This is a genomic window from Novosphingobium sediminicola (assembly GCF_014196525.1).
GTDB lineage: Bacteria > Pseudomonadota > Alphaproteobacteria > Sphingomonadales > Sphingomonadaceae > Novosphingobium > Novosphingobium sediminicola.
In genome coordinates this window covers 1-57,671 of sequence record NZ_JACIDX010000012.1, presented here as the reverse complement: position 1 = coordinate 57,671, position 57,671 = coordinate 1, and the positions used below count along the sequence as shown (strand labels likewise).

The following is a 57,671-nucleotide window of genomic DNA, read 5'->3' as shown; positions in this document are numbered from 1 at the left end:
GGAAAAGGGCCTCGCGCTCGACATGCCGCCCTTCAGCTTTGCCGATCCTTGCGACGATTTTCTGGCCGCCAGCCCGTTTCGCAAAATCCCCGCGATCAAGGACGGCGATTACCGGCTTTGCGATTCCACCGCTATCTGCGCCTATTTCGACGCGCTGGCCCCCGATGCGCCGATCTATCCGGCCGAGGCGCGTGCGCGCGGCCGCGCCGTGTGGTTCGAGGAACTGGCCGATACGATCATGGTGCCCGCGCTTGGCCCGGCGATCTTCAACCGCTTCGTCCTGCCCCGGCTGCGCGGCGTGGCGGGGGATGAAGAGGCGGCGCTGGCCGCGATCGCAAAATTCAACGAGGTGCTGACCTATCTGGAGGGCGTGACGCCCGCCGAGGGCTGGCTGGCGGGGGAATTTTCGCTGGGCGATGTGGCCGTGGCCAGCCTGCTGCGCACGGCCGAATATATTGATGCAGGGCTGGACCCGGCGCGCTTTCCGGCGATTGCGGCGTGGTATGACCGCGTGACCGCCCGCCCGGCATGGCAAAGCGTGGCCGCGATGGAGATCGGGCAGGCCAAGGCCGCAGGACTGGCCTAAACGGTCTCCGGCCTAAATAGTGTCAGGAAGCGCAAAGCAGCGGGCGAACATCATGGCCGCATAGGCATCGCCCGCCAGCGCCACATCGGGCAAGGTCGCCAGCGGCGCCTTGCCATAGATAAAGCGTTTAAGCGGCGCGGTGTTCGGGGCGGTCAGGGTGAAATCGCCCCCTGCCCCGCCCCGCGCGATGGTCAACGCGCCCTTGCGGATCTGAAGCGAAAAGCTCTCCCGCGCGATGATGATGGCGCAGGTCATGTCCACCTCCGCCGCCTTCTCCGCCACGATCAGCGCGCGCAGCGAAAGCATCAGCGCCACCGGCGAAATCGCCAGCGCCATATCCCGATCCGGCGACATCAGCGCCCAGCGGCACATGGCCAGCAGCACCGGCTCGGCCGCCTGCCCCCAAGGCGTCAGGCCATAGAGCCGCTCCTCCTCGCGTCGGACGAGGCCCGCCGCCTCCAGCCCGTTCAATCGCTCGGTCAAAACGCGAGCGCTGATCCCCGGCAGGGCAAAGCGCAGATCGGTGAACCGCCGCGCCCCCAGCATCAGTTCGCGCAGCACCAGCCCGGCCCAACGTTCGCCCAGCAATTCCATGCCAAACGCCGCCCCGCAGGCATCGCCATACCAGCGCCCATGGAGTTCAGTTACTTTTTCCAACTTCATGGTTGTAATTTGTAACCACAGTGCCACGCTCTGTCGATACGAATCGCATGAAGTTTGGGAGAGCGACATGGGTAAGCTGCTGGGAAGCTGGATTTGGTACGAGCTGATGACCAAGGACGCGGCCGGGGCCAAGACCTTCTATGAATCCACCGTCGGCTGGACCATCACGCCGGGGGCCGAGCCGCCGCTGTTCTATGGCCATATCGCCCGCACCGATGGGCGTCAGGTCGGCGGGGTGTTGCCGCTTTCCGAGGATATGCTGGCGCAGGGCGCGCATCCGATGTGGGTCGGCTATATCGGCACCGATGATCTGGACGCCACCCTGGCGCAGGTGATCACGCGCGGCGGGCGGGCGCTGATGCCGCGCATGGACATTGCCGAGGGCAGCTTTGCCATGGTCATGGACCCGTGGGGCGCCAGCTTCTATTTGATGCAGCCCAATCCGGGACCTGATGCCGCCCCTTCGGTCGCCTATTCCCCCACCGAGGCGCAGAGCGTGGGCTGGAACGAATTGTACACCGGCGATTTCGACGCAGCGCTGGCCTTCTATACCGAGGTCTTCGGGTGGGAGCCTGCCGGATCGATGGATATGGGCAGCTATGGCACCTATCAGTTCCTTAGCCATAATGGCGTGACCATCGGCGCAATAATGCCCAAGCCGCCCCATGTGCCGATGGGCGGGTGGAACCATTATATCCGCGCGGGTGATTTCGAGGCCGCGCATCAGGCGGCGCTCGCGGGCGGGGCCAATGTGCTGCACGGGCCGGTCGAAGTTCCCGGTGGAGACTGGATTATCAACGCGCTGGACCCGCAAGGCGCGGCTTTTGCCATTGTGGGCCAGAAACTGGTTTGAACGGGGCGCCATTCGCGATATTGTTCCATCAATGTTCTCGTGAGGATGCGTCATGGCCAGCTATACGTTTTTCACCAATCCAATGTCGCGCGGGCAAATCGCGCGATGGGCATTGCATGAGGTCGGGGCCGATTACGAACAGGTGATCGTAGAATATGGCGCGCCCAAAACGGCGGCTCTGCTGGCGGCTAATGGCTTGGGCAAATTGCCGACCTTGGTACATCATACCTCGGATGGCGATTATCCGATTGCCGAGACATCGGCCATCTGCGCCTATCTGGCCGAGACAGAGAGCGGCGGGGCGCTGGCCCCCACCGCGCGGGAACGGGCGGCCTATTACCGCTGGATGTTCTTTGCCGCAGGGCCGCTGGAACAGGCGATCACCGCGCGTTCCATGGGGTTTGAACCGAACGAGCGCCAGCGGGTCAGCGTCGGCTTTGGCTGCTATGATCTGGTGGTGGACACGCTGGCGGCGCATTTGCGCGGGGGCGATTATGTGTGCGGCGATCGCTTCACCATGGCCGATGTCTATGTGGGCAGCCATGTTTTGTGGGGCACGATGTTCAAGACCTTGCCCGAATTGCCTGAATTTGTCGCCTATGGTGAACGCCTGACGCAACGGACCAGCTATGTCGAGGCCAAGGCCATCGATCATGCGCTGATCGCGGCGGCGCAGGCGGCTGCTCAGGAGGCGAAGGTATGAGCCAGTGGGGGAAAGCCAAAGGCACGCTCTGTCTGTGGTATGACAAGAACGAGCATGGCGGGGCCGAGGCAGCGGCGCAGTTTTATGCCGGCCTGTTGCCCGATACGGCGGTGGGCCATGTCATGCGCTCGCCCGGCGATTATCCGGGCGGCAAGGCGGGCGATGCGCTGGTGGTGGAATTCACGCTGCTGGGTTTCCCCTGCATTGGCCTCAATGGCGGCGGGCATACGCAGCATACCGACGCCTTTTCGATTCAGGTGACCACCGAAACGCAGGAGGAAACCGACCGCTATTGGGATGCGCTGATTTCCGATGGCGGGCGGGTGATGGCCTGCGGATGGTGCGTGGATCGCTGGGGTGTGCGCTGGCAGATCACGCCGCGCGCGCTGATCGAGGGTATGGGCGATCCTGATCCGGCGGCGCGCGGGCGGGTGTTCGCCGCAATGCAGACGATGGTCAAGGTCGACATTGCCGCCATAGAAGCGGCGCGAAAGGGCGTGTGATGCTCGAACTCTATGGCCACCCCTTCTCGTCCTATACGTGGAAGGCGCTGATCGCGCTTTACGCCAACGAAACGCCTTTCACCTTTCGCATGCTGGACGGGCAGAACCCCGAATTTTACGCCAAGGTTCAGGCGGCCAGCCCGATGGGCAAATTCCCCCTGCTGGTCGATGGCGAAACGCAGGTGTTCGAGGCCAGCGCGATCATCGAATATCTGGCGCTGCATCATCCCGGCCCGGCCCCGCTGATCCCCGCCGATCCCGATGCGGCGATCCGCACCCGCATGATCGACCGGGTTTTCGACAATTACGTGATGAACGCGATGCAGGAGAGCGTCGATGAGGCGATCCGCCGTGGCTCTGCCTCGGACGAGGTGCAAAAGCGGGTCGATGAACGACTGTTGCGCACCTATCGCTGGATCGAGAACTGGCTGGGTGATTATTCGGCGGGCGATGCGATCACGCTGATCGAATGCGCCGCCGCGCCCTCGCTGTTCTATGCCGATTGGGTCACGCGTATTCCTGAGGATTGCCCAAACCTTCGGGCATGGCGGGCGCATCTGCTGGCCCTGCCCCCGGTTTCGCGCTGCATTGAGGATGCGCGGCCGTTTCGCGCCTATTTCCCGCTGGGTGCGCCGGATCGTGATTGAGGAAACGCTGTCCATGCATGAATTGTCAATCTCCCGCTATATCGCCGCCCCCACCGCCAAGGTCTGGGACATCATGGTCAACCGCCAGAACGAATGGTGGTGCCCCGCGCCATGGCGGGCCGAGGTTGTGCATCAGGATCGCCGTCCGGGCGGGGCCTGCGAAATGACCATGTTCGGCCCCAATGGCGAGGTCATGCCCATGCGCGGCATCTATCTGGCATGGGATGAAGGGCGGCGTTTTGTCACCACCGATGCGGTGAATGGCGATCTGGAGCCTTCCGGCCCCTTTATGATCGGCATCTGGCAGGTGGAGCCGGAAGGCGAAGGCACCCGCTATACCGCCAGCGCTCGCCACTGGAGCGCCGAGGCGATGGCGCAGCACGAAACCATGGGCTTTACCCAAGGGTGGAGCGCCTGCGCCCACCAACTGGCGGCGCTGGCCGAGGCTTAAGCAAACCCCGGCAATTTGCGCAGCATTTGATAGGCTTCGACCACCTGTTGCAGCTTGTTTTCGTGGGCGCGGTCGCCGCCATTGCGGTCGGGGTGATAGCGGTGGAGCAGATCGGAATAGCGCATGCGCAATTCACGCCGATCCGCATCCACCCCCAGCCCCAGCGTGTCGAGCGCGCGCTTTTCTTCGGGGCTGGCGATGCGGCCATCGGGCCATGCCATCGGGCGCATCGCTTCCTTGGCGCGGCGCGCGCGCTGGCTGATCGCGTCGAGAGGATCGGCGAAATCGGCCCAGCGCGGCGCCGAATCGACGCCCGCTGTTGGGCGAAAGGCCCGCGTTTCCTGTTCCCAGCCATGGATCGGCGATTGCGCGGCCCAGATTTCCTCCGGGCTCATGCCTTCGAAATAATCGTAACCGGCGTTGAAGGCGCGGATATGTTCGAGGCAAAACCAACGGTAATGGCCCGGCCCGTCAAAGCCCGAAGCCTTGGCGCCCGGCGCACGAAATTCGCCCGCTTCCTCGCATCCGGGCCATTCGCATGGGCGCTGTGCGTTCTTAACCCTGCCGTGAAATCTGTCGTGAACCATCTTTTCCCCTTGGCGGCAAATGGGCTAGGAGAAAAGTCCCAGCTTTGAGGAAACCTTTATGCCCGGCCCGATTGCCACGGAAATCACCCAACGCCTGAGCGCCGCTTTTGCTCCCGCACGGCTTGATGTCATCAATGATTCGAGCAGCCATGCAGGCCACATGGGCGACGATGGCACGGGCGAATCGCATTTCACGGTGGTGATCGAAAGCGCCGCCTTTACGGGCGTGAACCGCGTGATGCGGCAGCGGATGGTCAATCAGGCGCTGGGCGATATTCCCGGTCAGCGGGTTCACGCGCTGGCGATCCGCGCCTTTGCCCCCGGCGAGGCGGCGTGACGACACAGCGCCGAATTCGCCGCGCCTCGCGTATTCTTTTGCTCAATGAGGCGGAGGAATTGCTGCTCTTCCGCTTCACCCCTGATGATCGCGCGCCCTTTTGGTGCGCGCCGGGGGGCGAGGCCGAGGATGGCGAGACCTATGAGGAGGCCGCCACGCGCGAATTGCACGAGGAAACCGGCATTCACGCCGATTGCGGGCCGGAAGTCACCCGCATCATCAGCGATTTCGTGACCCTTGCGGGCGAACCGGTGACAGGCGATGATCGCTATTTCCTGCTGCGCGTGGCCAATCCCGCCATCGACACGGCGGGCCATACGCCGACCGAACAGGCCGTGATGCGCGAATATCGTTGGTTTGCGCGCAAAGAGATCGCCGGATGGCGCGAAACGATCTATCCTGAGGATATGAGTGAAATGCTGGGGCGCGTGCTGGGCGCCTGAAACGGGAAAGGTGCCTACCATGGATTCCCTGTTCGAGATCGCCGCCTATCACCCCATGCTCACGCTGCTGCTCATTATCGCGGCGGTGCTGGCGCTCAAAGCCTTTGGCATCAATCAGGAATTTCAGCGCGCGGTGGTGTTCCGCCTCGGGCGTCTGGCCGAAACCAAGGGGCCGGGCTGGTTCTGGCTGGTTCCGGTGATCGACCGCGTGGTCAAGGTGGACCTGCGCGTCATCACCTTTGCTCTTTCCACGCAGGAAACCGTCACGCGCGATGGCGTGGCGGTGCGGGTCAATGCGGTCTTGTGGTTTCGCGCGGTCGATCCGGCGCGCGCGATCACCACGGTGCTGAATTGGCAAAGCGCAGTGATTCAGGCGGCCGAGACCGGGATGCGCGACGCCATCGGGCAAAGCGATCTGGACCAGATGCTCAAGGACCGCGCCGCGATCAATTCGCGTCTGCTGACTTTGCTGGAGCAGACCTGCGCGCAATGGGGCGTGGCGGTGGATGCGGTCGAGATCAAGGATCTGGACATTCCCGAACAGATGCAGCGCGCCATCGCCCGCGAGGCCGAGGCCATCCGCGAAAAGCGCGCCCGCATCATCAAGGCCGAGGGCGAGGCCGAAGCCTCCCTCCGGCTGAGCGAGGCGGCGAAGGTGATCGCGCAGGTGCCCGGCGCGCTGGAATTGCGGCGGTTGCAAACCTTGAGCGAGATCGGCGTCGAGCATAATTCGACGATCATCGCCATGTTTCCGACCGAAATCCTTGAGGCGGCAAAAGCCATCAGCCGCAAGGATTAAACCACTCCACCCACGCGCCATGGGCATGGGCCGCGCCCAGCAGCGCCGGTTCTTCTCCACCGGGCCAATAACGCACGCGCAATTCATGGCGGAACGTGGCCCGATTCGTTTCCAGCATCACCCATGCCAGCGGGCGATCCGGCGTGGCCAGCGCGCCTGCGGCCTCCATCGCTGCGGTGATCCGCGCGCGGCGCTCATCGCCCAGATATTGCCAGACGATGGAGTGATAGAGCACCCGGCAGACGCCCACCTCTTGCGGCGCGGCAAGGCGCTGATCGACCCAATCGGCAGCATCGGCCTGCGTCAGGGTCGGCGCCAGCTCCCTCGCCAGCGCGATCACGCCATCAAGCCGCGCCATCCTTTCATGATTCTCCGCCCAGACATAGGCGCGCAACCGCAGCGCCGCCGCCGTGTCGGACAGGTCAATGGGTGCACGGTCGCAGCCTTCGATATGGGTGATCTCCACCCTGCCCAAGGGCGGCGGCGGCCCGCGCCATTCGGGGCGAATCAAAACCGGACTGCTTTCCGGCCCCACGCGAACGCCGCCCAGATCATAGGCATAGCGATCCATCATCGTATTGGCGCCCGCGCTGCACCCTATCTCATTCATTTCAAAGCGCGATCCCACGCGGCCCGACAACCATAGCAGCCCCGCCATGATCCCCGCCGAGCGCCCCGCCTCATTGGTCTGGGGCGGCCCGTCGAACCATGGCAAGAGCGCGGCATCGTGGCGCGCCACGACCTGCGCCACAATCGCGCCCGCATCCTCCACCTCGCCGCGATAGACCGGACCCAGCGCCGGTTCTGCGCCCGACAGCCAGAGATGATGCAGCCCACCCGCCAGGCGCAGCGGCATCGCATCCTCCAGTGAAAGCCCGGGCCAATTGCGCATCCGCGCCCCCACCAGAGATGGCCCCGTCAACAACCCGGCCATGCCACGCAACACCCTTGCCGTAATCGGCGCACTGTTCTGATCGCAATGGCGCGCCTGCCATTCCAGAGTGTCATGAATATGGGCGATTTCCATGATCGGATTCTGTGCTGTCATGGCGGTTGCTCTGGGCTCCAATGCAAACTAATGCGGCGCGCATGTCATTCTCGTCCAAACCGCTCACCTTTGCGATCCCCAAGGGGCGCATCCTCGATGAAGCTCTGCCGTTGATGGCGCGCGCTGGTGTCGTGCCCGAAGCGGAGTTTCATGACAAGAAGTCGCGCGCGCTGTCCTTTGCCGTCGAAGGCTCGGACATGCGGCTGATCCGCGTGCGTGCGTTCGATGTGGCCACATTCGTGGCGCATGGCGCGGCGCAGGCCGGGATCGTCGGCTCGGATGTGGTGGAGGAATTCGCCTATCCCGACCTTTATGCGCCGGTTGATCTCAACATCGGCCATTGCCGCCTGTCGGTGGCGGAACCTGTCGATGCGGGCGACACGGCCACGGCCAGCCACCTGCGCGTGGCCAGCAAATATCCGCATCTGACCCACAAGCACTATGAGGCCAAGGGCATTCAGGCCGAAGTGGTCAAGCTGAACGGCGCGATGGAGCTGGCGCCGATGCTCGGCCTGTCGGGGCGGATCGTCGATCTGGTGTCGACCGGGCGCACGCTGAAGGAAAACGGGCTGCGCGAGACGGAAGTCATCATGCAGATCTCGGCGCGGCTGATCGTCAACCGGGCGGCGCTGAAAACCGATCCGCGCGTGGGCGAATTGGTCGAACAGTTCCGTAAAATGGTGGCGGAGAAGGGCGAGGCATGATCCGGCTCAATTCGCAGGACCCCGGCTTTGCCGAGGCGTTCGAGAAAATCGTGGGCGACCGGCGCGAAAGCGATGCGGGCGTCAGCAAAGTGGTGCTCTCGGTTCTGGCCGATGTTCGCGCGCGCGGCGATGCGGCGCTGGTGGATTACACCGCGCGCTTTGACGGCCATGCGCTGGAAACCGAGGCCGATTGGCGGATCGGCGCCGAGGAATGCCGCGCGGCGTTTGAGGCGCTGGAGCCGAGCCTGCGCGAGGCGCTGGAATTGGCCGCGCAGCGCATTGCCGCCTATCACGAGGCGCAAAAGCCGGAAAATCGCGATTATACCGATGCGGCTGGCGTTCGCCTTGGTGCGATCTGGCGGCCGGTGGATGCGGCGGGGCTTTATGTTCCCGGCGGGCGCGCGGCCTATCCGTCCAGCCTGCTGATGAACGCCATTCCGGCCAAGGTGGCGGGGGTTGAGCGTCTGGTGGTGGTCACGCCCACCCCGCGCGGCGCGGTCAATTCGCTGGTTCTGGCCGCCGCGCATCTGGCGGGTGTGGACGAAATCTGGCGTGTGGGCGGGGCTCAGGCCGTGGGCGCGCTGGCCTATGGCACCGAACGGATCAAGCCGGTCGATGTGATTGTCGGCCCCGGCAATGCCTATGTGGCCGAGGCCAAGCGGCAGTTGTATGGCGTGGTGGGCATCGACATGGTGGCCGGGCCTTCGGAAATTCTGGTGGTGGCCGACGGGCGCAACAATCCGGCATGGATCGCGGCTGATCTGCTGTCTCAAGCCGAGCATGACCCGGTGGCGCAGTCGATCCTGATCACTGACGATGCCGATTTCGCCGATGCCGTGATCGCAGCGGTCGAGGTGGAATTGCAGGCTCTGGCCACGCAGACCACCGCGCGGCAATCGTGGAATGATTACGGCGTGGTGATCGTGGTCGACGATCTGCTGGGCGAGGCCCCGGCCCTGTCCAACCGTCTGGCCGCCGAACATATCGAAATCGCCATTGACGATCCCGACGCCCTGTTCGCCCACATCCGCCATGCGGGCAGCGCCTTTCTGGGCCGCCACACGCCCGAGGCCATCGGCGATTATGTTGCCGGGCCGAACCACGTTTTGCCCACCGGCCGCCGCGCGCGTTTCGCCAGCGGGCTTTCCGTGCTAGACTTTATGAAGCGCACCAGCTTCCTGCAACTTGACGAAGCGGCTCTGGCTGCTATCGGCCCGGCCGCTGTGGCCCTTGCCGATGCCGAAGGGTTGCCCGCCCATGGTCGCTCTGTGGCCATCAGGCTGGGTCAATAAGGCCTACCCAAAAAAGTTTGGCCCAATAAGGAATATTTCGATGAGCAAAGCTCCCAAGTCCCAGTCCCGCTCGGTCGCCCGCCTTGGCGCGGTGCAGGCCCTGTATCAGCATGCGATGGAAGGCACGCTGCTGCCCACGCTGCTCGATGAATTCCACCGCCACCGTCTGGGCGCGGAAATCGAGGATATCCAGTTTGCCGATGCCGACCGCATCCATTTCGACGATGTGGTCAAGGGCGTGCTGGCGCGGGCCGAGGAAATCGACGCGCGCATTTCCGAAAAGCTGGCCGAAGGCTGGCGGCTGGAGCGTCTGGACAAGACGATGGTGCAGATCCTGCGCGCAGGCACCTATGAACTGCTGGCCCGCGATGATGTGGCCGCGCCGACGGTCATCAACGAATATGTCGATGTCGCCCATGCCTTCTTTGACGAGCGCGAAGCCAAATTCGTGAACGGCGTGCTCGACGCTATCGCGCGGGCGGCGCGTTAACCCGGTTGGGGCGGGAACTGGCCTTTATCGAGGCGCTGCGCGCGCTGGCCAGCGATCCCGCCGCACGGGGGCTGACCGATGATTGCGCGGTGCTGCCCTTTGGCAGCGAGACGCTGGTGCTGACCCATGACACGATGGTGGCGGGGGTGCATTTCCTGCCCGATCAGGATCCGGCCGATGTGGCGTGGAAACTGGTGGCCACCAATATGTCGGACCTTGCCGCCAAGGGCGCGGTGCCGATGGGCGTGCTGCTGTCCTATCAACTGGCCGGCACAGAGGAACGCTTTCTCGCCGGGCTGGCCGAGGCGCTGGATGAATATGGCGCGCGACTGCTGGGCGGCGATACGGTCAGCAGCAGTGGGCCGCAGGTGCTCGGCCTGACCGCGATCGGGCGTGCGTCCTATCTGCCTGTGCCGGGGCGCGATGGCGCACAGGTGGGCGATCTGGTTTACATCACCGGGCCAATCGGCGGGGCCATGGTCGGGCTTGAGGCCCTGCGCGAGAAAGGTCCTGCCAAAAGTAGCCTCGCCTACCGTCGTCCGCTGGCCCGCATAGCTGAAGGGCAGGCACTGGCGCCCTTTGTTACCGCGATGATGGACGTATCGGACGGATTGCTGCTTGACGCCTCGCGCATTGCAAAAGCCAGCAAGGTGACGATCAACCTTGAGAGCGCGGCTATCCCCCTCGCCTGCCCGCCGGAACGGCGCGATGAAGCTTTGCGCTGGGGCGACGATTATCAACTGCTGCTGACCGCCCCGCCCGAACTGGCGCTGCCTTTGCCGATGCACCGGATCGGCGTGGTTGGCAAAAGGCAGGAGGCGCCGGTGCTGATCAACGGCGCTGTCCCCCTTGGCTCACTGGGCTATCAGCACTGATCAGACCCAACGCCCGCGGATCACGGTCTGCAGGCCCCATGCCCCGCCGATGATCAGGCCAAAGCCGATATTCGACAGACCAAAGGGCGCCTGCCAATGCCACAGGTTCATCGTCTGGGCGATGAGCGGTGCGATGAAGCCGATGCCGAACAGGAACGGCATCCAGTAAAAGAGCTGTTTGAACACGTTTTCCATCGGCTCAGTTCCCCTTAACAGCCGGAAGCGGCGACACGTCCACCCCGCGCGCCTCCAGAATATGGCGCATCGCGTAATAGGCGTGCTTGGTGCGGTGGTTGGGAATGCCCGGATACATGTGGTGGATGATGTGATACTGCATCCCCATCGACATCACGTGGCCCAGCTTGCTCTTGAACAGATTGGTGTTCTCATAGCGGCCGGTCTTGCCCTCGCGCGGGTGATGCGGCGCCCAGCTCAGATAAAAGCGGATATAGGACAGGCCGACATGGCGCGGCAGCCACCAGAGCAAAGCCGCCTCAATAGCGTAGCCATTCCACGACATCGTGAACAGCACCGCCATGAAGAACAATTGCAGCAGCATCGTTTCCTTCAGCGCGCGCTTGGCCTCGGGCGTGCCCATTTCCAAGAGGATGCGCTTGTAATGGTGGATCGAGCCATCAACGCCGGGCTGGCGGTTATACCAGGTCTTATAGATGGCCATCCACCAGTTGGGCGCCTCGTCGGTGTAATCGGGATCTTTCAGCGGATCATTGCAATGATAGTGATGCTCCAGATGCATGATGCGCGCCATGGAGAACGGGAACACGATGGGGATCGTCGAAACCGCGCCCACCGCTTCATTGAGCCAGCGCAGCTTCTCGCCCTTGCGCGCGATGTTTGAATGCATCGCCTCATGGCTGGTCACATAGCCGCCCGTGGCGATCACGCAGGAGATCAGGCAGGCCAGCGGCAGGTTAAGATAACCCATGATCGCCAGTGGAAAAAACGACACCCACAGCGCAAAGCAGCCAAAGGCCGCCACCGCGTAGGGCCACATCCGCCCGCCGTGAAACTGGCGCGCGATCTCGATCTCTTCCTTGCGCAGATCGCGGCGCGTGTGCCGGTCAAGCCCATCGCTGCGGCCCAGCGGAAGCGCGGGCGTCCCGCCCGTGTCCAGCGCGGGCTCATAAAGTGCAGGTTCGACTGGCGCCTTGATCGCACCGTGATCGAGCTTTGGATCTTCCAGCATTTTTCATGCCCCAGTTCATGCAAAACGGACCCGATTCCGGATTTGGTGAATCGGTCGATAACCATTTGTAAACCATGATGGGCTTTGGAAAAATCCCTAACAGAATCTTAATGGACAATCTGTCCCATTCCGGGGCCGGTCGGATCAAATCACCCTTGCGCTGACTTTTGCGCCCCCTATACCTATGCAAGCGATGGGCACTGTTTGATCAAACAAGAACAGGCCCGGACAGGAAATGCCGGATTTTCCCGGCAGGACCGAAAAGCAGAGGGGATAGCTATGAACCTGGTGCTGATCGCCATGGGCCTTGGGGCCTTGGCCGTTGTTTACGGTTACATCACAAGCAGACAAGTTTTGGGCGCGAGCGCAGGTTCGGCCCGGATGCAGGAAATTGCCGCCGCCATTCAGGAAGGCGCGCAGGCCTATCTCAAGCGGCAATATACCACGATTGCGATTGTCGGCATTGTGGCGGCGATCATCATTGCGCTGGCTCTGGGCAAGATTGCAGCGATCGGCTTTGTGCTGGGCGCGGTTTTGTCGGGCGCGGCCGGGTTTATCGGCATGAATGTCTCGGTGCGCTCGAATGTGCGCACTGCGGCGGCGGCCCAGCAAGGCTTGCAGGCAGGCCTGACGCTGGCCTTTCGCGCGGGCGCGATCACGGGGATGCTGGTGGCGGGGCTGGCGCTGCTGGCGATTGCCGGGTTCTTCTGGCATCTGACCTCGACGGGCAGCTTTGGCCACGGCCTTGCCCCCAATGACCGAACGGTCGTGACCGGGCTGACGGCGCTGGCGCTGGGCGCTTCGCTGGTGTCGATTTTCGCCCGGCTTGGCGGCGGCATATTCACCAAGGCGGCCGACGTTGGCGCGGACCTTGTCGGCAAGGTCGAGGCGGGCATTCCCGAGGACGACCCGCGCAACCCCGCTGTCATCGCCGACAATGTGGGCGACAATGTGGGCGATTGCGCCGGCATGGCCGCCGACCTGTTCGAAACCTATGTGGTAACCGTGGGCGCAACCATGGTGCTGACCGCGCTGCTGATGAAGGGCGCTGCCAATCTGATGGCGCTGATGAGCCTGCCGCTGCTGATCGGCGGGGTCTGCATCGTCACTTCGATCATCGGCACCTATTTTGTGCGGCTGGGCTCTGGCAACAACATCATGGGCGCGATGTACAAAGGCTTCCTTGTCACTGCGATCCTGTCGATCCCGGCCATCGGCTGGGCTATCCACACCGCTATCGGCGATTTCTCAACGCCGATTGACGCATCGGGCCTGACGGGCGGCGCGCTGTTCCATTGCTCGCTGCTGGGGCTGGTGATTACAGGCCTGATTATCTGGATCACCGAATATTACACCGGCACCTCCTATCGCCCGGTCAAGTCCATCGCCAAGGCATCCGTGACCGGCCATGGCACCAATGTCATCCAGGGCCTTGCCATCAGCCTTGAGGCAACCGCCCTGCCCACGCTGGTGATCGTGGCGGGGATTATCATCGCGTTCAAGCTGGCCGGCCTGATCGGCATTGCTTATGCGGCAACCGCGATGCTGGCGCTGGCGGGCATGGTGGTGGCGCTCGACGCCTATGGGCCGGTGACGGACAATGCGGGCGGGATTGCCGAAATGGCCGATATGGAGGCCTCGGTGCGCGAAAGGACAGATGCGCTGGACGCGGTGGGCAATACGACCAAGGCGGTGACCAAGGGCTATGCCATCGGTTCGGCGGGGCTGGCCGCGCTGGTGCTGTTTGCGGCCTATACCACCGATTTGCGCGAATTTTTCCCGCATTTGAGCGTCAATTTCAGCCTTGAAAACCCCTATGTCATCGTCGGCCTGCTGTTGGGCGCCTTGCTGCCCTATCTGTTTGGCGCGATGGGCATGACGGCGGTGGGCCGCGCGGCGGGCGATGTGGTGGTCGATGTGCGCGAACAGTTCCGCGAGAATCCCGGCATCATGGCGGGTACGTCCAAGCCCGATTATGCCCGCACGGTCGATCTGGTTACGCGCGCAGCGATCAAGGAAATGATCGTGCCCAGCCTGCTGCCGGTGCTGACGCCGGTGCTGGTCTATTATGTCATCACGCTGGTGGCGGGGCAGGATAATGGTTTTGCCGCGCTGGGTGCGCTGTTGCTGGGGGTAATCGTGGGGGGCCTGTTCGTAGCGCTCTCGATGACCAGCGGCGGCGGCGCGTGGGACAATGCCAAGAAGTACATCGAGGATGGCCATCACGGCGGCAAGGGCAGCGACGCCCATAAGGCCGCCGTGACGGGCGACACGGTGGGCGATCCGTATAAGGACACCGCGGGCCCGGCGGTCAATCCGATGATCAAGATCACCAATATTGTCGCGCTGCTGCTGTTGGCGGCGCTGGCGGGGCATGTTGGCTGATTACTTCCGGCCCTGCGCCCGGTCATCACGCCGGGCGCAGGGCCGGAAAATTTCCCGCTTATTCATACTTCCTTTCCGGCTTTCCCCTTAATCCTTGGCGCATATTTTCTGCGCTCTAGAGGTGACTGTGGCGAGCCAGCCCAATTTTATACGCGCCGAGCCTGTTGTCGCGCCCTCGCGCCTGCCGCCCGGCCCCAACCCCACCCCGCAAATGCCGCCAAAGCCGGCGCCAGCGGGCGAAATCCGCAGCGTCGACTGGCGCGATATGCAGGATATGGGGTCGATGTTGGCATGGGACGCTTTGGCCATGTGGGCCAGCGAGCCTAACCCGTTTTTCGAAAGCTGGTATCTGCTGCCTGCGCTGCGCGGTCTCGATCCCGATGGGCGGGTGCGGATATTGCGCTTTGAAATGGGCGGCGATCTGGCCGGAATCATGCCCATTGTCCGCCAGAGCCGCTATTACACCCGCCCTATCCCGCATTGGGCCAGTTGGGCGCATCCCAACGGCTTTCTTGGCGCGCCGCTGGTGGTGCGGGGGATGGAAAGGTCGTTCTGGCGGGCGCTGCTGGCATGGGCCGATGCGCAGGGCGGGCTGGGCCTGTTCCTGCATCTGGGCGAATTGCCGCTGTCAGGTGCGGTGGCCGATGGCTTGCGCGATGTGCTGAACGAGCAGGGGCGCAATGCGGCGCTGGTCGGGCGCAAACAGCATGTGATGCTGCAGAGCGATCTGTCGCCCGAAGCCTATTTCGAAGCGGCGGTTTCGGGCAAGAAGCGCAAGGAATACAGGCGGCAGGCCAACCGCTTGGGCGAATTGGGCGAGTTAGCCTTCGTCCGTCATGAGGACGAGGATGACCTGTCGGCATGGTGCGAGGATTTCCTGAAGCTGGAGGCCGCAGGGTGGAAGGGCGAGGCCGGATCGGCGCTGGCCTGTCTGCCCGCGACCACGGCGCTGTGGCGCGAAGGACTGCATGGCGCAGCGGCGCGCGGGAGGCTCGAACGGCTCTCCATGACGCTGGACGGGCGGCCCATCGCCATGCTGGCAACCTTTATGACCAAGCCGGGCGCCTTCATGTTCAAGACCGCCTATGACGAAACCTTAAGCGCCTATTCCCCCGGCGTGCTGTTGCAGCGCGAAAATCTGGCGATGCTGGATATGCCGGGGCTGGGCTGGGTCGACAGCTGTGCAGACGAAACCCATCCGATGATTACCCACCTGTGGCACGAGCGCCGCCCTGTGGGTCGTGTGTCGATCGAGATCGGCGGGGCGGTTCGGCGGGGACTGTTTGGGGCGATGGCTCGGCGGGAGTTGGGCGGGGCTGGGTTTGGGATTTAAGAGAGGGGTTTAGATGCGAGGGTCTAGACCCTCGCGCTCCCGTTACTGTCTGCGTAGTGCCAAGAGTTCAGCCGCAAGGTATCGGACGCAGCCTCGGAATTTTGAAAGCCTGCGGCGCAACATACCAGCGCCGCAGGCTTTAATGTAATCAAACAAGACACCCCGCCGCCAACAAACCCCCATTAACGGGATTGCAAAGGGACAAGTCCCTTTGCCGGCCAGAGGCACCTTCATAATACCCCCAAAAATCACCCCCCCGGATGATAGAAATCATACACCGCCCGAGCCACCGCCTCTGACACGCCAGGCGTCCGCATGAGGTCATCCAGCGACGCCGCCCGCACCCGACTGGCCGTACCGAAATGCAGCAGCAAAGCCCGCTTGCGCGCAGGCCCGATGCCGGGGATTTCGTCCAGCGGCGATGCAGTGATCGCCCGGCTGCGCTTTTCGCGGTGGGCGCCGATGACGAAGCGGTGGACCTCATCGCGCAGACGCTGGAGGTGGAACAGGACAGGCGAATTGACGGGCAGCATTTTCTCGCGCCCGTCGGGGAAATGGAAGACTTCACGCCCATCGCGGCCATGATGCGGCCCCTTGGCGATGGCGATCAGCGGCACGTCCTCGACGCCCAGTTCCTCCAGCGCCGCTTTCACCGCGCTCATTTGCCCCTTGCCGCCGTCGATCAGCACGCAGTCGGGCCACTGACCCTTATCGCGGTCTGGGTCCTCCTCCATCGCGCGGCCAAAGCGGCGGGTCATCACCTCGCGCATCATGGCGAAGTCGTCGTTGGTCTGCGCCTCGCGGATGTTCCACTTGCGATATTGGTTTTTCAGGAAACCTTCCGGCCCCGCGCAGATCATCGCGCCAAGGGCGTGCTGGCCCTGAATATGGCTGTTGTCGTAAACCTCGATCCGGGCCGGCTCGTCCAGTTCGAGGAAATCGGCCATCTCGCGCCAGACTTTCGCCTTGCTGCCGCTTTCGGCCATGCGCCGGTCCAGCGCCTCAACAGCATTGCGCTCGGCCTGTTCGACAAGGCGCTTGCGATCGCCGCGCTGGGGGATGGAGATTTCGACCTTGCCGCCCGCGCCCTCCTTCAATGCCTCGGCCAAGAGATCAGCCTCAGGCAAAGCCCGGTCGAGCAGGATGACGCGCGGCGGCGGCACTTCCTCATAGAATTGCGCCATAAAGCTTTGCAGCACCTCGCCCATCTCCATGCCCTCGGTGCGGGCGGGAAAGAAGGCGCGGTGGCCCCAATTCTGGCCACCACGGATAAAGAAGGCTTGGATCGCGATCTGTCCCGCCTTTTCGGCGCAGGCGAAGATGTCGGCATTGGGCAGGCCCTCGGCGTGGATGGCCTGCGAACCCTGAATGAACGTCGCCGCGCGCAGACGGTCGCGCAGCATGGCGGCACGCTCAAAGTCCAGATCCTCGGCCGCTGCGCTCATCTGCGCCTCGATCTCGCGCTGAACCGCGTTCGATTTGCCGCCAAGGAAATCCTTGGCCTGTCGCACCAGTTCGCCGTAATCCTCCTTGCTGATCCGGTCCACACAGGGCGCGCTGCACCGCTTGATCTGATAGAGCAGGCAGGGCCGGTCGCGGCGGGCAAAGAAGGAATCGGTGCAGCTTCGCAGCAGGAACAGCTTCTGCAAGGCATTGATCGTAGTGTTGACCGATCCGGCGCTGGCAAAGGGGCCATAGTAATTGCCCACCGCCCGCCGCGCCCCGCGATGTTTCATAATCCGCGCGAAATCATGATCGGAACGCAGCAGAATAAAAGGAAAACTTTTATCATCGCGCAGCAGCACATTATAAGGCGGGCGAAACCGCTTGATGAGCTGCGCCTCCAGCAACAGCGCCTCAGCCTCGCTGTTGGTGGTCACAATCGTCATGCCGCGCGTTTGCGACACCATGCGTTGCAGGCGCAGAGGCAGCCGGTCCACCTGCGTATAATTGGCCACGCGATTGCGCAAAGCCCGCGCCTTGCCCACGTACAGCACATCGCCGCGCGCATCCTGCATCCGGTACACGCCGGGCCGCACCGGTAATGTGGCCAGCACCTCGCGGATCGCCGCCACGCCCGCGTCCAGATCGGGCCGCTCGCCCCCGCCACGGATCAGGCTGACCGCCTTGTCCTCGTTAAACCGGTCCGCCGCGCGGTCGGGCGGATTGTTCGCATCGTCAACCATCCCGCCCAGATAGGCCCCATCACGCAAAAAGGGGAGAGGCGCAGCCCGCCTCTCCCCCAACTTTTGCCCGACCATCGAACCCGATCAGAACATCTTGCGGAATTCGATCTCGATGGTGCGCCCCTGCGCGTCCATATACAGCGGCTGATAGGACAGCGGCGTGTTGCCATTGCTGTCGGTCACGCGCTGGCGCTGGTTGAAGATGTTCTTGGCCCCGATGCTGAAACGCGCATCCTTGAAGAAGGGCGATTCCTTCACCAGCCGCTTCTGCTGCCCCAGATCGAAGAACAGCCGCGTGTTCAGCTTGAAGAGCGAACCAAAGCGCAGGTCGGTCGAACCGGGCGCCCCGCTGCCGTTGACATGGGTGGGCGCGGTCCACGTGCCGTTCATGCGCAGGCCGATGCCCTTGAAGAAGAAGCCGCCCTCGCCTTCGAGCGAGTGCCGCGCCGTACCGCCGCCCGAGAGCGCATCACCGCCCAGCAGATCGAGCGAAGGCCCGCTGGCCGCCACCTGAACCCGGTTTACGAAATAGACGGTGTGATAGAGCGAAAGGTTCCAGCGGCCTTCATAACGACCGCCACGCCCGCCGCCCGGACCACCCGGACCGCCCCCGCCCGGACCGCCCCCGCCCGGAGGAGGACCGCCCATGCCGCCACCCGGCGGCGGACCACCCGGACCACCGCCACCGCCCGGACGCCCGCCACCCGGAGGCGGCCCGCCCATCATGCCCATCGGCCCGCGTCCCTGCGACTTGATTTCCTTGCCCATATTGCCGCCGATGTTGAAACCCCAGCGGACATGCTCATCGCGCGTTTCGGCCAGAGTGATCGCGCGCCGGTCGATCGCGGTAATCAGCCCCGTGGTGGCATCGCGCGTCACGCGCCCCGGATAGGCCGTCTCAATCGCCGTGGTCAGCGTGGTCGGAAAGGCATTGGTGACATTGCTGGAGCGGTTGTTGAAATATTCCACCACCAGATTGGACGCGCCCTTCAGGATCGGCGGAGTCCAGTTCATGCCCAGCTTGATGTCGTTGCGATGCTCCTTCACCAGCGCCGAATTGCCCCCGGTGATGACCGTGGCCAACACGGTCTGGCTCTTCACAAAGTCATAGACCGAGACGTTATAGGTGGCCACCAGCGGCGAACCGAGGTTGGAGAGCGAAGGCGCGGCCTCGTCATACATATAGCTGGCCTGAAAACCCAGCTTGTCGGTGACGTTCCACGTCAGGCCCGCGCTCCAGTCCACCAATTCGCCAAAATCGGACAGGTGATCGGCCGAAGCCGCCAAATTGAGCGTGATGTCGCCCAGCGCCTCGCCCACATGCTCGCGGCGGCTGGTCAGCGGAATGCCCAGATTGAGGCCCAGCGAGGCATCGCCCCGCTTCAGGTTCGAGGTGGGGCTAAGCGTGCTGGTGCTGCTGGCGTTAAGCGCGGTGTAATTAAAGCCGCCCTTGACCGTGACGGCCATCTTGCCCGCCGGCAAGGCAACCGGGCGCCCGCTCAGGGTGACCAGTGTCGTCACCGTATCGGTTTTGCTCTTGGCGGTGGTAAAGCCGCCGCTGGGCGCGATGCCGCTGGCAAGAGCGGCGGCCAGAACGGCATTGTCGGACACGCGATTGGCGGTGGTGGTGGTCGCGTCGACATGGCTGATGTCGGCCGTGGCCGACAGGTTCCAGTCGAGCAGGCGCTTATTCAGCCCCGCCCCGGCCGAATAGGTGTCGGTCAGCGTGCGCCGCGTCAGCGCCCCGTCAAAGGTGCGCAACACATCGGTGGCGGGCGAATAGGTGTTAAGCCCCGCCAGCCCCGTCACATCCGCGCGCGAGGCCAGCGCGTTGAACGTCATATTGCCGCCTATGCCATCCTTGCCGATGGGCGCGGTATAGGTGCCGTTGAGCGAATAATCCTTGGTATTGGACACGACCGTGCGGTTCGCCGCCGGGCTGGGGTCGGTCGCAACGGTTGGAATGCTGCTGGTGGCCTGCATGATCTTGGCCTGCGCCTCGGTGACCGGATTGGTGCGGTCAGCCTTGAGCGTCAGGTTCATCCGCTTGCCCTTGTCGATCTTCAGCACCGAGGCCATGCCTTTCAGCGTATTAGCGCCAATGCTGTCGGACAGGGCCAGTTCGGCCTCGACCGTGCGGGCCTGATAGTGATCCTTGAGGATGATGTTCACCACCCGCTGATCGGCGCTATAGCCGAAGCGCAGCGCGACTTCTTCGGGCAGGACCTCGACCCGGCGGATCGATTCCGGCGGGTAATTCATCATTTCGCGGAAATTGGTAATGCGTTGGCCGTTGACCAGAATGACCGGGCCGGATGCGCCGCGCCCGCGCCCGCTGCCGGTTTGCGGTGAAATGGCGGTGATCAGATCGTCCACCGTGGTCGCGCCATAGGCGGCGATGTCTTCTTCGTCGAACACCGCCACGGGGGGCTGGGGCGCCTCGACCTGTCCCTTGATACGGTCGGCCACAACCACGATCTCGCGCCCGCGCGTTACCGGCGTTTTGGTCGCCGTGGCGGTGGCGTCGTCGGAGGCACCTTCTGCGGGCGCGTCGACCGTCGGCGCATCAACGGCGGCCAAGGGCGCGGCTTCTGCCGCCAGAGGCGCAGCTTGCGTCTGGGCCAGCGCGGCGCCACCGGAGGCCATCACCCAAACCAGCGATACCGGGACATACCCAAACCTGGCGGCCCCGAACTTGGCGGTGAACTTGCGGGCAAACTTGCGCAAAACGGATACTCCCTGAGACAGAACCTTATGATTGGTATGGCTGTCAGGGCTATGCGGATGCCGTTTAGCCCGCCCCTTCGCAAGCGCGGCAAGGTAACATATTGTCGCATCCGCGCTACATTTTCGCGGCTTACTGGCACAACTGGGCATAGGTTGCGCGAGTTTGGCTTTCCTTTTGCCGTATCTGCGTCTATGGGGCGCGCCAATCTCCCCTTTTTATAGAGAACCGAATTTTACGGATGGCGAAAGAAGAACTGCTCGAAATGCGCGGCCAAGTGGTCGAACTGCTGCCCAACGCGATGTTCCGCGTGCGGCTGGAGAACGATCATGAGATCCTCGGCCACACCGCAGGCAAGATGCGCAAGAACCGCATCCGCGTGCTGGTGGGCGACGAGGTGCTGGTCGAGCTGACCCCCTATGACCTGACCAAGGGTCGCATCACCTATCGCTTCATGCCCGGTCGCGGTGGCCCCGGCTCGTATTGAGGCCGGGCCTTTGCGGCTTGTTCTGGCATCATCCTCGCCCCGGCGGCGGGATCTTTTGGCGCGTCTGGGCCTTGTGCCCGACCGCATCGCCAGCCCCGACATTGACGAAACGCCGCTGAAGGGCGAATTGCCGCGTGCCTATGCCCGCCGCCTTGCGGTGGAAAAGGCGCGCGCAGTTGCCCATGCACCGGATCATGCGCCCGATGAGGTCGTGATCGCGGGCGATACGTCGGTGGCGCTGGGGCGGCGGGTTTTGCCCCCGGCTGATACGGTGGAATTGCAGCGCGAAATGTTGCGCGCAATTTCCGGACGGCGGCAAATGTGCATCTCTTCGGTCTGCGTGATCGACACGGCGGGGCGCGAACGCGTCAAGCAGGTCGAGACGCTGGTGATCTTCAAAAGCCTGACCGATCAGGAAATCGAGGCCTATATCGCCAGCGGCGAAGGTCTGGGCAAGGCGGGCGGCTATGCCATCCAAGGCCGCGCCGAAGCGCTGATCCGGCGCCTGTCGGGCAGCCATTCGGGCGTGATCGGCCTGCCTTTGTATGAAACGCGGGCGCTGCTGCGGGCCGCATCCTATCCTCTGGATTAAGCGGCCATGTGGCTGATCGAGCAAGGCATCGGCGAGGATCGCGCGGTGCTGCTCGACGGCGGCGAAGTGGTGGCGGCCAAGATAGACTGGCCCGGACGCGCCGCGCCGGGTCAGGTTGAGGACGCGACCCTGATCCGCCGCGCAGGCGGTTCGCGCCGGGGCATATTGCGCCTGAACAGCGGCGAAGAAGCCTTGGTCGACCGCCTGCCGCGCGAGGCGAGCGAGGGCGCGCCCATCCGCATCGAAATCCTGCGCAGCGCCATGGCCGAAACGGGGCGCTATAAATTGGCACAGTCGCGCCCTTGCGATGCGCCGCTGCGCCCTGCCCCGCGCCTTGCCGATGTCCTGCCCGATGCGCGCGTGGTGCATCGCTTCCCCTCCGGCGTGTGGGAGGATGTGTGGGGCGAGGCATGGAGCGGCGCGGTCGCTTTTGCCGGCGGCGCGCTGGTGCTCTCGCCCACGCCCGCGATGACGGTGATCGACGTCGATGGCCCCCTGCCCCCTGCCGCGCTGGCGCTGGCGGCGGCCGAGGCGGTGGCGGCGACGATCCGGCGGCTCGATCTGGGTGGCTCCATCGGCATTGATTTCCCCACGCTGGAGGCCAAGGCCGAGCGGCAGGCGGTCGATACCGTGCTGGCGCAGGCGTTGGAAGGCTGGACGCATGAGCGCACGGCGATGAACGGCTTTGGCTTTGTGCAGATCGTAGCGCGGATGGAGCGGCCATCACTGCTGGCGCGGCTGCCCCATGCGCGGGCGGGCTCGGCGGCGCGGCTGTTGCTGCGCCGGGCCGAGCGGGTTGAGGAGGCCGGAACGCTGCTGCTGCGCGCCCATCCCTCGGTGATCGCCGCCATCACGCCTGCATGGCGCGAGGAACTGGCCCAACGCAGCGGGCGGCGGCTGGAGTTTCAGGAGGATGCGGGTCTTGCTCTGGACGGCGGATTCGCGCAGGCGGTGACATTATGACCCAACAAAATCGCAAATGCCCGGTCTGCGGCAAGCCCCGCAGCGAATCACATAAACCATTTTGCTCAACCCGTTGCCGCGATCGCGACCTAATGCAGTGGCTGTCGGACGGCTATGCCCTGCCCGGAAACCCCGCAAATGGGGAGGATGACAAATAAGTTTCATCGAATGTGTTTTTTTGGCTTGCCAAGACCGATCCGGTTAGCCATAGGCCCGTCCACCGGCAGCGAGGCGATGACAACATCCTCTCCTAAACGGTGAAAAATGGTAATGCCTGGGTAGCTCAGTTGGTAGAGCACGTGACTGAAAATCACGGTGTCGGCGGTTCGATCCCGTCCCCAGGCACCATTGCCCCCTTCCAGACACATCTGAGACCGTCCTAGGGCATCTAGAAACGGCAGAATTCCGCCATTCCTATTGGCCCGCTCGACCTCGACCATATCCAAGCTGCGCTGGCTGCTCGATTTTGCCAAACCCGATATCGGCGGCCGCCCTATCACGAAACTGACGGCGCCCGAATTGCTTGATGTGCTTCGAAAAATTGGATTGCGTGGACGCCATGAGACCGCCAATCGCCTGCGCAGCACGTTCGGCACAATCTTCCGCTATGCGATTGTCACGGGCCGCGCAGTATGATGTCTCGGCCAATCTGAAAGGGTCGCTCGTCACACCAAAGACGAAGCATTACGCGGCATGGCCTGCTGCCCGTTTGATGGACACCGAGATAAGCTTCTTTAGGCTCCCCCCGCCTGGCGTTCGAAGTCGATAGGGCTGAGATAGCCCAGGGTCGAGTGCCTGCGGATGGGATTGTAGAAACGCTCGATATAATCGAACACGTCGGCTCTGGCCTGATCGCGTGACCGATAGACCTTCTTGCGGACCCGTTCGGTCGCCGCCACGAAGAAGACGCCATCATCGCCAATATCAGGGCGGGCATCATGACCCGCCATTTTGAAACGGTGCGCAAGCGCAAGGATGGCAGTCTGATCGACGTTTCCCTGACCATTTCGCCGGTCCACGATGCGACGGGCCGGTTGATCGGCGCGTCAAAAGTGGCGCGCGACATCACTCTATCGCGCCGGATGGCCGAACAGCGGCAGTTGATCCTCCATGAAATGAACCATCGCATCAAAAACCTCTTTATGCTGGCCAATGGACTGGTGGCGCTGTGCAGGCGCGAGGCCGAGACGATCGATGGTTTTGCCGCCGATCTGCAATCGCGCCTTGTCGCTCTGGCGCAGGCCCACGAGACCAGCGCCCGTCTGCCTCAGGAAGGTCATCGCACCGGCGCCATCTCGCTGCGCGATCTGCTCGAGACCATCCTCAAGCCTTTTGAGAGCCGGTCAAACCAACACATAGAAATCCGCGGCACCAATGCCATGATTCGGTCCACGCAGCCTGCCCTCCATTGCGCTGCTGCTGCATGAACTGGCCACCAATTCGGCCAAATACGGGGCGCTGCGATCTGTGGAGGGCCTGTTGCAGATCGAAATGGCGGTTATCGGGCCCAGGATCCGGCTGATCTGGGCCGAAACAGGGCCGCCCGCCCCGCTCTCGGCGCCCCTGACCAAAGGTTTCGGCCCCCTCTTGAAACCATGGCGACGCACGTGCTCAATGCGGCCATCCATCGCAACTGGCAGCCCGACCGTCTGGTGATCGACATGTCTTTTGACCGGGAAACCCTCTCCTCCTGATGGCACTATTTGCCCGGCCGAACGTTGGGCTTTTATGTCGATCTTTTCACCAGACAGCGCATTTTCCGCCGCCGACGGGGTTCGGGACGAAGCACTCGTGGAGCTGCTTGCCAGCCTCAAGGCGCAGCATTATCGCTTCATCACCCCGACCCCGGCGACCCACGGCCGCGTGCTGGCCAACAGGTCCGAGCAACAGGCGCTGAACCTGCGCGATGTGCTGGGCTGGAGCCTGCCTTTCGAGCCGGAGGTGCTGCCTTCGCCTGTTCTGGCCCTTCTCCAGACCGCGCAGGCTCTCGACAGCCTGCCCGATGGCCGCTTCCGGTCGCGCTATCGCGTTTCCAGCCTTGGCAAGGATCTGCTGCTGCATTCGGCCTATCCCACATCCTTGGCCGATGCGGTGTTCTTTGGTCCGGACAGCTATCGCTTTGTCGATTTCGTGCTGGGCGAGATGACGCGCCATCCGCCCCGGCCGGGCGAAAGTCTGGTCGATATCGGCACCGGCGCGGGCGCAGGGGCCATCGCGACGGCGCGGGCCTTCCCCGAACTGCGGATCACGATGACCGACATCAATCCGCAGGCGCTGATGCTGGCGCAGGTCAATGCCCATGCGGCAGGTCTGTTCTGCGACATGGCGCTTGGGGCCTATCTCGATCCGATCGCGGGCATGGTGGACCGCATCATCGCCAATCCGCCCTATATGGCCGACGACGAAAAACGCGCCTATCGCGACGGGGGCCAATGGCACGGCGCCCAGATCAGCATGGAAATCGCCCGTCGCGCGCTGCCCCGATTGCGGCCGGGCGGGCAATTGTATCTCTACAGCGGCAGCGCGATTGTCTTGGGCGAGGACCGGATGCGTGCGACGCTGGAAAGGCTGGCGCGAGAGCATGGCTGCACCATGCATTACCGCGAAATCGACCCCGATGTGTTTGGCGAGGAATTGGACCGCCCCCTTTACCGTCATGTCGAACGCATCGCCGCCATCGGCGCGGTGCTGGCCCTGCCCAAAAGTCCTAACATGGGTTGAGGGCAAGACCCTCTCCGCGCGCGGAACATCGCCATAACGGCGCCGTTTCATCATCATGAAAACCATGACCATCTTGCCCCCGCCCAAAGCCCAGCCATGCTATACGGCGCCGTTTCAGCAGGATCTTGCCCGTTGGAACCGCCGCCGGCTCAGCCCCCAGTTCCCCATCGGCGACTGGGACGATCATTTCGAGCGGGAGCGCCATTTCCGGCTCATGGAAACGAGCTTTCTCGAAGAATTGCGCGGCGCGGTTGCCGAACGGGCATCCCATGCGCCCCGCACCGCCGATGGCTTTGTCGCATGGTTCGAGGATCTTTGCCTGACCGGGCCGGGGCAAGGCGACCCGCTTTTCCCATGGCTGGCCCAGCACGCAACCTTTGAGCAGATGCGATGGTTCTTTGAACAGGAAGCGGCCGGGGAAGCCGGTTTCGACGATCTGGTCGCCTTTACCCAGGTCAAGCTGCCAGTGGCCGCCAAACTCGAACTGGCGCGCAATTACTGGGACGAGATGGGGCGCGGCAATGCCAAGGGAATGCATGGGCCGATGCTGGATGAACTGGTGCGCACCTTGCGCGTCGATCCCTCCATCGAAAACACGGTCTGGGAAAGTCTGGCGCTGGCCAATGCGATGACCGGCATGGCCACCAACCGCCATTTCGCGTGGCATTCGGTGGGCGTGCTGGGGGTGATCGAACTGACCGCGCCGGGGCGCTCGGCGCTGGTGGCGCAGGGGCTGCGGCGTCTGGGCCTGAGCGGCAAGGAGCGGCATTATTTCGACCTCCATGCCGTGCTGGACGTCAAGCACAGCGAGGACTGGAACCGCGAGGCGCTGCGCCCCCTGGTCGAGGAAGATCCGCGCCGCGCCACCGCCATGGCCGAAGGCGCGCTGATGCGGCTGCTGTGCGGCGCGCGCTGTTTTGAACGCTATCGCGATCACCTGTGGCGCCAAAACGTCTGATGCGGACGCCTGACGGGCCGCCTAACAGGGCGGCAGGGCGGGCTGGCGCGTTTCCAGATCGAAGCAGTCCCCCCCGCTCAGCACATGCAGGCGCACCTCATGCATGGACAGCGTCTTTTCCGGGCTGGCCTCGGCAATATTGGAATGGGTGACGCCCGCCCCGTCAATCGCATAGATCGCCCCCGATCCGATCACCCGAAACCGGTTGCCGGTCAGCACCATCGCGGTATCCTCGTCAATGCCCAGCCCCAGCACGCGCGGGTTTTGCGCCACCGCACCCAGCAGACGCCCGATCCGTCCGCGCTCGGCAAAATGCTGGTCGATGATGATATCGCGCACCAGCCCCAGCCCCGGCGCCATATGCAGATCGCCGATCCTGTGCGATTCCCGGTTCGTCCCGCGCACCAGCATCGTCTCGCTCATCACCGAAGCGCCCGCCGACGTGCCCGCCACCACGCCGCCGCGCCGGTGCAGGTCGCGCACCAGATGCTCGACGGGCGTGTCGCCGATCTGTGAGGATATGCGCAACTGATCGCCGCCGGTGAAAAACACGCCGCCCGCTCCGGCAAAGATGTCCGCAACATGGGCGTCCAGCGTCTCGGCGCGTTCATGCAGATAGAGTTCGACCAGATCATGCAGGCCAAGATCGGCGAAGGCCCGGGAATAGGTTTCGAAATAGCCCTCCGGCTCGCGGCTTGCCACCGTGGCCAGAACCAGTCGGCGCGCCCCGACCCGCTCGGCCACCTCGCGCAGGATAAGCTTGTCGCCCTCCTTGTCCTCATGCCCGCCGATGATGATCAGGGGGCCGGGTTCATCGGCCATGGCCTTGCACCTCCCATTCCCCGGCGTCGATCAGGCCGATGGGGCCTGCCATGCCTGCGGTCTGCAGCCCCACGGCGAAATGGCGGCTGTTATGCGCCACGCCGAATGACCCGAAACGGTCGATGACAATCGCCCCCGCCTCGCCGCCCACCCGCGCCATCCGCGCGGGCAGCAGGCGCGCCGCCTCCATCGCGCCCCTGTCGGCCAATCCATGCAGGATATACGCCGCCAGCGTGACCCGGATCATCGCCTCGCCCTCGCCCGACAGCGCCACCCCGCCCAGCGTATCGTCGGCCAGCAATCCGCATCCCGGCAGCGGCGAATCCCCGATCCTGCCGGGCCGCTTGCCCGACAGGCCCCCGGTCGATGTGCCCGCCGCAATATGGCCGCAGGCATCCATGGCCACCGCGCCCACCGTATCATGGCCTTGCCCCGCCGCCCGCTCCGGCGCGATCATCGCCTCGGGCGAGCAGAGGGCCAGTCCGGCCTCGACCGCGAAATCCTCCGCCCCCTGTCCGCACAGAAACACGGGGCCCGCGCGCAACAGCGCTCCGGCCGCGCGAATGGGATGGCGCAACCGTCTTACGCAGGCCACCGCCCCCACGTCCAGCGTCTGCCCATCCATCAGCGCGGCATCCATTTCCACTGTGCCTGCGCTGGTCAACACCGAGCCATAGCCTGCATTGAAAACCGGATTGTCCTCCAGCGCGGCAATCGCGGCCGCCACCGCCTCGACCGCCGATGCGCCCGACGCCAGACACGCCGCGCCCAAGCCTGCGGCCGCGGCGCATCCGGTCCGGTTGCGCGCCTGCATCGCGGGGGCAATGGTTCGCGCCCCGCCATGAACAATCACCGCCCAGTTCATGACGGCGCCATCGCGGCGGCCATATCCGGGCGATAGGCCAGCACCTGTTCCCACACTGCCTTGATCGAGGTGGGCAGCAGAACCACCAGATCGCCCGGCCGCGCCATCGCGATCAGCCTTTGTGCGGCAATGTCTTCATCCAGCACCCGCCGCACCCGGCAAGGGTCCATGCCCGCCTCCAGCGCGCCCGCCGTCATGATGGCGTTGATCTCGCCCCGCGCCCGGCCGCGCCCGTCGGATGTCTCGCGAAAGACCACCTCGTCGAACAGACCGGCGGCCAGCCGCCCCATCTCGGCAATATCGCTGTCGCGCCGGTCGCCCGGTATGCTCACCATGCCCAGAACCCGCGCATGATCGCCCCGCATATGGGCAATCACATCGCCCAGCGCGCGCAGGCCCGCCGGATTATGCGCGTAATCGACCAGAAAGCGGATGCCATGGGCGTCATGGATATTGAGCCTGCCCGGATTGTCCTCAAACGAACTGGCAAAAGAGGCCAGACCATCGCGGATCAGCGCGGGCGGCACCCCGCGCGCGCTGCATATGGCGGCGGCGGCCAGCGCATTGGCGATGTTGAAATGCACCGTTCCGCCATGGGTCGCGGGTATGTCGGCCGCGCGGATCAGGACGGTGCGCTGCCCGTCGCGGCAAAGCACCAGATCCTCGCCATCGCGCAGCGCCGCCATGCCGCCATCGGCCACATGGTCCTTTACCGGTCCCGGCATAATGCCCCCCTCGCACATCGAGAACCAGACGACCTGCCCCCCGGCGCGGGCGGCCATGCGGCGGCACATCGGATCATCGGCATTGAGCACCACATAGCCATGGCGATGGACCGCGCGCGGCACCACGGCCTTGAGATCGGCCATCTGTTCGAGCGTGTCGATGCCTTTCAGCCCCAGATGATCCTCGGCCACATTCAGCACCGCGCCCACATCGCAGCGGTCAAACCCCAGCCCTTCACGCAGAATGCCGCCCCGCGCCGTTTCCAGCACCGCCACATCCACCAGCGGATTGGCCAGAACCGCGCGCGCGCTTTTCGGCCCGGTGGCGTCATAGGGCTTCATCAGATGCTCGTTATGATACAGGCCGCTGGTGGTGGTCATGCCTACATTATGTCCCGCCCGGCGCAGGATCCGGCCCACCATGCGCACGGTGGTCGATTTACCGTTCGTGCCGGTGATGGCCACAATGGGGATGCGCGCCATGGCGCCGCCGGGAAAGAGCGCATCGATGATCGGCCCCGCCACATCGCGGCTTTCGCCCTGTGTGGGCGCCAGATGCATGCGCAAGCCCGGCGCGGCATTGACCTCGACAATGCCGCCCCCGGTTTCATGGATCGGTCGGGCAATGTCGGGGCACAGAAAGTCTATGCCGCAAACATCCAGCCCCGTCATGGCGGCGGCCTGAAGCGCAATCGAGGCGTTGAAGGGATGGATCTCGCCTGTCCGATCGGTCGCCGTGCCGCCCGAGGACAGATTAGCCGTATCGCGCAGCAAAACGCTTTGACCCGCCGAGGGCACGCTGTCGAGATGCATCCCGGCCCGCGCCAGCACCATCGCCACCGTGTCATCACAGGTAATGCGGGTCAGCATGTTTTCATGGGCCTGGCCGCGCGCCGGATCGGCATTCACCATCGCCACCAGATCGCGGATCGAATGGCGTCCGTCGCCCGTGACAAAGGGCGGTTGCCGCTGCGCCACGGCCACGATCTTTCCCGCGACCACCAGAATGCGGTGATCCGATCCGGGCAGATGCTGTTCGACGATCACCCGGCGGCGGCCTTTTTCCGCCAGCGCGAAAGCCTCTTCCAGCATTTCGACGCCCGCGACCGAGGTTGTCACGCCGCGTCCGTGATTGCCGTCCTGCGGCTTGACCACTACCGGCCAGCCCAGCCGCTGCGCCAGCAGGCGCGCCTCGGCCAGATTGGCCGCCACGCCCCCGCGCGGCACCGGCAGCCCGGCCAGCGCCAGCAATTCGCGCGTCAGTTGCTTGTTGCCCGCGATCTCGGCCCCCAGCAGTGATGTCTCGCCGGTGATGCTGGCCCGGATCCGCTTCTGGCGGCGGCCATAGCCAAACTGGATCAGACTTTGATTGTCGAGACGCTGAACCGGGATGCGCCGCCGCCTTGCCGCATCGACCAGCGCGCGGGTGGTGGGGCCAAGGGGCGCCTTTCGGCAATGCCTGCGCAATTTCGCCCTGATCTGTTCGACATCCAGCGCCGCTTCCTCGACCGGCACGCCCAGCCGGTCAAGCCCGGTCACTTGACGAAGGGCATCAGGCAGCAGAGCGCTCACCATCTGGATCGCATAGGAACCGGCCGCCACCCCGCATCCCTCATCCTCATAGGCATAAAGGACATTGTAATGGCCCGGATACCCTGCAACCGACCGCGTCTTGCCCCGGCCGGTGCGGTATCCGACCATCACCTGAAGTTCGAGCGCGACATGTTCGATCACATGGCCGAGCCATGTTCCGGCGCGCAGCCTTTCGACAAACCCCAGCGGACGTCCATAACAGCAACCATGCCGCGCCAGCCCAGGAAGCAGCCCCAGAACGCGATCGGCAAAGCCGGGCAGACGATCGGTGGGCCATTCCTGCAAGGCGCCCAGATCGAGCTTGATGCGGATCATCGGCCGGTCGGCGTGGAGACTGGGGCCGCGATAGATGTTGTGCTCAAGAATGGCGAGCGGTGAAGGTCCAGCCTCCACCAGTGGTTCAACGCCCGTATTTCCAGTCGCGATCATGGGACACCCGATCAGCGCCTTGGGGATCCATGCGCCTGTGTTCATGAAAGCCTGTCGAACGGGCGAAGTTCCACCGCCGCAAGCGCTAAATTCCCATCGAGCCTGACCGGCGCGTTCAGCCCCGGTCAGGCTCGATGGGAAGATATTGCGGGTTAAAATCGCCCAGCGCGGCAAGGCCCATCCAATTCGTGACCTTGACGATGCCCCGTTCGGTATAGATCAATCCCGATCGCCGCATTTCCTGAAGGGTGCGGTTGACGTGAACAGCGGTCAGACCGATCGCATCGGCGATCTGATCCTGTGTCATGGGCAATTCATAGGAATCGCCCTCAAGCAATCCGGCCGAGCGCAGCCGCATGGCAAATTCGCAAAGAAGATGGGCAATGCGGCCGCGCGCATCCCGGCGGCCGACATTGATGACCCATTCGCCGCAGATGGATATGTCGATCAGCGTTTCGCGCCAGAGCGCGTTGCGTATCGCCGGTCTTTCGAACACGAGCCGCTGGAGGTCTTCGGCGCGAAACAGCGCCAGCCTGCCCGGCGTCAGCATCTGCAGCGTATGGATCGCCGTGCCCAGCAGCCCGCTTTGCAGATCGGGGAAATCGTCCGGAATATGCACTGAAATAATCTGGCGCGCGCCATTGCGCAATGTGCGGTGGCGATAGGTAAAGCCCGCGAGCAGCTCGATGCAGGAGGGCGTATCGCTCCCTTCATCGAGGATGACCTGACCGGCCTCCACCTCTTTCAGCCGAAACGGAAGAGCAAGAAAAGCATCCCGGTCTTCTTGCGCAAGCGGTTCCAGCTGATTCAACTTGTTCAGCAATGGGGCAAGCGTTTCCCGCACATCGCCTCGCTCCTTATGAAATCCATGTCGATCTGTTGTCCCCAAATTTTGGGGCTCGACATAATGCCTACCACACCAACAATTTGGAGCTACAAAAGCTCCATGCTGCGCTCTCTTCTCTATGTGAGCACAAGTATGCTATGGCTTCCCGAAAGCGTATGCCAGGTTGATAAGATTGTTAAAGTTTTGTGCCATTTAAATATCAAGATCAATACAACCGGCGTGTTAATGCTTACCGAGATAAATTTATCACAATTACTTTAATGATAAAGAGAATATATTTACAGTTTTCATAAAAATATATATCGGGACACGCCGTACTCATATCGATTTCATCATGGAAAAAGATATAGAACAGCGAATTTTCCTAGACTGGAGCATGGCCTATTCAGGTCATCATCTTTTGGTTGCAGGTCAATTTGCAGCCTTTATGGCGCCCTCCGGTCAAAGCCGAAGAAGACAGGTCGCTGAACATTTGATTGAAACAATGGCATCTGTGGACGCCCCTGAAGAAGCAAGCGTAAAATTGGGTCTGGTACGTAGTCGGGTGCTGCCATCTGTCCGGCCTCTGAGTGCAGCGCCATGCTGCGGGCCCGTATGGGAGTTCGCGGATCGGATCCATATCAGCTTATCGCGCTCGAAGCGCTCTGCCATTCCCTGGTTTGCCAATCCGGTCTTGCCGACCGTTGTGCCATACCCTCCTTCGACCGCCTACGTCTCCGACGACCTCTGACGTTGGCCTCGGCTTACGCCGCAACCATCTGTGGACGCCCCTGAAGAAGCAAGCGTAAAATTGGGTCTGGTACGTAGTCGGGTGCTGCCATCTGTCCGGCCTCTGAGTGCAGCGCCATGCTGCGGGCCCGTATGGGAGTTCGCGGATCGGATCCATATCAGCTTATCGCGCTCGAAGCGCTGATAGTGGGTGAGAAGGATCTCAAAGCCTCACTCAATGGGCCGAGTGGTTGCTTGTCTGAAGCATCATTTCGGGCAGAGCCGGAAAAACATAGCGGGCCACAGCTTCAGATTCCAGAAAAGTCGATTGAACTGGGCCCTTGAAGCAAGAAGTGTTTCCGGAAAATATCCACGTGCAAAATGCAGTCAGACCCTCTGCATGCGTGCCGCCACATCCCATGCTACTCTCAACCTTAAGGCCAATTAACAACGGCTTGTTGTCCCGCGAAAGCCGACCAACATCGTCATCCCCGCCGTCATCCGAAAATCCGGCCGTTGCCGTAAATGTTTTGCTCCTGGCAGATCGCCGATGCCTTCAACTTGATCGTCATGAACACCTTCGCTTCCCCCCCGGTGAATCTTTCGAACCGGATAAGACCGCCATGCCGGCAAACTGGGAAGGTCGCCCAACCTGACGCTCGCTGAGGATTCACAAGGCCGAGACCGGATCAAACAAACACCTTAGCGATTGTTATTATTTAGTATTTTAAGATTTCATCTGCAACATTCCTTTATGTGATGCAGATCCACAACATTTTCGCAAATTGCGGATAAAATTTTCGTATTCTTTCGTTTATGGTTGCGATGGCGATCAAGTTGCGCAAAGAGGCCACCATAAAGTCTCGCCTATGCAGGGATACGTAAGGGCTTGGCTGTGCATCAGCCGTCTTATCCCGTCATGGCGAAGGCGATCGGGATATGGTGCCGCCCGTACATCCGGGGTTGGCCGAGAACGGGATTAGGGAGGATAGAATGCGCAATTCCAATCTGTTGAACTGTGCGGCCAGCGTGCTGGTTCTGGCTGTGGCAACGCCTGCTTTTGCCGAAGCGGCACAGCCCGCGCCCGAAGCGGGCGAAATAGTGGTGACCGCGCAAAAGCGCACAGAAAGCGTCCGCGATACGCCCGCCGCCGTGGCGGTTGTGGCTCCGGTCGCGCTGACGCGCGCGGGTGTGACAACCATCGACGATCTGGGCAAGGCTGTCCCGGCATTGGTCGCTTCGCCCGCCTCGACCACGCTGCGCCCGTTCTACACGCTGCGCGGGATCAGCACGAATGTCATCACCGTCGGTTCGCCCAGCGGCGTGGCTGTGATGCTCGACGGCGTGACGCTGGCCCCTGAATCGCTGGCCGCGCGCCAGTTGACCGATATTGCCAGCGTCGAAGTGTTGCGCGGGCCGCAATCGACTCTTGGCGGGCGCGCGGCCTCGATCGGCGCGATCAACATCGTCACGCGCAAGCCCACCGCCACTTTGCAGGGCAATGTCGGCGCAACCGTCACCTCGGATGGTGAATATCGCGGTCAGGCATTTGTGTCGGGTCCGTTGGCGCCCAATCTGGGCTTTACCGTGTCGGCTTTCGGATCGCACACGCAATTCGTGACGAAGAACCTGACCACGGGTGTCAAGGATCATACCGGCACCTTCGGCTTCCGCGGCAAATTGCAGTGGGAAGTGACGCCTGATCTGAAGCTGACACTGGCGGGTAATTACATCGACACAACCGATGTGGGCGCGTTCCAGACCTATGTGAATGTTGCGCCCAACGCGCTGTTTCGCGGCACCTACAGTCAGGCCGCTGCCCTGCCTGGCATCAGTCCGGTCGGCGGCAACACCGACTATCGCACGATTCATACGCCGGGCCAGCATTCGAAGGACCAGCTTTACAGCCTGATGGCAGAATATCGCATGGGCAAGTTCACGCTGACCTCGCTGAGCGCCTATTCCCATGAAAACCGCGATCTGAAATATGACGTCTATCTTCAGCAGGTGGACTGGGCTTCGATCGGGTCGGGCGGAGCCTACAGCTGGGACAATATCCAGCGTTCGCAACTGACCCTTGATGGTTTCAATCAGGAATTGCGCCTTGCTTCGGATGATCTGGGGCCGGTGCGGATTCTGGCGGGCCTCTATTACGATTATTCCAAGACTGCCTTTCAGTTCGACCGCCCCGCCTTTGGCACGCCGATCCCGTTTGGCGCCTATCGCGTGGCGGAAAACAATTCCTATGCCGCCTATGCTCGTGCCGACTGGAAATTGCGTCCGACCACCACGCTGATCACCGGCCTGCGTTTCAACCATGACAAGATCGGCTATCGCTACGATCTGCAATACAACACGACGCCGGCGTCCAATTCGGTGCCGTTCAGCCGCAGCGGTTCGGACAGTTTCAACACGCTGGTGGGCGATGTCACGCTGAAACAGGATGTGGCCGACCGGGCCAATGTCTATGCCAAATATTCGCGCGGTTATAAGCCCAAGGTCTATAATCTGGATGCGACCTTTACCGCGACCAACACGATCGCCCCGGTGGGCAAGGAACAGGTCGATGGTTTCGAACTGGGCTTCAAGGGCGATCTGCTGGACCGTCGCCTGACGCTCAATCTGGCCGGGTTCTACACCACCTACAAAAACTTCCAGGTACAAAGCGTCGATCCGGCCGCCGCCGCGCCGACCTTCCAGCTGACCAATGCGGGCAAGGCCAGCAGCCGCGGCATCGAACTGGATGCCACCTATCGCGCCGGGCATGGGCTGACGCTCAATTATTCGGGCGCCTATACCGATGCGCATTATGACAGCTTCGTGGGCGCGACCTGCTATTCCGGGCAGACGGCGGCAACAGGCTGCACCACCACCAATGGGGTCAGTTCGCAAAATCTTTCGGGCGCCCGCCTGCCCAGCGCGCCCTTGTGGAAGATGACCTTCGGCGTCGACAAGCGGACCTCGCTTACCAACAACATCGACCTCAATCTGGGCGGTGTGCTGACTTACCAGACCGGGCTGACCTTCGATCCGAACAAGAACCCGGGATCGTTCCAGCCGCAATATGCCATTCTCAACCTGTCGGCCGGGGTTGCGGGCAAGAACGATCGCTGGAGCCTGACCGCTTTCGTCAACAACGTGACCGACAAGCTCTATTACTCGTCGATCAGCGATCTTGGCGGACGCTGGGGCAACAAAGCCGTGTTCAGCGGCTGGTATGGCCGTGACGCAAGGCGCTATGCCGGTCTGAGGTTTGAAGGCAAGTTCTGATCTGAATATGCGCTCAGGAGGGCTGGAATGCGCCTTATGCTCCAGCCCTTTTAGCCTTCTGATTACGAAGGGAATATTGTTCACCCACGTCGAAATGTGGCTGCTCAGTGCCAAAGCCGGGTCGACACGGTGACCTTGCTGCTCCGTTTCGCGTCAAAGCATCTGCCCCGGCTAGCCGCTTTACCCGTTGAGCATGAAGCTATGCCATTTATGGATTGGTTTGCGGCGGCGCAAGCGACTACTCCTGCCTTCCAGCCGACTTTCGTACCGGCAAATGAACAGAAAAATGTGGGAGACGCCGCAATGCCTGACGGCCGGAACATCAAGTTTTGCGCGATCTCGCTGAGTGTCGTTTCCTTTGGCCTATCTTGTTGCATGACAGGCTCCGCCGCGGCCGCCCCTGCTGCTGCACCCACCTCCAAAGATCCGGCTCTGCGCTGCGCGGATCTGGCGTCGATCTCCATTCCTGCCGCGCTGCTGGGCGAACCTTCCGCAGGGGCAAAAGTGGTGGCCGCCCAATTCCACAAGGCGGGCGAAATCAAATTGCAAGGGCTGGACGGCAGCGCGACATTTCAGACCCCGGACTATTGCGAAGTGCGGTTCGACATCCTGCCCCGCGATCCTCAGGCGCCGCTGATCCATTCGCAGGTCAATCTGCCCATTCCATGGAACGGCAAGAAGCTGCAATTTGGCGGCAGCGGCTATAACGGTTTCCTGCAGACCGGGGTTCAGCCCAGCCGCAATGCCCCGATCCATGCCGAATTGCCGCTGAAGCGCGGCTATATGACGGCGGGCACCGATTCCGGCCATCAGATCACGATCACCGGGCCGGGCGCCGATCAACGCGGCAGCGGGGCCTCGGCCGGTTCGGCCGGCGATGATCCTCGGGCCGCCTCGGCGCGCCAATATGCCTTTGCCGGGAATGACGAGGCGCTGCGCAATTTCGGCTATGCCGCCTATAAAAAGACCCATGATGCCGCCGTGGCGCTGGGGCTCATGTTCTATGGCCGCAAACCGGCGCGCAGCTATTATCTGGGCGGTTCGGAGGGCGGACGCGAGGCCATGACCATGGCCCAGCGCTATCCGAAGGATTATGATGGGATCATCGCCATCGACCCGGTGATGAACTGGACCGGATTGCAGACTTTCAGCAACCATATCGGCGGACAGTTACAGGCTGTGCCCGATGGCTGGCTGGGCACGAAAACGCAGCTGCTGGCACAGGTCGTACGCGACACCTGCGATGCCGCCGACGGGCTGGCCGACAAAGTGATCAGCGCGCCGACCGCCTGCCTCATGCCCGTGGCAAAAGCCTTGGAAAGCCCTCGCTGTCCCTCGGGCGCAGACGAAGGCCCAACCTGCTTTTCCGAGGCTCAGCTTGCCGTCATCCGGGCGGCGCATCGTGGCTATGATTTCCCCTTTCCTCTGGCCAATGGGGTGACGCATTACGCCGGTTATCTGCCCGGCAGCGAGGATCTGCCGGGCGCATGGTCCAAGTGGGAAGCAGGCACAACAAGACCCACCGCCGCCAATCCCGACGATCCCTCGGTCAGCCGCCTGTATCAGTTAGGCAGCGTCTATGTGCGCCATTTCATCGCCCGCGATTCAGCCTTCAACACGCTGATCTATGATCCACGCAATTTCCAGAAGCGGGTGCTGGAAGTCTCGCGCATCATGGATGCCACGAACCCGGATCTGCACGCCTTTCATGCCCGAGGCGGCAAGCTGATCCTGCGCGAGGATCTGGCCGATTCCGGACAGGGGCCATTCAATTCGCTGCAATATCGCGATGCGGTGGCACACCTGATGGGGCAAAAGGCCACCGATGCCTTCTTTGCCGCCTATGTCGCCACCGGCCTGCCGCATACGTCGGGGGGGATTGATCCGGGCACGCCGGGCGCCCCGGCCTATGGCATTCCGGGCCGGATCGACTTGCTCGATGTTCTGGAGAATTGGGTGGAGCGGGGCGTCAAGCCGGGCGCCGGGCTGATGCTGACACTGCATGACGGAGCCCGGCCAGAACAGGTGATCGCCTCCAAGCCCATGTGCCGCTATGGTACTTGGCCCTATTTCACCGGAACGCCGGGTGAAGGCGCGAATGGCGCGAAATATATGTGCCGAACGGCGCACTAGGGCGAGATCAGCTCCGATTGCATCGCGTCTGTAGCCGGCTGAAAGCGCTTTGGGCCGGGTCGGGACCGCGTATGGCGCCAGTTCGCCCGACCGCGCCGACATCAGGATCGGACCGGGGGCGCACACCCTTTCGTCAACATAATAACAATTGTTATTGAACAGTTTTCCTCGCTCAAAGCATTCGCCCCGACCATCTCCATCCGGCATCAATTGATGCCGGATCAGAATGGCTGTGCCATCTGATTGAAATTCACATCTGTGGAAAATTCTCCTATACGAATTCTTGTGTCAGGTTATCCATTGCCCCGCCAATGTGCGCCGCATCTTTCCCGCGCCGCCTGACCCGATCGAAAACGAAAACAAAATCATGGAGGTCTGCATGAGAGGATCCATTCTGGCTTCGGCCAGCTCGCTTTGCCTTGGGTTGTTGCTGATGCCTCAAACCGGATGGGCGCAAACCGGCGACACGCCGCAGGCCAATGGCGCCGAGGCGATTGTCGTGACCGGATCGCGCATCGCCCGGCGCGACTATGTGGCGCAAAGCCCGATCGTCACCACCAGCCGACAGATGATCGAAAACACCGGCACGGCCACGATTGATGCCGCCCTGCTGCAAATGCCCCAGTTCCAGCCGGGCACCGGGGGCTTTACGAATTCCAGTTCGGGCGGGGCGGGCATCGGGCAATCCACGCTCAACCTGCGCGGGCTGACGGCGGTGCGCACGCTGGTGCTGCTGGATGGGCGGCGGCTGCAACCGGGCAATGCCTCGAATGTCATCGACATCAACTCGCTGCCCACCTCGGCGATTTCGGGCACGGAGGTGATCACCGGCGGTGCCTCGGCCACCTATGGTTCGGACGCCATCGCGGGCGTGGTCAACTTCAAGCTCTATCACAGCTTTCAGGGGCTGCGCATTGATGGGCAATCAGGAATCAGCGAAAGGGGCGATGCATCCTCCAAGCAGATTTCGGCCATCACCGGCACCAAATTTGCCGATGGCAAGGGGTCGATCATGTTGGCGGGCGAATATTCGGATCGCGGCGGGCTGACCTATCGCGACCGGCCTTTCTCCACGCCCTCGGGTTCATACAACGCCACGCTGCCCAACGCCGCCTATGTCGTTTCGGGCAGCAACCTGCCTTCGCAGGCCGCAGTCAATGCAGTTTATGCCAATTACGGCGTTCCGGCGGGCGCGGTGGCGCGCACGGTCCAGCAAGGCGTCAATGGCGACGGCACGCTGTTTGTGAATAACACGGCCAATGCCTATAATTACCGGGCCGACAATGCCCCCTGCATGTATCAGTCGGGCACGCTGGTGCGTTATGACGGGCTGTGCACCAACACGCTGCAGCTTCCCCTCACCCGCTATGCCTTTCTGGGCCGTGCGGAATATGAGGTCAGCCCCTCGCTCAAGCTGTTCGTTCAGGGGCAATTCGCCCGCAGCATTTCCGTCGCGCAGGGCAGCCATCCGCAATTGGCCTCGGCAGGTTCGAGTTCCTTCACGATCCCGATGAGCAATCCCTTTATCCCCGCCGATCTGCGCACGCTGCTGCTCAGCCGCCCCAATCCCACTGCCACTTTCGAGATAACCAAGCGCATAACGGACGGCGGGGTGCGCCATTATCGCGATGTGTCCGACACCTATCAGATCGTGGCCGGGGCCGAGGGGGTCATTCCGGGCATCAACTGGAACTTTGAACTTTACGGATCGCATGGGCGGACCAGTTTTTCCGACACATCCTATGACGGCTCCTACTCTCTCTCGGCCATCCGCCAGTTGGTCAATGCCGCCGACGGCGGGGCCAGCCAGTGCACCGGCGGGCTGAACCTTTTTTCCAACGCCCCGATCTCGGCCTCCTGCCTCTCCTTCATCCAGCGCAAGACGCTGAGCAAGACCTCCATCGGGCAGGATGAACTGGCCGCCAATGTGACCGGCAGCCTGTTCAAGCTGCCCGCAGGCGATGTCAAAGTGGCGCTGAGCGGCAATTATCGCAGCAACACCTTTACATCTGACCCCGACCCGCTGCTCCAGATCGGCGATATCGCGGCGGTCAACGGCATTCCCGCCATCCGGGGCAACACCAAGGTTTCCGAAGCCGCCATCGAAGTGCTGGTGCCGGTGCTCTCCGACCTGCCGCTGATCAAGGCTCTGAATTTCACCGGTGGCTATCGCTATTCGCATTACAACCTGTTTGGCGGGGTCAGCACCTACAAGCTGAGCGCGGACTGGCGCATTGCCGATCCGCTGCTGCTGCGCGGCGGCTATCAGAAGGCGGTGCGCGCGCCCAATATCGGCGAGCTGTTCCTGCCTGCCTCGGCAGGCGTGGCCAATTTGGGCACGCTGGGCGATCCGTGCACCGCGGGCAGCAGCTATCGCACCGGCGCCAATGCGGCCTCCGTGCGCTCGCTCTGCATTGCCTCTGGCGTGCCGTCCTCGCTGGTCGACAGTTTCAACGGCGCCGCCGCCATTCCGGCCACCACCCAGGGCAATGTCAACCTGCGCCCCGAAAAGGCTGATTCCTATACATTCGGCGCGGTGTTCCAACCGACGTTCGCCGGCACGGCCTTCCGCCGGATGAACCTGTCGGTCGACTATTACAGGATGAACATCAATCAGGCGATTTCCACGATCGATGTGCCTACCTCGATCGCCAAATGTTTCAATTCCGATGGGTCCAATCCCACCTATGATGCCAACAACCTCTATTGCCAGAACGTGGTGCGCAACAGTTCGACCGGTCAAATTTCCAATTCCTATCAGGCGCTGCTGAATATCGGCGCCATCAAGACGGCAGGCATCGACGTCGCTTTTGACTGGTCAATCCCGTTCGAGGCGCTGAAAATGGGTCCGGGTTCGTTCGACGTCAATTTCACGCTGAACTACCTCGACACGTTCAAGATCCAGGCCTCGCCCAACAGTCCGTTTCAGGAGGCAGCCGGGACCATTGTCGGGCCCAGCAGCACGGGGCAATCCTATGCCAAATGGAAATATTCGGGCACATTCATGGCCAATCGCGGCAAGGCCAGCCTTGGCCTGCGCTGGCGGCATATCTCGTCCTTCAAGGATTCCTCGGCCATTACCAATCCGGCCACGACCGTTCCGGGCACGCCCGCCTATGACTATTTCGACATCATCGGCCGGCTGAAAGTGAACGACCGGTTCGAACTGCGCGGGGGCATCACCAATGTGGGCGACCGCAATCCTCCGGCCGTTCAGGGCACATCGGGGATGACCAACATGGGCATCTATGACGTGATCCGTCGCTCCTTCTACCTTGGCTTCAAGGCCACGCTTTGATCCGACGCGGAGCAGGAGCATCATGCTCCTGCTCCGCTGGACAATTGCTCGCTGGCTATAAAGAGCTAAATCTACCATCAGCGCAATTTCGCCCCTAAACGCTTCAAGCTCTTCACAAATACCTTCTCTCAGCCATATGAAAAGAAAGGAATTTGTGATGGACATTCGCGCCAGATTTATTGGACTCGCCCCTTCGACGGACACCGGCGATCCAACTGACTGCTCTTGGCTTGCGAAGACTGCCGCAATAGCTGTCGGAGCCGCGGGTTTCTTCATCTTGCTCGCATTTTACTTTCGCGCATGGTGAACAGGAAGCCGAGATCAATATTTCGCGGACTGATTGAGACGGTCACAAATTAGCGTCGCGTGATTTCGTCATGGGTTAAGGCACTGCTTTGTCGCAAATCCACTGCGCCGCATTGATACCTGTCCGACAATCGAGCCCGACCATCGACAACGCGTTCTTCAGCCTTAACAATTTCCCCAGGCTGCCCAGCACGATCAATGGGGCCGTATCGGCCCCATTGATCGTGCTGGAACAGATTTGCGCAGATCAGCCTCGCTGAACAATTTCGGGGGCGACACAAATCGTCGTGGAAGATTATTACGATGACGGCAGCGGCAAGCAGCCGCGCTGCTATCCGGTCAATGCGGTCAACTCAACTGTGGAGGTCATCGCCACAGGCCAGAACCGGACTTTGCTCATCATGGCAACGCTCTGGGTCATGGCGCCCTATCTGGGGATGGCCGCGCAGTCGCAAAGAGTGCTCTATTTTTGCGTACGGCTTATGGCAATAACGGCAATAGACGGCAACGCCGCAAGCGATTAGCCCGAGACCGCGCCGCACAGGGACGCGCCATACCAACCATCGGGATCTGCATATCATGCGCCGCATCGGGGCAAACCATTTCGGACGCGCGGGCCTGATGGCCAGCCTGTTGGCGCTCGCGGCCACAGGCGCCCTGCATTCGGCGCAAACCCCTTCAACGCCGCCCCATCTGGCGCTGACCTTCAACGACAAGGCCGCGCTGTCGATGATCGAGGATTACTGCGCCTCATGCCACAACGGTATTGACGAGGCCGGATCGCTCTCTTTCGACGACCTGCGGGGGGATGACATACCGCAGGGCAGGCGAACCGAAATCTGGGAAGCGATCCTGCGCAAGGTGTCGCAGGATGAAATGCCGCCCCATAGCAAGCGCCAGCCCTCGCCCGAAATGCGCGCCGCCTTTGTGCGCTGGGTGGCCGCGGGGCGCGATGCCTTTGCCGCAGCGCATCCTGATCCGGGCCGGGCCACGCTGCGGCGTTTGAACCGGGTGGAATATGCAGCCGCCGTACGCGATCTGCTGGCCCTGGATGTCGACGTCTCGCGCGAATTGCCGCAGGACAATTCGGGCTATGGTTTCGACAATATCGCTGATGTCCTTTCGGTCTCGCCCACGCTGGTGGAACGCTATGTGGCAGTGGGCACGAAGGTGGCGCGTCTGGCCACCGGGATTGATCGGCCGCGCGCCTCGGTTGCCAGCTATATCGTGCCCAAGGACGGCTCGACCATGAATTCCGGCCGCCCGGCCTATAACGAAAGGATGACCGAAGATCTGCCGCCCGCCTCGCGCGGGGGCGGGATCATGAATTTCTATGCCCGGGCGGCGGGCGATTATGATGTGGTGGGCTGGCTCAACGCCAACACCAACAATGAAAGCGACCGCCTGCCGCAGGACCGGGTGAGCGCGCGGGTGCGGCTGGGCGCGGGGGCGCACCGGATCGGCATGGCCTTCCGCCGCGATGTGGCGCCCGATGAAAGCGTCCAGTTCCTGCGCAACAATCTGGATGCAGTGCCGTTGCCGGTGAACAAGCCGGTGATGCTGCCGCTCTATGTGCTGGTGGACGGACGGCGGGCGGCCACGCTGATGGTGCCCTCCTATCGGCTGTCGGACCGTTATGCGCAGCAGAATTTCCCGCGCGATGTGATGGAAATCGACGTGGCGGGGCCGACCGCCATCACCGGGGCGCAGGACACGCCAAGCCGACGTCGCATCTTTACCTGCCACCCGGCCGATGCGGCGCAGGAAGATGGCTGCGCAAGGCAAATTCTGGGGAGGCTGGCCTGGCGTGCCTATCGCCGCGCAACCACCCCGGATGATCTTTCGCCTCTGCTGCACGCCTATCGCGATGAACGCGCCGCAAGCGGCCAGTTTGAGCGCGGGATAGAGGCGGGCGTGGCCGCACTGCTGGTATCCCCTCATTTCCTGTTTCAGGCCGAGAGCGATCCGGCGGGAGGCGTCCCCGGCACCGTCCATCCCGTGGCGGACCGCGATCTGGCCACGCGCCTCTCGTTGTTCCTGTGGAGCAGCCTGCCCGATGAAACGCTGCTGCGCCTGGCTGAAACGCATCAGTTGCACCGGCCGGACGTTCTGGCCGCGCAGGCGATGCGGATGCTGGATGATCCGCGTGCGAAGGCTTTGACGCAACACTTTGCGGGCCAGTGGCTCTATCTGCGCAATCTGGATCAGCAACGCCCCGACACCGATATCTTCCCCCAATTCGACACGCGGCTGCGCGGCGCGATGGCGGCGGAAACCGAATTGTTCTTTGCCCATCTTGTCAAAACCAACGGCAGCCTGCTCGACTTTCTCTCCAGCGATTACACCTTCCTCAACCAGCGCCTTGCCGAACATTACGGCATTCCCGGCGTGCGCGGCACCGCCATGCGCAAGGTGGCGCTCGATCCGCGCTGGGGCCGGGGCGGATTGCTGGGACAGGCCAGCATCCTGACCGTCACCTCTTATGGCAATCACACCAGCGTGGTGAAGCGCGGCAAATGGGTGCTGGAAAACCTGCTTTCCTCGCCGCCCCCTCCTCCTCCGCCCGATGTGCCCGCGCTGAAAACCACGCATGACGGCAAATTGCTGTCGGCGCGCGAGCAACTCGAACTGCACCGCGCCGATCCGGCCTGCGCGGCATGTCATGTGCGGATGGACCCGATCGGTTTTGCCATGGAAAATTATGATGCCATCGGCGCGCGCCGCACGATGGATGCAGGGCAGGTGATCGACGCCGGCGCCACGCTGCCTGACGGCACGCGCTTTGCGGGCCTGCCGGGGCTGCGCAACATCCTGCTGGCGCGCAAGGATCAGTTTACGCAGGCCTTCACCGAAAAGCTGATGACCTATGCGCTGGGGCGCGGGATCATTGCGGGCGACCGGCCCCAGATCCGAGCCATCGCCCGCATGGCCCAAGCCGACAATTTCCGCATCCGCACCGTCATTCGCGGCATTGTTCTATCCGATGCCTTCCGCCTGCGCAAAGTTCCCGCCGGGGCCGCGCAGATGACCTTGAACACCACCACCTTGAACACCGCCACCTTGAACACAAACGGGGGGAGCCTTCGCCCATGATGATCCCGCACCCCATCCTTTCCCGCCGCACCCTGCTGCGCGGGGCAGGCGCCGCCATGGCCCTGCCCTTTCTGGAGGCGATGGCGCCTTCGGCCAAGGCCGCCGACCGCATGGCCCGACCGCGCCGTCTGTTCGTGTTCTATACGCCCAACGGCATGATGATGGACCAGTTCCGCCCCGCCGCAACGGGGATGGATTATGCGCTGACGCCCACCCTTGGCCCGTTGGAAAAATTCAAAAGCCGGATGAGCGTGATCACCGGCCTTGGCCATCCGCAGGCCGCCGCGATGGGCGATCTGTCGGCGGGCCATGGGCGCTCGTGCCCCGCCTTCCTGACGGGCACCCATGTGCGCCAGACCGAGGGCACCGACATACGCTGCGCGATTTCGATGGATCAGGCCTATGCCCGCCATATCGGCGATGCGACGGCGCTGCCCTCGATCGAGGCGGGGATCGACCAGCCCAGCCTGCTGGGCAGTTGCGACATTGGCTATAGCTGCGCCTATACCAATGGATTGTCGTGGATGAACCCCACCGTGCCGCTGCCCGTGGCGGCCAATCCGGCGGAGATTTTCGAGCGCATGTTCGGCGATGGCGACGCGGTGGATGCCGCCGCCCAGGCCGCGCGGCTGCGTCGTCAGGCCAGCCTGCTCGATTTCGTGCGCGAGGATGCGGCACGCCTCAACCGGCAATTGGGCATGGAGGACCGGCGCAAGCTGGACGAATATCTGACCGCCACGCGCGACATCGAGCGCCGCATCCAGCGCGCCGCCAAGGCCCCGATGGCACAGGCCGGAATCGAGCGCCCGGCGGGCATTCCCGACAGTTTCGATGAGCATGTCCGCCTGATGCTGGATCTTCAGGTGCTGGCCATGCAGGCCGACATCACGCGCGTCGCCACCTTTATGGCCGGACGCGAGATCAGCAACCGCACCTATCCCGAAATCGGCGTGCCTGATTCCCACCACATGCTTAGCCATCACGGACAGATGGCGGAGAAGAAGGTGAAGCTGGCGCAGATCAATCGGTATCATATGACCTATTTTGCCTATATGCTGGAAAAGCTGGACAGTGCGCGCGATGGCGATGCCAGCCTGCTCGACACCAGTTTCGTGCTGCGCGGATCGGCCTTTGGCGATTCCAACGATCATGATTTCATGGATCTGCCCATAGTGGTGGCGGGCGGGTTGGTGCGCCATATCGGCCATGCACGGGTGGAAAAGGGCACCACTATGTCGAACCTGCTGCTGACCGGGTTACAGGCGGTGGGGATGCCTGTCGAAAAATTTGGCGACAGCACCGGCGCGCTGAAGGAATTGGCCCTTGCGTAAGGTTTGGCTGCTGGCCGCGCTTGTGGCCGCGCCGCTTCAGGCGCAGGAATTGGCCGACGCGATACGTCTGGGTGACGAGCTCGGGGTGGCGGCCTCGCTGGCACAGACCAATCGCCCTCTGGCCTATGGCGAAACGCCGCTGATGCTGGCCGTGTCGCATCAGGATCGCGCGGCGGTCCGCACGCTGATCCGGGCCGGGGCGCGGGTCAATGCCGTGGATCAGGATGGCGTGGGCGCATTATGGCTGGCCTGCGAAATGGGCGATGCGGGCATTATCGGGGCTTTGCTGGATGCGAGGGCCGATCCGCGCCGCGCACGCAACGATGGCGCCACGCCCCTGCATCTGTGCGCCCGTTTCGCGCCTGCCTCGGTGGTGGAGCGGATGGCCCAAGGCGGGGTCGATCTGCGCGATGCGCGGGGGCAAACGCCTTTGATGTGGGCGGCATCCTCCGGCCGGGCAGAGGCGGTCTCGGCCTTGCTGCGGGCCGGGGCTTCGGCAAGATCGGTGTCGCAGGGTGGTTTTACCCCTTTGCTCTTTGCGGTGAAATCGGGGGATGTTGCGGCGGTCTCCGCCTTGCTGGCGGCGGGCTCCGATGCAACGGTGCGCGGGCCGGAAAACACCAGCGCGGCGCAATTGGCCGCCTATCAGGGGCGCTGGGATGTGCTGCGCCTGTTGATCGAACGCGGGGGCGTCGATCTGAACGAGCGCGACCGCGAAGGCTGGCAATTGCTGCACCGGGCCGCTGCCGGGGGCGATGTGGGCCTGATCCGCCTGCTGATCGCCCGGGGTGCAGCGGTGGAGGGTCTGTCCGGCCATTCGCGCATCACATGGGTGACCGAGGCCAATTTCGGTGTGCCGCCGCCGCCGGTGCCGCCCAAAGTGCCGCTGCTCATGGCCGCCGAAGCCGGTCAGGCCGAGGCGATGAAAGCGCTGATTACGGCAGGGGCCAAAGCGCATTTCGTGGCGCAGGATGGCGAGAACCTGTTGATCGCGGCGGCCCGCAGCCGGACACTGACCGCGCTGGATGCCGCGCTGACGGCCCTGCCCCGGCCTGATATGACCGATGCCAAAGGAAACAGCGCGCTGCATGTGCTGGCGGGCAGCAGGCCTGCGGCGGACCTGGCCGCGATGTTCATGGCGATGGCGCGGGCTGGGGCGCGGCCTGATCTGGCCAATGCGCGCGGCGCCACGCCCGCCAAAATCGCGGCCGGTGCGCAGACCGAAGTGCGCAACGCCTTCTTTGCCGCCTTTCCTCAGGCGCAGGCGGGGCGGGCTTCTCCGGCGACATAAGGCGGGGAAGCCTGCTGCGCCTCACCCACCAGGGCGCCGCAGGCCGCGCAGGACACACGGCTGCCCAGCGCTGTGGTCGCCGCCGTCGAGCCAGACAAACCGGCAGGAAAGGCATCGGAAAAATCTGGCATTTGGCCTGATCCGCTCCCCTTCGAACATATGCTCCACCGTGAAGCGTTCCTTGCCAAGTGGTTGGTAGCGGAACTGCCATAGTTTAGGCGGATACGTTGATCGCCGCCGGCTGGACCGTCTTGGGCGGGATCGCGAGGGCGTCTCCGCCGCGCTCAAACTTCTGATCACGCAAAACGCCGAGCGGGAATGCCTCGATCACATAGTCCTGGCTGCCGTCGTCACGGGCCTGAATCTGGAAGTTCTCAATGATGGCGACCAGTACCCCATTCTCACTGTCGGCGATCTTCAAATAAGAGCCGACGCGGAGAGATTTCTCAGCAATCCTGAAATTCGCACCGACTGAATAGCATATCCTTTAAGTGCCTTGGCTTCCGCACTCTTGCATAAGTTCGCACCTCAACGGGAATTTGCAATGCCATCCTTCTTCAATTTCGGCATAATATAGAACTCAGGCGTATCACGCCCATCGCGTGCAATTGGCGGCACTCCGGTCGTGGAAATGTAATGGGCCATAAGATTGTCTGCCATCGCTTCCCGAACCTGCTTCATCTTCGGGTCATCGATCAGATTGCGCAGTTCCAGAGGATCGCGCTTGCGATCGTAAAGCTCATATTGCCCACCGGGTCGCGCCACAAATTTATAGGCCGAGGTCGTCACAGCCGCCGCGCGCCTGACGGTCGCAGGCTGCTCATTCTGCAAGTCATGCTTGGCCGTGTAGAGATTGGCAGGCCCCTCCATAGGCGGTTCAAACGCCTGAGGCTCGAACGTGTCATAGCCCGCCTCGGTATAGGCGGCGCGCGTGGGATCGCCTGCTGAACCCATGATCTGCGGCATCAGGCTTTGGGCAAAATGAGTATGCTTTGCCTGAACGCGGCCAGCCTCCAGCATGGTGGCCATGACATCATAGAGTTCAACCATTTCAGAGACCACATGCCCCTGCGCCCCGCCCGGCATGCGGATCATCAGCGGCACATGGGTCAGATTGCTCTCCAGCCCGCCCGGCCATTTTTCCACCATGCCATAGTCTCCCGCATAATCGCCATGATCGGACGATGCGATGACCATCGTATCCTTGGCCCGGCCGGTGCGCTCAACGGCCTCCATCAATTGGCCAAACAGCCAATCGGCATAGCTGACCTGACCATAATAGGTGGCGCGAACCTGACGGAAATCGGCATCACCGGCCTGATCGAGATGATAGGCCTTGCGCACCGCGTCATGAAACATCGGCTTTTTGCCCAACCCTGGCGGCGCCAGCGGCGGCAGCGCTTCCGGCTTGTAGAGATCGTGGAAGCCTTGCGGCGCCAGATAGGGCGGATGCGGTTGGTTAAGCGCGATGAACAGGCAGAACGGCTTATCCCGCTCGCCCCGCTCAAGGAGTTTGATCGCCTGCTGGATCAGCAGATAGTCCGAAGTGGCCTTGGGATCGACCTTCGCGTTGATCAGCATCAGGTTGGGCTTGCCCAAATCGAAGGCGGGACCACGCCCCCCTGCGCGAGCCCAAGTGTTCACCTCGCCATGCCATTCGGTCAGGCTCAGCGGAAAGCTCTCAGGCGCCAGCGCATCATTCTTGCCCAGCCAGAACGTGTCATAGCCGCCATCCTTGAGATAGCGGAACAGGTTGGGCTCATCACGGCGCAGGAAATAGTAGAGGCTGCGATGCCCGGTGTTTGACACCGGCAGACCGGTCAGCAAGCTGCATCGGGATGCGCCGCAAACCGGATGCTGGACATGGCAATCGGCGAAGCGGGTGCCCTGCCGGGCAAAGGCATCCAGATTGGGCGTTTTGCACAAGGGATTGCCATAGGAACCCAGCGCATCGGCGCGGCATTCATCCATGAAGAAGAGAATCATGTTGGGCCGCCCCGCCCCTTCCTTCGGGGCCGCCATGGCCGGACCGAACATGGCGCTGGCAATGCCCCCGGCCACCCCGCCCAACACGTCCCTGCGCCCCAGATTCATGGATTTGCGTGTTTGATCAGACATGATGTGCCTTTCAGTCCCTGAGAGCGCCGCCCGTTGCCTTGGGCAGGTTATCCTTGCGAAAGAATTCGAACTTGCGGCGATCCGGCCATTGGGCGGCCTTGGCCAATGCTCCAAGCTGGAGCAAAACCGGGGCATTCGCCGCATAAGACTGCCAATGCAGAGTGGCCGTGTCCGGATTGCCGCTGCGCGCAAAGGCGACAAGCGATTGGGTCATGGCCTTGCTGAAACCGGCATCATCTGCGGTCCATGCACGCGTTTTGCGATAGCGGTTGAAGCTTTCCAGCGTGCCCAGCCAAAAGGGCACTTCGGAGGTGTGATAGGCCCCCGCCGTGGCCGGATCGAGATCGGAAAAGCTGACATTCGCGGCATAGGTATGAGGCCGCGCGAATTCATAGGAATAAACCTTGGCGCGGCCATGGGCGGTCATGGCATCGGCCCATATGCCCATCGCAGACGCCATGGTGCCATCGCGATCGGCGGCGGTCGCCTGCAGGTGGGCCTCGGCATCATTGGCGGCGGGGTAAAGCGCCAGAAACTCGCCAGCGCGGCTGCCGTATCGGGCTTCGGCCTTGGCCCTGTAATCGGCCAGATCCCTGACCGGCCCCAAACCGCCAAAGGATTCATCATGGGTAAAGCCGATAAGAGCGGGCACGTCATGATGCCTACCGCCGGCGAATATCTGCTCCACGCTTTGGGGCAGGACATAGCCATCCTGCGATGGCCCGATCTTTGGGCCATCGGCCGTGCGGGGCACCACGATCCGGTCAGCAGGCATCGCGCGCAATTCAGCAAGGCTTTTGGCGCGCAGGGCGGATTGCAGCTTGATCCCCTCGCGCTCCGCTTCGGCCAGCGGCGAGGTCGCGCTGGGGCCGCCTGCCAGAGCGCCGCTCATGCCCACCACGCGGTGGAACAGATGCGCGGCAAGCGGGCTGGCCTGAAGGACCTGCACCGACATGGAGCCTGCCGATTGGCCCATGATCGTGACATTGGCCGGATCGCCACCAAACCGGGCAATGTTGCGCTGAACCCATTTCAGCGCCGCGATCTGGTCGAGAAAGGCATAATTGCCCGATGTCCTGTGGGGCGATTCCGCCGACAGTTCCGGATGGGCCATAAAGCCCAGCGCGCCCAGTCGATAGTTGAAATTGACGAAAACGGCGCCGGCCTTGCTGACCGCTTCACCGCCATAAATCGGCATGCCGGAAGAGCCGATATAGAAACCGCCGCCGTGAATAAAGGCGATCACCGGCGCATTTTTCAGCCCGGGTCGCGTCCATACGTTGAGATAGAGACAATCCTCGCTGGTGATTTCCGCACCGGAATATTGATTGGCCCGCAGGTTACGCTGGGGCTGCATACATTGCGGCGCATAGCGATCCGCGTGATAGATGCTTTGCCATACTGGCACCGGCTGGGGATCTTTCCAGCGCAGATCACGCACCGGCGGGGCGGCATAGGGAATGCCCAGAAAGACCTGCCCCCCGGACGCAAGGTTGGCCCCCTCCACCCGGCCGCTGTCGATCGTGACCGCAGGCACAGAAGCCTTTGCCGGGGAATGGGCCGCAAAGGCGGGGGAAGCAGAGACAACCAACATACATGCAAGAGCAAGCCGGAACGTCATGGCGGCGGCACCTTTGACCAGAATGGAAGCACAGATTTTGGCGCCAGCCCCGTCCCCCAACGGGGCTGGCGCATACCGGGCGAAATGGCTCGCCCGGCCGGACATCAGAACTTGAAGCGCACGCCGCCCTTATAGGTACGCCCCATCAGGTCGTAATAGGCGCTGCCATTGGCAGGCAGCGGCGGGTCCTTGTCCAGCAGGTTGGCGACGTTGAAATAGACCATGTACCGGCGGTCCGGGCCAAAGCTGTAACGCAGGCCAAGATCGACATAGGCCACTGCCGGAATGTTGTTATTGCTGATGCTGGTGCTCAGCGCAGGGTTGTAGCCCGCCTGATCCGGCCCGAACTGGCCGTTATTCTGGTGCGAGGGCGAGACATAGCGGATATTACCGTTGATGCCGAACCGTCCCACCTCATAATCAAGCGTGGTGTTGACCAGCCATTTGGGCAGCCCCGCCGGACCACCGAAAGCCGCCCCCGTTTGCCCTGCACGGTCGATGCCGTTGGGGAATAGGGTGGAAATATCGGTCGAGGACCAGAACGACATGACATGGGTTGCCAACATGTTGACCGTCAGGCGGCCCTTCAGCCCGAATTCCTCCATGGGTTGGCGATAGGTGGCCTGGAAGTCCAGACCCTTGGTGCGGAATACCGCCACATTGGCCGTCACGCCCTGCACGCCCGTCATCTGCCCGGCCACAGGATCATTGTTGGCAAAGCTGATGAGCGAGCACCACGAATTGCCGGTATAGGTCCCGCCGATGAAGCAGTTGTTGACCACGCCCTGCGTGCTTGTCGACGTGATCGCGCCTTCGATGCGGATGTTGTAGTAATCCGCCGACAGGTTGAGCTTGCGGAAGAACGAGGGCCGCCAGGTCACACCCACGGTCTGGGTGGTGGAGGTTTCAGGCTTCAGATTGAGATTGCCGCCCACGATGAAGCCGGCATTGTTGGTAGGCCGCGCCACACCGTTGCGCGGATCGGTGGGCAGAGGCAGGGATTGGGTCTGGGGCGTGTAAAGCTCGATCAGGTTGGGCGCGCGGATATCGCGCGAACGCGTCGCACGGAACATCAGCCCGTCCACCACTTCCCAGGTCAGGCCCGCCTTCCATGTCGTCACGCTGCCCGATGTGCTGTAATCGGTGATGCGGGCCGCGCCGTTAAACTCGATCTTTTTGGCAAAGGACATGTCGCGCGCCAACGGCACGATGGTTTCAATATAGGCTTCCTTCACGTTCTGGCTGACCGTGGGCAGCGATGAACCGGTGCCCGACAGCCACCCGGAAGCCTGTGAGATCGCATCGGTCACCAGACGCACTGATTCCTTGCGATATTCCGCGCCCACGCCTACCGAAACCGGCCCGGCCCAGGTCGAGAAAGGCTCGCCCTGAAGATTGGCGGCAACGTCATGCAGCACGGTCTTGCCCGAACCGGTGGCGGTGCCAAGGATGTAGCTCGCCGCCGCCGCAGAGACGTTCGGGCTGCCCAGAATATTGATCGGCGCGCAGCCCGCTGCCACCGCCGCCGCGTTGCGACACACAATCTGGCCGCCCACATTGACCGCATCCAGCGCATTGCGGAAATTGGCACTGTTGAATGTGTTACCGATGGTGACATGTGATGTGTTCTGGCCGAACAGGTAGGACACGTCCCATTTCCAGTTCGCTCCAAACCGGCCCTTCAGCCCGGTCTGCACACGCACCAGTTCGTTCTGGATGGTGCGAACGCTGGGGCCGAAACCCTGGCCCGAATAGCCGAGCGAGAGGCCGCCTGCAGGCACCAGCGCCAGTTGCGCCGGGGTCAGCGCCTGCGCCAGATAGGCATTGTCCTTGGCAATGGTCAGCCCCGGCCCCGCGCCTGCGCCATCGCGACGGATGATGAGAATGCCGGTCGTCTTCACATTGGAATAGAGCGGCTCGACATAGGCCGTCAGATTGTCGTTCACATCAAACGAAACCTTGCCCATCGCGTTATAGCGCGTCTGGGCCGGGCGCAATTGCTGGGTGTTCAGGTTGTTGATGCCCGCGGCCGCGTTGGCGGCAAGGCTGCTGGGGGTGAAGAAATCGAGGCTGGCGGTCATGTTGCTAAGGCCGCGATTGAAGGTCGTGGTGGTGACCCCGCCATTGGCGCCCGGCACAAAGGCCAGCCCCTGCAGAGCGCCCGGCGTCAGGATCAGGCCACCGCTGGTGGCGGTGCCGAAATAATTGCCATAGGGGGCAAGGATCGTGTTGGGCGTGCCGGTCGGGCGGTTGGTGATGGTGGCGTTGTTCCACGCATCGCGGCCCCATGCGCGGGCGGTGTTATAGGCTGCCGTGCCGCCATCGTCATTATATTCGCCGCCCACCACGATATGACCCCGGCCATCGGCGAATTTCGCGCCATAAGCCAGCGTGGCGAACTTGTTTTTGGCATCGCCATAGCGGGTTTCGCCATATTGGGCCGAACCCTTGAGGCCGACAAAGCGGTCGTCGATCTGGAAATTGATGACGCCCGCGATCGCGTCCGAACCATAGGCCGCCGAAGCGCCGCCCGTCACCACATCGGAGTTTTTGATGAGTACGGTGGGGATGGTGTTAAGGTCCGTCGTGCCCGCCGTAGTGGTGACACCGGGCACCATGGTCTGCGGCATCCGCCCGCGATCAAGCAAAACGAGCGTGCGGATCGGACCAAGGCCGCGCAAATCCGCCAGAAACGCCCCGGTATTGCCCAAACCGCCCGCATTGGGCGATACGGCTGCACGGAACGCGGGAACGGCATTAAGCGCATCGCCGATGTTGACCGTGGCACGTTGCTGGATGAAGTCCTGCCCGATGACCGTGGTCGGCGTGGGCGCGGTATAGCCATCGCGGGCAATGCGCGTGGCGGTCACCACGATATCGCTGGCCTGAACGGCATCGGACGCACCTTGCGCAAAGGAGGCCATCGGCAAAGAGAGAGCGGCCGCACTGACCATTAAGGCAAGGCGCCTTGCAATCACCCTTTGCGCCATCCTGCATGAGCGGGCGTTGAACGAAAGCTCTGGGTAACTCATCCGAAAGATCTCCCCCATTTGGCCATCCAAAGGCCATTATTGGTTTGACCTCTTTTTAGCTTTCTGGTTTCATTCAAGATAACGCTAAATGTGAATGCATGATGATCAAAAAATGTGATAGCTGCGCTCTAACTGGTTCCATCAAAACAGATTTCATCACGGATAAACCCCATAGGAGGAACAAATTTTGAGGAAATGTGACAGTTTCCGTCAAAATCGTTCAACCTCGCGCTACAAATTGTTCGTCGGGATAGGCGATGGCAGGATCGACATTCGTCCATTTCGGTCTATCCAATCGCCCCATATTGCTCAGACATTATCGACCGGATTTTGAGTGAACCCTAAGCTTTCGGGTACGATGCAACAGCCCAAAGCGATGCGAAAGTGATCTGGTCGAACAAAAAAGGCAAAGAATGGAAAGCCAATTTCCAATTTACGCCGGAGAGAGGGACTCATGAGACTTGACCAATTCGACCTAAATCTTCTGATCGCCTTTGATGTGTTGATCCGTGAGCGCAATGTCACCAGGGCCGCCAACAGCCTGCATATGACCCAATCAGCGATGAGCGCAGCACTCAAACGGCTGCGAGATTCTTTCGGTGACGATATTCTGGTTCAGCATGGCAAGAAAATGATCCCCACAGCCCATGCCATTGCACTGGCCCCGGAAATCAGCGCAACCATTCAAAGTTTGCGCAATCTTATTGCCTCGGCCACGACTTTTGACCCTGCGGTGTCCGCGCGGCGCTTTCGCATCGCCGCGTCGGATTATATAACTACTGTATTAGTAACCCCATTGCTGACAACGCTGCAACAAGCCGCACCGCTGATCGAATTCGAACTCTTGCTGCCCGGCCCCCATTCCGGACGTGCCATGGACGATGGCGAACTCGACCTTCTGTTGACCCCTCAACAATTTCTAGCCAAGGATCATCCGGCCGATTTTCTGTTCAGCGAACGCCATGTGGTTGTGGGCTGCGCCAACAATCCTGTTTTTCAGCGGCCACTGACCATTGAGGCCTTCGAAAAGTGCGGCCATGTCGCTGTGGAAATTGAGGGCAATCCGGTCTTTATCGAGGCAGCCATCAAAGCCGCAGGCGATCGCCGACGGATCGAGGTTGTGGCTTCATCCTTTCTTCAGGTGCCATGGATGTTGCGTGGGACAAACCGTCTGGCGCTGATCCATGAACGTCTGGCCATGCTGCTTGAACGCCCCTTCTCTCTTGCCATCGCAGATTGCCCGATCAATCTTCCGGCCATGAACGAAATGATGCAGTATCATTCGGCCAGAACGGGAGATCAGGGACTGCTCTGGCTTCGCGAGCGCCTGAGGGAAGCGGCCACCCAGAGCATTCCCAGGCGTCACACCCTTGCAACAATGGTATGAGGTTGTGCTATAAAGAACTCGCGGCGGCTGGCGCATTGCGTTGACTGCAATGGATGGCCTCGCTCATCCCGGCCAAGTACGATCTTCGGCGCCAATAAACCGGACCTACTGCCGCCCCGTGCTAGGCGCATCAAGGCAGGCATCTCATAGCGGTCAGGGTCGTGTGGACGGCCTGATCCAGAGGCGTATGCGGTTCGGCGCCAAGGGTCGCGACGAGGCGCGCATTATTCAGGCGAACCGGCTTCTGCCAGAGATAGCGCATTTCCATCATCTCACGCGGAGTTACGGCAAACAGCGCCGCCACGCGGATCAGCCACCAGGGCAAAGCCCCAACCCGCACCCTGGGTTGGCCCAGAACTTTCACGATCATGTTGGTCATGGCCGTGCCGGTCGCATCCCAGTGGCCATCCATATGGTATGTTTCAAAGGGCTGAAGCGTGTCGCGTTCGACAAGGCGCACCATCGTTTCTGCAACATCGGGCAAATAGGCCCATTGGTGCCCTGTCCCACCCCTGCCCGGATTGCGAATGATGCCGGGGCGCGCGCCCGGCTTGGCCAGCCCTTGGGCAAACCAGTTATTGGCCGCATCGGGGCCAAAGAAATCGCCGGCCCGCACGATCAGCACGCGGATATCACCGGCCTCGGCGGCAAGGCGCAGTCGCCGCTCCATCTCGACGCGGATCGCACCTTTGCGGGTAGATGGCCGTTGCGGCGCCGTTTCGTCGATCAAAGGAAAGACATCCGGCCCGTAATTGTAAACCGTTCCGGGCAGCAGGACGCGCGCAGCATTCGCGCTGGCCGCCGCAATGGTGTTGTCCAGCATCGGCAACACCAGCCTGTCCCAGTCGCGATAGCCCGGCGGGTTGACCGCGTGAACGATCAGTTGGGCTCCCTGCGCGGCATGGGCGACAGTTTCACCATTGAGCGCATCACCGATAAACGGAATAAGCCGAGCCGGTAAGCGCGCGGCGCTCTCTGCGCGAACCAGCGCCCTTACCGTCCAGCCTGCATCCAGCAGCCTGCGCGCCACAGCCCCGCCAATGCCGCCTGTTGCCCCCAATACCAATGCAATTCGTTCCATGTCTGCCTCCTCGTTTCACACGCAGGAAGATGATCGACATGGCCTCTCAACGAAATTGACAGAATATGGGTATTCACTATACGAAAATAGATGAGCACGGAACCGAGCTGGGATCTCTACCGCACCTTCGCCGCCGTACTGCGGGAGGGTTCTCTGTCGGCGGCCGCACGCGCTCTTGGCATCACACAGCCCAGTGTAGCTCGGCATATCGAGGCGTTTGAACAGGCGGTGGGCGGCAAGCTGTTCCTGCGTTCGCAACGTGGCCTGTCGCCAACGGATCGCGCTCTGGCCCTGCAACCCTATGCCGAGGAACTGGTCGCGGCCAGCGCCGCCATGCTGCGCACCGCCTCGGCTGATCCGGAAGACATCGCCGGAACCGTTCGCATCAGCGCAAGCGAAATTGTCGCCACAGAGCATCTGCCGCCCATGCTTGCCGCCATCAGGCGTCAATATCCCAAGCTGTCGATCGAACTTGTGGCAAGCGATGCTGTCGATGATCTGCTGCAACGCCGTGCGGATATCGCGATCCGCATGGTCGATCCTGTCCAGCAGGCACTGGTCGCGCGCAGGATCGGCACAGTGCAACTCGGTCTTTATGCCCATCGCGACTATCTCGACCGGCGCGGCCGCCCGCAATCCATCGCCGAACTGCCCGGGCACGACCTGATCGGGGTGGACAGAAACAGCAGCCTTTCCCGCGCGATATCAGGCGCCCTGCCCGGCATCGAACATGGCGATTTCACGCTGCGGACGGACAACACGGTCGTCCATCTGGCCGCCATCCGCGCGGGATTTGGCATCGGCATCTGTCAAACGCGCATTGCGGCTCGGGATATGGCGCTCGTGTCGGTTCTTCCGGATGCTTTCGCCTTCGGCCTGCCGCTCTGGATTGTCATGCATGAAGACCTGCGCAGCAGTGCCCGATGCCGGACAGTGTTCAACGCCCTTGCCGTCGATCTGCGAGATGTCGTGAATACGTGAGCTATTCGCCCGCAGAGCCGGCATCGACAGACCTGATTGTGCTCATCGAAAACGGCAAAATATTCATACCCTGAGAATGGCTTAGGCCTGCCAATGGCACGAGCGCATTCAAGCCGGGAAAGTTAAGGATGGCACATTGGTAACTTTAGGATAAGGGGCGTTCGCCGCGCGGCCGTGCGTGACCACTCACGGCTGACCAAAC

General features: G+C 62.5%; 48 protein-coding genes, 1 tRNA gene and 1 pseudogene (1 of these 50 running past the window's edge). 33 read left to right on the top strand and 17 right to left on the bottom strand.

The window, feature by feature from the left end; translation table 11 throughout:
* Positions 1–586 carry the 3' portion of a glutathione S-transferase family protein gene (locus GGR38_RS15440; protein WP_183627090.1) on the top strand. It extends 59 nt beyond the left edge of the window, so the window shows 586 of its 645 coding nt (coding positions 60–645); its start codon lies off the left edge, out of view; its stop codon occupies positions 584–586.
* A gap of 12 nt (positions 587–598) precedes the next feature.
* On the opposite strand, the gene GGR38_RS15435 is transcribed toward GGR38_RS15440, so the two are convergent.
* The gene (locus GGR38_RS15435) at positions 599–1,249 is read right to left on the bottom strand and encodes a winged helix-turn-helix transcriptional regulator (protein ID WP_183627089.1); all 651 of its coding nucleotides are present in this window, start codon (positions 1,247–1,249) and stop codon (positions 599–601) included.
* A 67-nt stretch (positions 1,250–1,316) separates the two neighbouring features.
* Between GGR38_RS15435 and GGR38_RS15430 the strand changes: the two genes are divergently transcribed.
* From GGR38_RS15430 to GGR38_RS15410, 5 genes are read left to right on the top strand one after another with little or no spacing between them, the layout of a single operon-like run.
* The gene (locus GGR38_RS15430) at positions 1,317–2,102 is read left to right on the top strand and encodes a VOC family protein (protein ID WP_183627088.1); all 786 of its coding nucleotides are present in this window, start codon (positions 1,317–1,319) and stop codon (positions 2,100–2,102) included.
* 52 nt (positions 2,103–2,154) lie between these two features.
* Complete coding sequence (locus tag GGR38_RS15425) at positions 2,155–2,805, top strand: glutathione S-transferase family protein (RefSeq protein WP_183627087.1); 651 nt, start codon at positions 2,155–2,157, stop codon at positions 2,803–2,805.
* Positions 2,802–3,308 carry a VOC family protein gene (locus GGR38_RS15420; protein ID WP_183627086.1) on the top strand — a complete coding sequence of 169 codons (507 nt, stop codon included), beginning with the start codon at positions 2,802–2,804 and terminating at the stop codon, positions 3,306–3,308. Before GGR38_RS15425 ends, GGR38_RS15420 begins: the two co-directional genes overlap by 4 nt.
* Complete coding sequence (locus GGR38_RS15415) at positions 3,308–3,955, top strand: glutathione S-transferase family protein (RefSeq protein ID WP_221227121.1); 648 nt, start codon at positions 3,308–3,310, stop codon at positions 3,953–3,955. Before GGR38_RS15420 ends, GGR38_RS15415 begins: the two co-directional genes overlap by 1 nt.
* 13 nt (positions 3,956–3,968) lie before the next feature.
* On the top strand, positions 3,969–4,406 hold the full coding sequence (locus GGR38_RS15410; protein WP_183627084.1) for an SRPBCC domain-containing protein: 438 nt from the start codon (positions 3,969–3,971) through the stop codon (positions 4,404–4,406).
* Here the strand turns inward: GGR38_RS15410 and GGR38_RS15405 are convergent.
* A complete protein-coding gene (locus GGR38_RS15405) occupies positions 4,403–4,993 on the bottom strand; it encodes a J domain-containing protein (protein WP_183627083.1) in 591 nt (196 codons plus the stop codon). The two genes, GGR38_RS15410 and GGR38_RS15405, sit on opposite strands and share 4 nt — an antisense overlap.
* Before the next feature lie 58 nt (positions 4,994–5,051).
* Here GGR38_RS15405 and GGR38_RS15400 point away from each other — a divergent pair, with 58 nt between their 5' ends.
* The 3 genes from GGR38_RS15400 to GGR38_RS15390 are packed head-to-tail and all read left to right on the top strand — an operon-like array spanning position 5,052 to position 6,572.
* Positions 5,052–5,330, top strand: coding sequence for a BolA family protein (locus GGR38_RS15400; protein WP_183627082.1), 279 nt, complete (start codon positions 5,052–5,054; stop codon positions 5,328–5,330).
* Positions 5,327–5,773, top strand: coding sequence for an NUDIX domain-containing protein (locus GGR38_RS15395; protein WP_183627081.1), 447 nt, complete (start codon positions 5,327–5,329; stop codon positions 5,771–5,773). Before GGR38_RS15400 ends, GGR38_RS15395 begins: the two co-directional genes overlap by 4 nt.
* A 19-nt stretch (positions 5,774–5,792) precedes the next feature.
* Entirely contained in the window at positions 5,793–6,572 is a 780-nt protein-coding gene (locus GGR38_RS15390; protein WP_246404743.1) for a slipin family protein, read from the top strand.
* Here GGR38_RS15390 and GGR38_RS15385 read toward each other — a convergent pair.
* Complete coding sequence (locus GGR38_RS15385; RefSeq protein ID WP_183627080.1) at positions 6,556–7,620, bottom strand: DUF2332 domain-containing protein; 1,065 nt, start codon at positions 7,618–7,620, stop codon at positions 6,556–6,558. The two genes, GGR38_RS15390 and GGR38_RS15385, sit on opposite strands and share 17 nt — an antisense overlap.
* 41 nt (positions 7,621–7,661) lie before the next feature.
* Between GGR38_RS15385 and hisG the strand changes: the two genes are divergently transcribed.
* The 4 genes from hisG to thiL are packed head-to-tail and all read left to right on the top strand — an operon-like array spanning position 7,662 to position 10,981.
* Positions 7,662–8,324 carry an ATP phosphoribosyltransferase gene (gene hisG / locus GGR38_RS15380; protein ID WP_183627079.1) on the top strand — a complete coding sequence of 221 codons (663 nt, stop codon included), beginning with the start codon at positions 7,662–7,664 and terminating at the stop codon, positions 8,322–8,324.
* Complete coding sequence (gene hisD / locus GGR38_RS15375; protein ID WP_183627078.1) at positions 8,321–9,616, top strand: histidinol dehydrogenase; 1,296 nt, start codon at positions 8,321–8,323, stop codon at positions 9,614–9,616. Before hisG ends, hisD begins: the two co-directional genes overlap by 4 nt.
* A 40-nt stretch (positions 9,617–9,656) precedes the next feature.
* On the top strand, positions 9,657–10,106 hold the full coding sequence (gene nusB, locus GGR38_RS15370; RefSeq protein ID WP_183627077.1) for a transcription antitermination factor NusB: 450 nt from the start codon (positions 9,657–9,659) through the stop codon (positions 10,104–10,106).
* 5 nt (positions 10,107–10,111) lie between these two features.
* Positions 10,112–10,981, top strand: a complete 870-nt coding sequence (gene thiL / locus GGR38_RS15365; RefSeq protein ID WP_183627076.1) for a thiamine-phosphate kinase — start codon at positions 10,112–10,114, stop codon at positions 10,979–10,981.
* Here the strand turns inward: thiL and GGR38_RS15360 are convergent, their stop codons facing one another.
* Entirely contained in the window at positions 10,982–11,176 is a 195-nt protein-coding gene (locus tag GGR38_RS15360) for a hypothetical protein (RefSeq protein WP_183627075.1), read from the bottom strand.
* A gap of 4 nt (positions 11,177–11,180) precedes the next feature.
* Positions 11,181–12,188, bottom strand: coding sequence for a fatty acid desaturase (locus GGR38_RS15355; protein ID WP_183627074.1), 1,008 nt, complete (start codon positions 12,186–12,188; stop codon positions 11,181–11,183).
* Between the two features lie 279 nt (positions 12,189–12,467).
* On the opposite strand from GGR38_RS15355, the gene GGR38_RS15350 reads away from it, so the two are divergent.
* Complete coding sequence (locus GGR38_RS15350) at positions 12,468–14,573, top strand: sodium-translocating pyrophosphatase (RefSeq protein WP_183627073.1); 2,106 nt, start codon at positions 12,468–12,470, stop codon at positions 14,571–14,573.
* A 127-nt stretch (positions 14,574–14,700) separates the two neighbouring features.
* Entirely contained in the window at positions 14,701–15,906 is a 1,206-nt protein-coding gene (locus tag GGR38_RS15345) for a GNAT family N-acetyltransferase (RefSeq protein ID WP_343059124.1), read from the top strand.
* Positions 15,907–16,154: 248 nt separating this feature from the next.
* Here the strand turns inward: GGR38_RS15345 and uvrC are convergent, their stop codons facing one another.
* Both uvrC and GGR38_RS15335 read right to left on the bottom strand, forming a co-directional pair.
* Positions 16,155–18,092 carry an excinuclease ABC subunit UvrC gene (gene uvrC / locus GGR38_RS15340; protein ID WP_183627072.1) on the bottom strand — a complete coding sequence of 646 codons (1,938 nt, stop codon included), beginning with the start codon at positions 18,090–18,092 and terminating at the stop codon, positions 16,155–16,157.
* Positions 18,093–18,176: 84 nt separating this feature from the next.
* Complete coding sequence (locus tag GGR38_RS15335; protein ID WP_183627071.1) at positions 18,177–20,819, bottom strand: TonB-dependent receptor; 2,643 nt, start codon at positions 20,817–20,819, stop codon at positions 18,177–18,179.
* 239 nt (positions 20,820–21,058) lie between these two features.
* Here GGR38_RS15335 and infA point away from each other — a divergent pair, with 239 nt between their 5' ends.
* From infA to GGR38_RS15305, 6 genes are all read left to right on the top strand, one after another.
* Positions 21,059–21,304: a translation initiation factor IF-1 gene (gene infA / locus GGR38_RS15330; protein ID WP_168605162.1), complete on the top strand. Its 246-nt coding sequence runs from the start codon at positions 21,059–21,061 to the stop codon at positions 21,302–21,304.
* Between the two features lie 10 nt (positions 21,305–21,314).
* Positions 21,315–21,896 carry a Maf family protein gene (locus GGR38_RS15325; RefSeq protein WP_183627070.1) on the top strand — a complete coding sequence of 194 codons (582 nt, stop codon included), beginning with the start codon at positions 21,315–21,317 and terminating at the stop codon, positions 21,894–21,896.
* Between the two features lie 6 nt (positions 21,897–21,902).
* Complete coding sequence (locus tag GGR38_RS15320; RefSeq protein ID WP_183627069.1) at positions 21,903–22,859, top strand: ribonuclease E/G; 957 nt, start codon at positions 21,903–21,905, stop codon at positions 22,857–22,859.
* Positions 22,856–23,017 carry a DNA gyrase inhibitor YacG gene (gene yacG, locus GGR38_RS15315; RefSeq protein ID WP_172338645.1) on the top strand — a complete coding sequence of 54 codons (162 nt, stop codon included), beginning with the start codon at positions 22,856–22,858 and terminating at the stop codon, positions 23,015–23,017. The genes GGR38_RS15320 and yacG overlap by 4 nt, the downstream gene beginning before the upstream one ends.
* A gap of 114 nt (positions 23,018–23,131) precedes the next feature.
* Positions 23,132–23,207: transfer RNA gene (locus GGR38_RS15310), tRNA-Phe, on the top strand.
* Between the two features lie 69 nt (positions 23,208–23,276).
* Positions 23,277–23,495, top strand: a complete 219-nt coding sequence (locus GGR38_RS15305) for a phage integrase central domain-containing protein (RefSeq protein WP_183627068.1) — start codon at positions 23,277–23,279, stop codon at positions 23,493–23,495.
* A 98-nt stretch (positions 23,496–23,593) separates the two neighbouring features.
* Here GGR38_RS15305 and GGR38_RS15300 read toward each other — a convergent pair.
* Positions 23,594–23,755 (bottom strand): annotated as a pseudogene (locus GGR38_RS15300) (IS3 family transposase); the annotation flags it as partial.
* A 42-nt stretch (positions 23,756–23,797) separates the two neighbouring features.
* Here GGR38_RS15300 and GGR38_RS15295 point away from each other — a divergent pair.
* The 3 genes from GGR38_RS15295 (at position 23,798) to GGR38_RS15285 (ending at position 26,538) form a co-directional block, all read left to right on the top strand.
* Positions 23,798–24,286 (top strand): HWE histidine kinase domain-containing protein, encoded by a 489-nt coding sequence (locus GGR38_RS15295; RefSeq protein WP_183627067.1) that lies wholly within the window; start codon positions 23,798–23,800, stop codon positions 24,284–24,286.
* A 364-nt stretch (positions 24,287–24,650) separates the two neighbouring features.
* Positions 24,651–25,580, top strand: a complete 930-nt coding sequence (locus tag GGR38_RS15290; protein ID WP_343059123.1) for a methyltransferase — start codon at positions 24,651–24,653, stop codon at positions 25,578–25,580.
* A 55-nt stretch (positions 25,581–25,635) separates the two neighbouring features.
* A complete protein-coding gene (locus GGR38_RS15285) occupies positions 25,636–26,538 on the top strand; it encodes an iron-containing redox enzyme family protein (RefSeq protein ID WP_183627065.1) in 903 nt (300 codons plus the stop codon).
* Between the two features lie 21 nt (positions 26,539–26,559).
* Here GGR38_RS15285 and GGR38_RS15280 read toward each other — a convergent pair whose 3' ends face one another.
* The 4 genes from GGR38_RS15280 to GGR38_RS24555 all read right to left on the bottom strand — a co-directional run bounded on the left by GGR38_RS15280 (position 26,560) and on the right by GGR38_RS24555 (position 31,816).
* The gene (locus GGR38_RS15280; protein WP_183627064.1) at positions 26,560–27,360 is read right to left on the bottom strand and encodes a cyanophycinase; all 801 of its coding nucleotides are present in this window, start codon (positions 27,358–27,360) and stop codon (positions 26,560–26,562) included.
* The gene (locus tag GGR38_RS15275) at positions 27,350–28,225 is read right to left on the bottom strand and encodes an isoaspartyl peptidase/L-asparaginase (protein WP_183627063.1); all 876 of its coding nucleotides are present in this window, start codon (positions 28,223–28,225) and stop codon (positions 27,350–27,352) included. The genes GGR38_RS15280 and GGR38_RS15275 overlap by 11 nt, the downstream gene beginning before the upstream one ends.
* Positions 28,222–30,972: a cyanophycin synthetase gene (gene cphA / locus GGR38_RS15270; protein WP_183627062.1), complete on the bottom strand. Its 2,751-nt coding sequence runs from the start codon at positions 30,970–30,972 to the stop codon at positions 28,222–28,224. The genes GGR38_RS15275 and cphA overlap by 4 nt, the downstream gene beginning before the upstream one ends.
* A 115-nt stretch (positions 30,973–31,087) precedes the next feature.
* The gene (locus tag GGR38_RS24555; protein ID WP_183627061.1) at positions 31,088–31,816 is read right to left on the bottom strand and encodes a helix-turn-helix domain-containing protein; all 729 of its coding nucleotides are present in this window, start codon (positions 31,814–31,816) and stop codon (positions 31,088–31,090) included.
* A 1,704-nt stretch (positions 31,817–33,520) separates the two neighbouring features.
* On the opposite strand from GGR38_RS24555, the gene GGR38_RS15260 reads away from it, so the two are divergent.
* The 7 genes from GGR38_RS15260 (at position 33,521) to GGR38_RS15230 (ending at position 47,249) form a co-directional block, all read left to right on the top strand.
* Entirely contained in the window at positions 33,521–35,797 is a 2,277-nt protein-coding gene (locus GGR38_RS15260; protein WP_183627060.1) for a TonB-dependent receptor, read from the top strand.
* A gap of 375 nt (positions 35,798–36,172) precedes the next feature.
* Complete coding sequence (locus GGR38_RS15255) at positions 36,173–37,930, top strand: tannase/feruloyl esterase family alpha/beta hydrolase (protein ID WP_183627059.1); 1,758 nt, start codon at positions 36,173–36,175, stop codon at positions 37,928–37,930.
* A 379-nt stretch (positions 37,931–38,309) separates the two neighbouring features.
* On the top strand, positions 38,310–41,228 hold the full coding sequence (locus GGR38_RS15250; RefSeq protein ID WP_183627058.1) for a TonB-dependent receptor plug domain-containing protein: 2,919 nt from the start codon (positions 38,310–38,312) through the stop codon (positions 41,226–41,228).
* 593 nt (positions 41,229–41,821) lie between these two features.
* The gene (locus GGR38_RS15245) at positions 41,822–42,058 is read left to right on the top strand and encodes a hypothetical protein (protein WP_183627057.1); all 237 of its coding nucleotides are present in this window, start codon (positions 41,822–41,824) and stop codon (positions 42,056–42,058) included.
* Positions 42,059–42,113: 55 nt separating this feature from the next.
* On the top strand, positions 42,114–44,627 hold the full coding sequence (locus GGR38_RS15240; protein WP_183627056.1) for a DUF1592 domain-containing protein: 2,514 nt from the start codon (positions 42,114–42,116) through the stop codon (positions 44,625–44,627).
* Positions 44,624–45,958 carry a DUF1552 domain-containing protein gene (locus GGR38_RS15235; RefSeq protein WP_183627055.1) on the top strand — a complete coding sequence of 445 codons (1,335 nt, stop codon included), beginning with the start codon at positions 44,624–44,626 and terminating at the stop codon, positions 45,956–45,958. Before GGR38_RS15240 ends, GGR38_RS15235 begins: the two co-directional genes overlap by 4 nt.
* Complete coding sequence (locus GGR38_RS15230) at positions 45,951–47,249, top strand: ankyrin repeat domain-containing protein (protein ID WP_183627054.1); 1,299 nt, start codon at positions 45,951–45,953, stop codon at positions 47,247–47,249. The genes GGR38_RS15235 and GGR38_RS15230 overlap by 8 nt, the downstream gene beginning before the upstream one ends.
* A 214-nt stretch (positions 47,250–47,463) precedes the next feature.
* On the opposite strand, the gene GGR38_RS15225 is transcribed toward GGR38_RS15230, so the two are convergent.
* From GGR38_RS15225 to GGR38_RS15210, 4 genes are all read right to left on the bottom strand, one after another.
* A complete protein-coding gene (locus GGR38_RS15225; RefSeq protein ID WP_221227120.1) occupies positions 47,464–47,670 on the bottom strand; it encodes a hypothetical protein in 207 nt (68 codons plus the stop codon).
* Between the two features lie 107 nt (positions 47,671–47,777).
* Complete coding sequence (locus GGR38_RS15220) at positions 47,778–49,367, bottom strand: sulfatase-like hydrolase/transferase (protein WP_246404741.1); 1,590 nt, start codon at positions 49,365–49,367, stop codon at positions 47,778–47,780.
* Positions 49,368–49,377: 10 nt separating this feature from the next.
* On the bottom strand, positions 49,378–50,904 hold the full coding sequence (locus GGR38_RS15215) for a carboxylesterase/lipase family protein (protein ID WP_343059122.1): 1,527 nt from the start codon (positions 50,902–50,904) through the stop codon (positions 49,378–49,380).
* Positions 50,905–51,092: 188 nt separating this feature from the next.
* Positions 51,093–53,942 (bottom strand): TonB-dependent receptor domain-containing protein, encoded by a 2,850-nt coding sequence (locus GGR38_RS15210; RefSeq protein ID WP_183627052.1) that lies wholly within the window; start codon positions 53,940–53,942, stop codon positions 51,093–51,095.
* Positions 53,943–54,474: 532 nt separating this feature from the next.
* On the opposite strand from GGR38_RS15210, the gene GGR38_RS15205 reads away from it, so the two are divergent.
* Positions 54,475–55,407 (top strand): LysR family transcriptional regulator, encoded by a 933-nt coding sequence (locus GGR38_RS15205; RefSeq protein WP_183627051.1) that lies wholly within the window; start codon positions 54,475–54,477, stop codon positions 55,405–55,407.
* Between the two features lie 130 nt (positions 55,408–55,537).
* On the opposite strand, the gene GGR38_RS15200 is transcribed toward GGR38_RS15205, so the two are convergent.
* Positions 55,538–56,488 (bottom strand): NAD-dependent epimerase/dehydratase family protein, encoded by a 951-nt coding sequence (locus GGR38_RS15200; protein ID WP_183627050.1) that lies wholly within the window; start codon positions 56,486–56,488, stop codon positions 55,538–55,540.
* Between the two features lie 90 nt (positions 56,489–56,578).
* Between GGR38_RS15200 and GGR38_RS15195 the strand changes: the two genes are divergently transcribed.
* Positions 56,579–57,469 carry a LysR family transcriptional regulator gene (locus GGR38_RS15195; RefSeq protein WP_183627048.1) on the top strand — a complete coding sequence of 297 codons (891 nt, stop codon included), beginning with the start codon at positions 56,579–56,581 and terminating at the stop codon, positions 57,467–57,469.
* Positions 57,470–57,671: the final 202 nt, after the last annotated feature.

Coding starts and splice junctions, on each gene's coding strand:
- GGR38_RS15435 (WP_183627089.1), bottom strand. CDS start 1,249: ATGAAGTTGGAAAAAGTAACTGAACTCCATGGGCGCTGGTATGGCGAT.
- GGR38_RS15430 (WP_183627088.1), top strand. CDS start 1,317: ATGGGTAAGCTGCTGGGAAGCTGGATTTGGTACGAGCTGATGACCAAG.
- GGR38_RS15425 (WP_183627087.1), top strand. CDS start 2,155: ATGGCCAGCTATACGTTTTTCACCAATCCAATGTCGCGCGGGCAAATC.
- GGR38_RS15420 (WP_183627086.1), top strand. CDS start 2,802: ATGAGCCAGTGGGGGAAAGCCAAAGGCACGCTCTGTCTGTGGTATGAC.
- GGR38_RS15415 (WP_221227121.1), top strand. CDS start 3,308: ATGCTCGAACTCTATGGCCACCCCTTCTCGTCCTATACGTGGAAGGCG.
- GGR38_RS15410 (WP_183627084.1), top strand. CDS start 3,969: ATGCATGAATTGTCAATCTCCCGCTATATCGCCGCCCCCACCGCCAAG.
- GGR38_RS15405 (WP_183627083.1), bottom strand. CDS start 4,993: ATGGTTCACGACAGATTTCACGGCAGGGTTAAGAACGCACAGCGCCCA.
- GGR38_RS15400 (WP_183627082.1), top strand. CDS start 5,052: ATGCCCGGCCCGATTGCCACGGAAATCACCCAACGCCTGAGCGCCGCT.
- GGR38_RS15390 (WP_246404743.1), top strand. CDS start 5,793: ATGGATTCCCTGTTCGAGATCGCCGCCTATCACCCCATGCTCACGCTG.
- GGR38_RS15385 (WP_183627080.1), bottom strand. CDS start 7,620: ATGACAGCACAGAATCCGATCATGGAAATCGCCCATATTCATGACACT.
- hisG (WP_183627079.1), top strand. CDS start 7,662: ATGTCATTCTCGTCCAAACCGCTCACCTTTGCGATCCCCAAGGGGCGC.
- hisD (WP_183627078.1), top strand. CDS start 8,321: ATGATCCGGCTCAATTCGCAGGACCCCGGCTTTGCCGAGGCGTTCGAG.
- nusB (WP_183627077.1), top strand. CDS start 9,657: ATGAGCAAAGCTCCCAAGTCCCAGTCCCGCTCGGTCGCCCGCCTTGGC.
- GGR38_RS15360 (WP_183627075.1), bottom strand. CDS start 11,176: ATGGAAAACGTGTTCAAACAGCTCTTTTACTGGATGCCGTTCCTGTTC.
- GGR38_RS15355 (WP_183627074.1), bottom strand. CDS start 12,188: ATGCTGGAAGATCCAAAGCTCGATCACGGTGCGATCAAGGCGCCAGTC.
- GGR38_RS15350 (WP_183627073.1), top strand. CDS start 12,468: ATGAACCTGGTGCTGATCGCCATGGGCCTTGGGGCCTTGGCCGTTGTT.
- uvrC (WP_183627072.1), bottom strand. CDS start 18,092: ATGGTTGACGATGCGAACAATCCGCCCGACCGCGCGGCGGACCGGTTT.
- infA (WP_168605162.1), top strand. CDS start 21,059: ATGGCGAAAGAAGAACTGCTCGAAATGCGCGGCCAAGTGGTCGAACTG.
- GGR38_RS15320 (WP_183627069.1), top strand. CDS start 21,903: ATGTGGCTGATCGAGCAAGGCATCGGCGAGGATCGCGCGGTGCTGCTC.
- yacG (WP_172338645.1), top strand. CDS start 22,856: ATGACCCAACAAAATCGCAAATGCCCGGTCTGCGGCAAGCCCCGCAGC.
- GGR38_RS15295 (WP_183627067.1), top strand. CDS start 23,798: ATGACCCGCCATTTTGAAACGGTGCGCAAGCGCAAGGATGGCAGTCTG.
- GGR38_RS15285 (WP_183627065.1), top strand. CDS start 25,636: ATGAAAACCATGACCATCTTGCCCCCGCCCAAAGCCCAGCCATGCTAT.
- GGR38_RS15280 (WP_183627064.1), bottom strand. CDS start 27,360: ATGGCCGATGAACCCGGCCCCCTGATCATCATCGGCGGGCATGAGGAC.
- GGR38_RS15275 (WP_183627063.1), bottom strand. CDS start 28,225: ATGAACTGGGCGGTGATTGTTCATGGCGGGGCGCGAACCATTGCCCCC.
- cphA (WP_183627062.1), bottom strand. CDS start 30,972: ATGATCGCGACTGGAAATACGGGCGTTGAACCACTGGTGGAGGCTGGA.
- GGR38_RS15260 (WP_183627060.1), top strand. CDS start 33,521: ATGCGCAATTCCAATCTGTTGAACTGTGCGGCCAGCGTGCTGGTTCTG.
- GGR38_RS15255 (WP_183627059.1), top strand. CDS start 36,173: ATGACAGGCTCCGCCGCGGCCGCCCCTGCTGCTGCACCCACCTCCAAA.
- GGR38_RS15250 (WP_183627058.1), top strand. CDS start 38,310: ATGAGAGGATCCATTCTGGCTTCGGCCAGCTCGCTTTGCCTTGGGTTG.
- GGR38_RS15240 (WP_183627056.1), top strand. CDS start 42,114: ATGCGCCGCATCGGGGCAAACCATTTCGGACGCGCGGGCCTGATGGCC.
- GGR38_RS15235 (WP_183627055.1), top strand. CDS start 44,624: ATGATGATCCCGCACCCCATCCTTTCCCGCCGCACCCTGCTGCGCGGG.
- GGR38_RS15220 (WP_246404741.1), bottom strand. CDS start 49,367: ATGTCTGATCAAACACGCAAATCCATGAATCTGGGGCGCAGGGACGTG.
- GGR38_RS15210 (WP_183627052.1), bottom strand. CDS start 53,942: ATGGTCAGTGCGGCCGCTCTCTCTTTGCCGATGGCCTCCTTTGCGCAA.
- GGR38_RS15205 (WP_183627051.1), top strand. CDS start 54,475: ATGAGACTTGACCAATTCGACCTAAATCTTCTGATCGCCTTTGATGTG.
- GGR38_RS15200 (WP_183627050.1), bottom strand. CDS start 56,488: ATGGAACGAATTGCATTGGTATTGGGGGCAACAGGCGGCATTGGCGGG.
- GGR38_RS15195 (WP_183627048.1), top strand. CDS start 56,579: ATGAGCACGGAACCGAGCTGGGATCTCTACCGCACCTTCGCCGCCGTA.